Below are 56,787 nucleotides of genomic sequence, written 5' to 3'. Positions count from 1 at the left end.
GCCGTGCAGGCCCTGAAGCCGGACCGCGCCATCCTGCTGCCCGACGGGGTCGAGGACGCCTGGAGCGACGACCTGCTGGAGCTCGTCGAGCTCGCCTGATCCGGCTTTCCCACCTTTCGCGCTTTCTCGCGCCCGGCTCACGCCCGTTTCGCGCCTTTTCGACATGTCGGGCACTTCGTGCCACGACATGTCAGATTTATCGCCTGTCAGGGTATAAAAGCGACATGTCGTGGCGCGCCAGCGCCCGACATGTCGGGTGATCTTGGCACGGCGGAGCTGGCCCGGGGCCTCCCGTTTCGCCCGGCGCTGACGGGCGTTTTTCCCAAGGTGTGATCAGGTTCACCACGGTGTGATCAGGAGGGCCTCGATCACGACGGCCACGATCGCGCCGATGCCCACCAGCAGCAGCGGGCTCGGGGGCGGGTCGCCGCCCGGGCGTTCCGGTGCGACCGCGGCCACCGTCAGCCACGGGAAGAACGGCAGCCAGGCGTGCTCGACGCCGCCCCGGGCCAGGCCGGCCGCGATCGAGAAGACGACCGCGGCACCGGCACCGACCAGGAACGGCCACATGGCGGTGTTGCGGATCTTGCGGGCGCTGGCGTAGAGGGGCGGGCCGGTGGCCAGGAGGAGCACCACCACGCTGATCGCGCTCCACCACAGGACCGAGCGGTACGGCGCGACCCTCGCCGCGTAGTCCGTCTCCGCCGCCACCAGGCCGTCGGCCCAGCCGAAGCCGAGCAGCTGGAAACCCAGGACGGGCAGCAGCGCGCCGATGCCGCTGAGCGCGTTCAGGGAGGCGCGGCGGCGGGCGAAGTAGACGCAGACGAGGGAGAGGCCCAGCCAGGGGGCGGAGTAGGAGAACAGCGACGCCACGCCGATCAGCAGGCCGGCCAGCAGGGCCCAGCCGATGGCGGCCCAGCCGCGGACCCTGCGGCGGCTCGCGCGCAGGCCGGAGACGATGGCGGCGGCGCCGAGCACCGCCACCAGGCCGTCGAGGCTGACCGCGGTCCAGATCGCGTACGGGGCCAGGACGAGGACCGGCAGGTAGCGGCGGGCCGCCTCCTCGCCGACCGAGTCGCGCACCGCGGCGAGCACCAGGGGAATGGCCAGCACCGATACGGCGGTGATCAGGAATCCGAGGACAATGTGGTTGGTGACCCCGATTTGCTGCAGCGCCCACAAAAAGAGCACGGGGCCGGGCGGATGGCCGAGGGAGGCTACCGAGTGGTACGTCGCGTCGCCCGTGAAATGTCTGAGGTATGCCAGGGGAGCGTCACCCACCTGCCTTACGTCGCCCAGATATTCCTCCGGGGAGCCGAGGGCTTTCGTAAGGCCGGACCAACCATCGACAAGCGCCAAAGCGATTGCCCACGCCAGCCCCACCGTGTACCCGAATAGCTGAATTTCGTGCCATCTCAGCCGGGTGAACCGGCCCGACACGGCGAGCCACAGCGTCACCGCGGCGACGGCGGGCGCCAGGAGCGTACCCGCCCCGACCCGGATCTTGTACCTGCCGAGGAAAGGGGCGCTGGCGGTGCCCAGGCGGGCGTCTAGCTGCACCGCAAGGGCGGCGAGGGCCAGCCCGGCCACGCCCAGCAGCAGCCAGCGCAGCGCGTCGCGGCGCTCACGGTACGCAGCGGTGCGGGCTTCGGCGGGTGGTTCGCTCATCACGGCGCACCACCGTATCGGGTAGGCGACAATGCTCTGCGTGTCGGTTGGCGTCCCGTCGATATCTAGCGCATGATCGTTCGAGGCGGTCTAATAGGTGGGACCGCACCAACCGCTCTGTCTGGGACGTGAGGGATCAGCATGGCAGCCACCGCCACCACCAGCACCGAGAAGGGTCGCCGGATCATCGGCGCCGAAAGACAGACGCTGGCGAAGGACCTCGTGAAGCGGTACACGAACGGTGAGAGTATCCGTGCCCTCGCCGCTTCTACTGGCCGTTCCTATGGATTCGTGCACCGCGTGTTGACCGAATCCGGTGTGCAGCTTCGTCAGCGCGGCGGCGCCCGGCGCCGCAAGAAGGCGTGAGTACCGAACTCTCCTCGGCCAGCGCCGATCCCGATTCGGGAGAGGCGCGATTCGACCTCGACGGGCCGGTCGCGACGGTGACGTTGTGCCGGCCCCAGGTTCTCAACGCACAGACCCCGAAGCTGTGGGCCGACCTGCGGGACTTCGGGCGGAACCTGCCGGGCGACGTGCGGGTGGTCGTCGTGCGGGGCGAGGGTCGGGCCTTTTCAGCCGGGCTCGACACCAAGGCCGCCGCGACGAACCTCGGCGCGCTGGCCACCGCGCCGGACGGCGACGCGCAGATCGCCTCCTTCCAGGAGGCGTTCGCGTGGCTGCGCCGCCCGTCGCTGATTTCCATCGCGGCCGTGCAGGGCCACGCCATCGGGGCCGGCTTCCAGATCGCCCTGGCCTGCGACTTCCGCGTGGCCGCGGAGGACGTCTCGTTCAGCATGGCCGAGATCAAGCTGGGCCTGGTGCCCGACCTCGGCGGCACCAAGCGCCTGGTCGAGCTGGTCGGCTACGCCAAGGCCCTCGAGCTGTGCGTGACCGGGCGGCGCGTGCTGGCCGCCGAGGCCGCGCAGATCGGCCTGGCGAATGTGGTGGTACCGCGGGCAGAGCTCGACGACGCCGCCAACGACCTCGCCGCGGCGGTCCTCGAAGGCGCGCGGGACGCGGTGATCGAGATCAAGGCCCTGCTGGGCGCGGCCGCCGGCCGGACGTTCGCCGAGCAGGAGGCCGCCGAGCGGGCCGCCCAGCTGCGCCGGATCGCCGACCTGTCGGGACTCGGGGAGTAGGACCAAAGACCTGCTCCGCGTCGGGAAGCCACCGCGCTCGCGAAAAGTTGTCGTACCTGCCGGGCACACTTAGCCCGGCAGTACTTCGGCTTTCGGGAGTGTGCGGCATGTCTTCGCCGATGAGCAGCATGGCGGGTTGGGAGACCCTGCGTTCCCTGCGCAAGGCCGAGGAGCTCAAGGACAAGCGGCTCGGCCGGGAGACCATCCGGCGGATCATGCGCTTCGCCCGGCCCTACCGGCGCGACGTCGCCGTCTTCCTCGTCACCGTCGTGATCGGGGCCGCCATCGGGGTGGCCACGCCCTACCTGGCCGGCGACGTGGTCAACAAGATCAATGCGGGCGGTCCGGAGGCCGGCGCCGCGGTGGTCCGCATCGCGCTGCTCATCGGCGGGCTGGCCGTGGCCGACGCGCTGCTGTCGCTGGTCCAGCGGTGGTATTCGGCCCGCATCGGCGAGGGCATCATCCTGGCGTTGCGCCGCCTGGTGTACGACCACGTGCAGCGCATGCCGCTGCAGTTCTTCACCCGCACGCAGACCGGCGCGCTGGTCAGCCGGCTCAACAACGACGTGCAGGGGGCCCAGCGGGCGTTCACCTCGACGCTGTCGGGCGTGGTGAGCAACGTGATCCAGCTCGTGCTCACCGCCGCCGTGATGCTCACCCTGTCCTGGCCGATCACCGTCATGTCGCTGGTCATGCTGCCGCTGTTCATCCTGCCGGCCCGGCGGGTCGGCAAGCGGCTGGCCGCGATCACCCGGGAGGCCTATCAGCTCGACGCCAAGATGAACGCCACCATGACCGAGCGGTTCGGCGTCGCCGGGGCCCTGCTGGTCAAGCTCTTCGGCCGGCCCGACGACGAGGCCGAGCGGTTCGCCGAGCGGGCCGGGCGGGTCCGCGACATCGGCATCCAGACCGCGATGTACAGCCGGGTCTTCTTCGTCAGCATGCTGCTCGTGGCCTCGCTCGCCCAGGCCCTCACGTATGGGCTGGGCGGCTGGCTGGCCGTGCACGGCTCGATCACCGCCGGCACCGTCGTCGCGCTGGCGCTGCTGCTCACCCGGCTGTACGGGCCGCTGACCGCCCTGTCCAACGTGCGGGTCGACGTGATGAGCGCGCTGGTCAGCTTCGAGCGGGTCTTCGAGGTGCTCGACCTGAGCCCGGCGATCGCCGAGAAGCCCGGCGCCCGAGCGCTGCCGGCCGGGGCGGCCACGGTGGAGTTCCGCGACGTGCACTTCCGCTACCCCAGCGCGGCCGAGGTCTCCCTGGCCTCGCTCGAGGACGTCGCCGGGCTCGACCGGACCGTCACCGAGGAGGTGCTGCGCGGCGTCAGCTTCACCGTCGCGCCCGGCCGGATGGTCGCCCTCGTCGGCCCGTCCGGCGCCGGCAAGTCGACCACCGCGATGCTGCTGCCCCGCATCTACGACGCCACCTCCGGCGCGGTCCTGGTCGACGGCGTCGACGTGCGCGACGCGACCCTGCAGTCGCTGCGCGACACCATCGGCGTCGTCACCCAGGACTCCCACCTGTTCCACGAGACGATCGCGGAGAACCTGCGGTACGCCAAGCCCGGCGCCACCGACGAGGAGCTGTGGACCGCGCTGCGCCGGGCCCAGGTCGGCGAGCTCGTCGAGTCCCTGCCCGAGGGCCTGGACACCGTCGTGGGCGAGCGCGGCTACCGGTTCTCGGGCGGCGAGAAGCAGCGCATCGCCATCGCCCGCCTCCTGCTCAAGGCGCCGTCCATCGTCATCCTCGACGAGGCCACCGCCCACCTGGACTCCGAGTCGGAGGCCGCCGTGCAGCGCGCCCTGGCCGAGGCCCTGACCGGCCGCACCGCCCTCGTCATCGCCCACCGCCTCTCCACCATCCGCGACGCCGACCAGATCCTGGTCGTCGACGAGGGCCGCATCGTGGAGCGCGGCACACACGACGAGCTCGTCCTCGCAGGCGGCCTGTACGCCGAGCTGTACCGCACCCAGTTCGCCATCATCGACTCCCCGCTCCCCGAGCCCGCCTGACCCCACCCGCCCCGCCCCGGTCCCACCCGCCCCGCCCCGGTCCCACCCGCCCCGCCCCGGTCCCACCCGCTCGGCCCGGTTCCGGCCGCTCGGCCCGGTTCCGGCCGCTCGGCCCGGTTCCGGCCGCTCGGCCCGGTCTCGCCGGCTCGGTCCGGTGGCCGTTCCGCTCGGCCTCGGCCGTTCGGTCCGGTCCCCGTTCCCCGGGCTCGCCTGACCCCGCCCGCCTTGGCGCGGCCCCGGCCGGGTCGGTCCGGTCTGGCCTGGCCACCCCGCTCGGTCCGGTCCGGAGCGGGGTGGCCAGGCCGTGTGCGCGTGGGGCGGGCCGGATGGTTCGGTGGGCCGGGCTGAGCGGCCTGCACCGACCAGGTCCGGCCGACGCCGCCCGGCTGCTCTCGCGCTCGGGCCGGGACCGACCCCACGCCGGTCGCGCCGACGGGATCGACACAGCGGACCATCGTCAATCAACGCCGTTCGATCATCAAAATTGTGCCGGAGTCAGGACCAAGAGGCCGTTGACAGCCGCACTCGCCACCGCCCTCCGTCACGGGCGGAGCGTGCGCCATTTGACATTATGCGGTGCTGTTCGGGGCGGTGATTTCGGCCGGGTGCTGGGATAATCGGTTACGTGGGGCAGCTGCAACTATTTACCAAGACCGAATTGGCTGCGATGCGCGACCGGACCAGGTCGCGTCGTTATTCTCCGGCGATTGAGCGGTTCCGTCAGGAACATGAGCGGCATCGAGCTTGGGGTTTGGAAAGACGCCATGCCGAGCGGCTGCGCCGCGTGCGCGGCGACACCCCGCCACCGGCCGTCGACGAGCGGGACGGCCCAGTGCGCGAACCGGCGCCGCCCTCGCCGCCACCGGTCGCGGCGCCTGAGCAGGACGGCCCGGTGCGCGAATCAGCGCCGTCGGTCGGGGCGCCTGAGCAGGTCGAACATCCCGTGAGCGACGGTGGGACGTATGACGGTGATCCCGCGCCGCACGAGTCGGACGGCGTCACACCGCCGGGCCCTGTCCCGAAGCGCCGCGGCACGCCCGCGCCATTACCGCGCAGGCCCGCCGGTGCGGCAACACGCGCTACGCTGACCGGCAACATGCGGCCACCGACGCATTGCAGTCGTCATTCGACAATGCCACGAACGCCTCGACGTCATTCGCTCCGAGCTCCCGGAAGAATGGCATCAGAAAACTGCCACCACTGTGGACCGCCGACGCTAATTCCCCGGATGTCTCGGCAACGACGGCCCACATACTCAGGTTTCCGCTTTCTGCCTTCGTTCTCGCCGGCGGCGGGACCGAAGCAGCGTTCGCCACCATGGACGGCCGGTGTGCGATGGTGGCGGATCGGTTGGATGGAACAGCCGGTCGATCAGTTCGCGTCCGGGCACGCTGAGTTGGCTGCCGTTGGGGTCCAGGCCCGGGGCGGGATTGTCGCCAGCCGGCGATCTGTTGCGCCTCGCCGTCAGCCACGCTGGCCCACACCTCCGTGCCGGCGGGTCGCCAAACGATCATTTTGTCGGGCCGATGGGTGAACTCGGCCCGCATTGCGTCAGGACCCCGGAACGACAAGACGAGCGGTCCGGTCTCGGGCAGTTCGTAGTACATCCCCTCCGGCTCCACCCAGACCTCGAAGCGATGGCTGCCGCCGGGCGCGGAAATCGAGAGCTGGAACTCCATCCGCGCAGTCTGCCCCTCGCCAGGCCGATGTCAGGGCGACGAAATGCGCCGTGTCGAAGCCCCCGCTGTCCGCGGTGTGCCCTGGCGCGGCCGGGCGGACCTTGCGGTGATGTCGTCGGCCGGGGTGGGTGCGGTCGGGAGCGCCGCAGGATGGCTCGCGCGGACCCGGCGGCGGCAGGGCGGTCGCCGCCGGGTCGGGTGGCGGGTCAGGACAGGACTGGCCAGGACAACTGCGCGTGGGTGGCCTGCAGGGCCGGGGTTTGCGGATAGTCCTGGCTGGGGAGCCGGCCGCGGATGGCCTTCAGCCAGTCGCGGTACGTGGCCGACTCCGGCAGGTCGGCCAGGGTGGCCAGGGCCACGTAGGTGAAGGCGCCGTTGGGGCGGCCGTTGAACTCGCCGTCGTAGGAGTACTCGGTGTCGCGGCAGCCGGCGAGGAGCAGGGCCGTGGGGCGCGGGTCCGGCTGGCGGGGTGTGCCCGCGGTCAGGGCGGCCCGCAGGCGCTGCGGCGGGGGCAGGAACGACGACGGGGGCAGGAAGCGGGCCCGGCCCGGGTGGTCGCCCAGCGGGTGATGCAGGCGGGTCAGGGTGCCGGAGTGGCAGGAGTCGGAGATCAGTACCGTGCGGACGCCGGGCGCCGCGGCGGCGAAGAGGTCGTGCAGCTCGTCGTCGATCAGGGGGCCGTTCTCGGCGGTGTCCCACGGGCACAGGGCCTCGTCGCGGTGGTCGGGCTCGTCGCCGTTCTCGTCGGGGACCCAGGTGCCGTGGCCGGAGTACGTGATGACGACCGCGTCGCCCGCCGCGGACCTGGCCAGCAGGTCGCGGATGGCCTCTCGGATCGCGGCGCCGGAGGCGGCGGCGTCGAGGAGACGGCGGGTGTCGAAGCCGCGGGCGATGAGGGCGGCGGACCAGTCGTCGGCGTCGTTGCGGCAGCCGGCCAGGTCGTTGTCGGTGCCGGGATAGTCGTTGATCCCGATGCACAGGGCGAGTTTCATGGGTTTCTACCCCCGTGAGTCGATGCTTGCCTTTCGCATCGTTGGCGTCACCGGGCGTGCGTGCGGTTGGGGGCGGGGGCCGGGCGGTTCGGCGCTCTGCGCGCAACCGTGCAAATCGGACCGGTCGCGGACATGCACGCAGGGGGTGCGGGGTCGATCAGGGCGGCGATGCGCCGCAGGTCGGCCAAGAGCGCCTCGTCGAAGTCGTCGTCCCCGTGCATGGCGGTCGCTCCGTCCCTGTGGCGGGCGCCGCCGTCCCGGGGCGGCGCCGATTCAGGTGTAAAGAGGGGCGCGCGTGGACTCCTGATACCGCGGCGACCGGGATCGTTCGGTTCCGTCCGAACGCGGACAGAAAGCCGGACGAGGACAGAAAACCGGACCCGGACGCGCAGGAAGCCGGACGCGCGCAGGAAGCCGGACGCGCGCAGGGAGGCGGACGCGGACGGGGAGTCAGGAACGTCGCAGGCGGGAGAGCAGCCCGCGACGGCGGGGGACCGGGGCGGACGCGCCGTCGTAGGTGTAGGCGCGCTCGCGCGCCTCCAGCTCCTCCCGGGCAAAGGAGGGAAGGGCATCGCCGGCGCCGCGGGCGAAGTCCCAGCCGTCGCGCAGGGACCCCTGCGGCGGGCGACCGGCGGCCCACTCGGCGAACGTGACCGGCCAGGCGTCGCCGTAGGAGGCGGCCAGGAAGGGCCAGGCCCGGGCCACCTCGCCGGCCCGTTTGCGGCGCAGGGCGGCTCGTGTGGCTCGTACCGCGGCCAGATCGAAACCTTCGGGCACCTCCGCCCCGGCCACCAGCGCGGCGACCAGGGCCTCCTGACGGGCGGCCAGGTCGCTCACGTGATCGCCGGCCAGCCGGCCGCCTCGGCGATGGCATCGAGCTCGGCGGTCAGCTCCGCGGCCGGTGGGTAGTCGCCGTCGCGCTCCAGCATCAGGGCGGGCGGGGTGGTCCGGGCGCAGAGGTCCTTGATCAGGGTCAGCACCTGCGGCGGGGTGGGGTGCGTGTGCGTGTCGTGGTAGAAGCCGCCGCGCTCCTCGCCGCCGGCCACGTGCACGTACGCGATGCGCTCCAGCGGCAGCTCGTCGAGCAGGGCGGCCGGGGACTCGTCGCGGTTGCGGGCGTTGGCGTGCACGTTGGCGATGTCCAGCAGCAGGCGGCAGCCGGTGCGGTCGAGGATCTCGGTCAGGAACTGGGCCTCGGTGAGCTCCGGGTCCGGCCAGTCGAAGAGCGCGGCGATCGGCTCCAGCGCCAGCGGTACCCCGCCCAGCGCGGCCTCGGCCCGCCGCACGTTGGCCACGATCGCCTCGACCGCCTCCCGGGTGCGGGGGACCGGCAGCAGATGCCCGGCCTCCACGCCGCCCGCCCGCACGAACGCGATGTGTTCGCTGACCAGGGGCGCGTCGAGCAGCTCGGCGCAGCGGGCCAGGTGGACGGCGCGGGCGTCGGCGATCGGCTCGGCGCCGCCCAGGGAGAGCTTGACGCCGTGCGGCACGACGCGGACGCCCCGGGTGAGCAGCTCGGCCAGGGCCTCCGGCAGTGGGTCGTGGACGTGCAGCGACTCGGCCACGACCTCGGTGAAGCGCAGGCCGGGCAGGGCGGCCACGTAGCCGGCGATCTCCGGGCGCCAGCCGATGCCGACCCCGTAGGCCGGGGCGCTCACCCGCCGCACCCCCCGCCCCCGCCGCAGCTCGAGCCGCTGGAACAGCTGGAGCCGGAGGAGCAGCTGGAGCCGGAGGAGCAGCTGGAGCTCGACGAGCAGCTGGAGGAGGAGCCGCCCGAGTCGGAGCCGGAGCTGTAGTACCCGGCGTCGGTCTGGGCGATGTTGCGCTGCAGCGCGGCCGACTGGGCGAACGCCGGGTCGGCCAGGAAGAACGCGCCGACGCCGAAGAGCCCGACGCTCAGCGCGGCCGACTGCGGGCCGTACGTCGTCCAGGACGGCGACTGCTTGGGGGAGAGATGGCTCGCCTCGCGCCGCATCTGCTCCAGCAGCCGGCGGCCGTTGCGGCTGACCCGCGGGACGGACAGCAGCATGAACCCGGCGACGGCGACCAGGGCAAGCTCGCCGATGAGGTTTCCGACCGGCTTGCCGTTGCTCATCCCGGCGATCAGGCGCGCCACGCCGATGGCCAGGACGGCGAAGACGACCAGCGCGCCGGAGCGCACCGCGCGGCGGGCCGGGGCGTCGAGGATCCAGCCCTCGTTGGCCAGCTCGGCCTCGGCGCGGTCGAGCACCTCGCGGACCCGGCTGTGGGTCACCAGGCTCGTGGTGTTCATCCCGTGCCCGGCGGCGGCGTGGACGACCCGGTCCAGCTCGGAGGCGCCGGTCGGCGGCGGGCCGCTCTGCTTGAGGTAGCCGCGCTTGTCGCTCTCGACGGCGCCGGCGGCGCGCAGGGCGGCGAGCGAGCTGTAGACGGCGAGGCGGCGATCCCCGTTGATCAACGCGGCCTGGGTGGCGGTGAGGTTGCGCGCGCTTCGCAGCGACGGGCCGACGGTGTAGCTGCGGCGCCAGATCAGCACGCCGGCGACCGCGACCGCGGCGAGGCCGAGATACAGCCACACAAACTGCGGGCCCGGGATGCCCCAGGTGTCGCCCGGCCCCGCAAGGATCGATGTCCTCATGGGCTCAGTGTGGGAGTTCGTGTCCAGGCCGGCATGCGGGCGGACGGACAAGTTGAGCAAACCTTGCGGTCATTTCCTGCGGACCGCCGCCTCCACCAGGTTCAGCACCGCCTCCAGGTCCTGCACCGGCCGGCCGGTGGCCAGGTGTAGCACCAGCCCGTCGTACGCCAGCTCCAGGAACTGGGCCAGGATGCCGATCGGCACGTCGGCGCGCAGCACCCCCGCCTCCAGCTGGCGCTGCAGGCGCTCGCGGGTGGCCTCGGCGACCGCCTCGGAGCGGGCCGCCCAGCGCTTCGCGAACTCGGGGTCGGTGCGCAGGCGCCGGGAGACCTCCAGCTGGCTGCCGAGCCAGCCGGTCACGTCCGGCTCGCCGGTGTCCGACGCGGACGCCGACGCGGCGTGCAGCAGGTCGCGCATGACCTGCACGAGACCGTGTTGGGCGACGGTCGCTACCATGTTGGTGGCGTCGTCCTCGGCGACGGCCAGGAAGAGCGAGTCCTTGTCGCGGAAGTGGTGGAAGATCGCGCCGCGCGAGAGGCCGATCTCCTCCTCGAGTCGCCGCACGGTCGCGCCCTCGTAGCCGTGGCGGGCGAAACAGGTCCGGGCGCCGGTGAGGATCTCCTTCCGGCGCGCGTCGAGTTGGTCCTGGCTCACCCTGGGCACAGGTCCGATTATGCAAGCCGTACATACGGTTTGCATACGGGGGCGTTTCCGCCGGGTTTCTCACCTGGGATTGGTCCGCGTTTGCGGCGGTTTGTCGAGGTGTCGGCCCAGGTGGGCGACGATGAGGATCTGTTCGATATCAATCTGGTCACGTACCCTGCCCGCGTGCCCCTGTTGTTACTCGGCCTGGACGACACCCTGCTCGACAGGGCTGGGGCGTTCCGGGCGTGGGCGTGCGAGTTCCTGGTGCGCATCGGCGCGCCCGAGTACGACCTGGAGTGGCTGCTGTCCGTCGACGCGGACGGCATCGGCTCGGCCTGGGACGTGGCCGAGGGGCTGCGCGAGCGGTACGGCCTGCGGTACAGCGCGATCGACCTGGTCGAGGAGATCCGCGGCGCGGTGATGGAGCGGATGCGCCTCGACCCGCTCACCGCCTGCGCCCTCGCCATCGCCGAGGACTCCGGCTGGGTGCCGGTGTGCGTGACCAACGGCGAGTCCCGCCAGCAGGAGGCCAAGCTCAGAAAGACCGGCCTGGATCGGTACCTCGCCGACTGGGTCATCTCCGAGGAGGCCGGGGTCCGCAAGCCCAACCCGCGCATCTTCGCCATCGCCGCGGAGCGGGCCCGGATGCGGCTCGGCGGCGCCTGGCTCATCGGGGACAGCCCGGAGGCCGACATCGGCGGCGCCGACGCGGCCGGCGTGAACAGCGTCTGGCTGCACCGCGGCCGCCGCTGGAGCGAGCCGCGCTACGCCCCGACCCGCACCGCCGACGGGATGATCGCCGCGATCGCCGAGGTCATGGCGTCGCGCTGGTAATTCGGTTGCGTCACTGCCAGCGGTACCGCATGGTGGCGTGAACTTCGAGTCAGAGAGGGGGTTGGTTCGCATGACTGCCGTCACGGCGCGCTTCTGCATGCCCACCTTCTTCCCTCTCTCGACTCAGGAGACCTCGCGTTGCGCGACCATGACTTCGCACCATCCCGTCGCCGCCGCTTCGACGACGACGACCCGAACTTCCTGAAGCGCCGCTCCCACGACTTCGACACGCGGTGGGACGAGGCCGGCGACCCGGCCGGCGAGGCCGGCGACGGCGAGTGGAGCAGCTGGGACGCCCCGGGCGTCCAGCACGGCCCGTCGCCCCGGCCCGAGTGGGTCATCACCGAGGCCGCGGCCCGCGACACCGGCCGCGGCGTGCTCAAGACCGGCAAGGAGGCCGACGTCCACCTGGTGGAGCGGGCCGTGCCGGGCACCGGCCGGCGGGCGCTGCTGGCCGCCAAGCGGTACCGGGCGGCCGAGCACCGGCTCTTCCACCGCGACGCCGGGTACCTCGAGGGCCGCCGCGTGCGGGCCTCCCGCGTCAACCGGGCCATGGAGGGCCGCACCGCCTTCGGCCGGGAGATGATCGCCGGTCAGTGGGCGGCGGCCGAGTTCGCGGCCCTGGCCCGGCTGTGGGAGCTGGGGGTCGCCGTGCCGTACCCGGTGCAGCTGCTCGGCACGGAGCTCATGCTGGAGTTCGTCGGCGAGCCCGACGGCACCGGCGCGCCGCGGCTGGCCCAGACCCGCCCGGACCGCCCCGCGCTGGAGTCCCTGTGGTGGCAGCTCGTCGACGCGCTGCGGGTGCTGGCCCGGGGCGGGCTGGCGCACGGGGACCTGTCGCCGTACAACCTGCTCGTGCAGGGGGAGCGGCTGGTTCTCATCGACCTGCCGCAGGTCGTCGACGTGGTGGTCAACCCGAAGGGGGCCGAGTTCCTGGCCCGGGACGTCACCAACGTGGCGCGGTGGTTCACCGGCAAGGGGCTGGCCATCGACCCGGAGCCGCTGATCGTGGAGCTGCTGCACGACGCCGGCGTGCGCTGAGGGGCGCGGCCCGCCCGGGGCTCGTGGCATCGGGCGGGCCGCACTCGGTGCGACCGGCGGGGAGGGTGACCGCCGGTCGCGGTCTGTACCTATAAGTCCGAAATGTCGGGGCTTGCCCCTGGTGGGGCCGAGCGCTTCCGCGAGATGTGTCCCCAGGGACCATTGAAGGTGTAGCCGGGCTACATCTCGCGGATTCGGCCAGGTTCGTGATGTGAGATCGCGATCACGGAACAATGAGCAGCTTTCCGGTGCTTCGGCGGCTCTCCAGCGCCTCGTATGCCTCGGCCGCCGCCTCCAGCGGATAGCGCCCCGTGATGGTGGCGTCCACCACACCGTCGGCGACCCATCGGAAGAGGGTTTCCGCGCGCTCCTGCAATTCCTGCCGGGTGGCGATGAAATGGGCGAGGGTGGGCCGGGTGAGGAAATAGGAGCCGGCCATCAGGCGCAACGGGTCGAATGGGGGCACCTTTCCGCTGGCGGCCCCGAAGAGCACCAGCGTGCCGCGCGGGCGCAGCGCCCGCAGGCTGGCGTCGAACGTGTCGGCGCCGACCCCGTCGTAGACCGCGTCCACGCCGGCGCCCCCGGTGACATCGCGCACCGCGTCCAGCGCCCCGGCGTAGTCCACGGCCCGCACCGCCCCGTTCGCCTCGGCCGTCTCGCGCTTGCGCGGCGTGGACGCGGTCGCGACGACCCGCCCGCCGAGGTGCGTCACGATCCGGGTGAGCAGCTGGCCCATGCCCCCGGCGGCGGCGTGCACGAGGACCGTCGCCCCCGGGCGCACCGCGAACGAGTCGTGGGTCAGGTAGTGGGCGGTGAGGCCCTGCAGCATGACCGCGGCCGCCTGTTCGGTGGTGATGTCCTGCGGTACCGGCACGAGCCGGTCGGCCGGCACCAGCGCCTGCTCGGCGTGGCTGCCCGCGGGGCCCGTCCAGGCCACCCGGTCGCCCGGGGACAGGCCCTGCACGCCGGCGCCCAGCTCCAGCACCGTGCCCGCGCCCTCGCTGCCCAGCACGCCCGGCAGGGGCACCTGGTAGGTGCCGGTGCGCTGGTACACGTCGATGAAGTTGACCCCGCTCGCGCCCACCAGCACGAGCGCCTGGCCCGGGCCGGGGGAGGGGTCGGGGCGGTCCTGCACCCGCAGTACCGATCGATCGCCGAACTCGTCGAACACCACCGCGCGCATCGGGTTGCCTCCTCGGTTGTCGGCTTTCTTGTCTACCCCAATCCGCCGATCGGAAATGTCGTACCGCTGCCGTAGCATCCGGGGGTCTTTGGAGGTGAGCGCGCGTGGGGCCGACCCCGACCCATCGTCTCGCGATCGATCTGGGCACCTGCCACACCGTCGCGGTCGTGCACCGCGGCGAGGAGGCGCCCCGGGCGCTGCTGTTCGACGGCTCGCCCGTCATGCCGTCCGGCATCTACGCCGACGAGCAGGGCCGGCTCACCGTCGGCCGGGACGCCGAGCGCCTGTCCGGCCTGGCCCCGGAGCGCTTCGAGCCCTACCCGAAGCGCAGCGTCGACGAGGGTGCGGTGCTGCTCGGCCCGGTCGAGGTCCCCGTCGTGGAGATGCTCGCCGCGCTGCTGCGCCGGGCGGCCGAGGAGTCGCTGCAGGCCGGCGTCAACCCGGTCGGCTCGACCGTGCTCACCTGCCCGGCCGACTGGGGCGGCCAGCGCCGCGGCGTGCTGCTGGAGGCGGCCCGCCGGGCCAACCTCGGCCCGGTCGTGCTCGTCGACGAGCCGATCGCCGCGGCCACCTACTGCCTGCGCGTGCTGGGCCAGCAGGTGGCCCCGCTGCAGTCCCTCGCCGTCTTCGACTTCGGCGGCGGCACGCTGGACGTGTCGGTGGTCCGCCGCGAGTTCGACGGACTGCGCGTGCTCGGCCTGGGCGGCCTCGACGACCTCGGCGGCGTGGACATCGACGCGGCCCTGGTCGGCCACCTCGGCCAGCTGATCAACCTGCGCCACCCGGACCTGTGGCAGCGCCTGGCCAACCCGGACAGCACCGCCGCCCACCGCGACCGCCGCGAGCTGTGGAGCGAGGTCCGCGCCGCCAAGGAGATGCTCTCGCGGGCCGCCTCCGCCCCGGTCCACGTGCCCGGCAGCGACGAGGCGCTGCACCTCACCCGCGAGGAGCTCGAGCGGGTGGCCGGCCCGCTCATCGACCGCGCCGTGGACGAGACCCGCCGGGTGCTCGAGCGGGCCGGCGTCGACGTGCGCCAGCTCGCCGGCATCTTCCTCGTCGGTGGCTCCAGCCGCATCCCGCTGGTGGCCAGCCGCCTGCACGCCCGCTTCGGCGTGGCCCCGGTGGTGCCGGAGCAGCCGGAGCTGCCGGTGGCGTATGGCGGCATGCTGGCCGTCGGCAGCCAGCCGGCGCCGCAGCCCCAGCAGCCGCAGTTCAACGCCCCGCAGCCGCCGCCGCGCCCGCAGCCCCCGGTCTCCGGCATGCCCGTGTCCCCGGGGCCCTCGGCGGCGTTCCCGATCTCCGCCCCGTTCCCGACCTCGCCGTCGCAGACGTTCCCGGTCGGCTCGCCCGTCTCGCCCCCGCCGATCCCCCAGCGTCCCGTCTCCGCCCCGGTGGCACCGCCCCCGGCGGCACCACCGACAGGGATGGCGCACCCGGCGATGGCTCCGCCCGGACACCAGCTGGTCGTGCCGCGGCGGCGCAGGACCGGGCCGTGGATCGCGCTGCTCGTGGTGGTCGCGCTCATCGCCGGCTGCTTCTACGGCGGCACCCAGGTCTTCCACTGGCTCGGTGCCCAGGTCGACTCGCTCAAGGAGGGCCTGCCGGGCTTCGGCGACGGCACGGACGGGCCTGGCCAGGTCGACGGGCTCAAGGGCGGCGAGCCGATCCAGCTCAGCTCCGACGGTGCCATCGCCGCCGTGGCCGGCAATGGCAACATCTACACCGCGCAGGTCAACGCGGGCGCGACGGTCGTGGCCGGGTACGAGACCACGGGCAAGCAGACCTGGAACGTGCAGCTGCAGATGGAGCCGGCCAAGATCGCCCTGCGCGTGGTGGGGAACCTGCTCATCGTCGACGGCGAGGACGACGCTGCGCTCGGCGGTGACGGCAAGCAGGAGTCGCGCTCGGTCATCGACCTGGCCACGCACACGGCGAAGTGGACGAAGCCCTGGGACAACCGCATCGACCTGGTCTACCTGGGCACCGACGCCATCGTGGAGCACCGCGACTGGAACAAGCCGACCCTGGACCGCATCAACCTCGCGGACGGCTCAACGAAGTGGTCCGCGGCCGGCGACCCGAACAGTCACCGCATCCTCGGCCGGCGCGGGGCCAAGCCGGCGCTGGCCTGGCCCACCTCCGACACCGCGGCCGGGACCATCGTGCCGACCTACGGGTTGACGTTCCCCACCTACTGGCCGTTCCAGGAGTCGCTGACCAGCGGGGGCTTCGCGGTGCAGCTGCTCAGCGACACCAAGGCCGCGACCATCGACCTCAACACCGGCAAGCAGACGGCGTCCGGCGCCTACAAGAAGAACATTTCGAAGGACTCCTGGCTGGTCTACAACGACCTGGCGATGTTCAAGCCGGACGCCGACGGCAACGTGGTGGCGTACAACATCAGGACCTGGCAGCAGGCGTGGGAGTACAAGTCGCCGTCCGGCACCACCGTCGACGACCTGCGCCCGTGCGGCGAGAAGATGATCTGCGTCGCGGGCAAGCAGAACTCCGGCAAGGACGTGTTCATCGCCATCGACACCACCAACGGCCAGGCGAAGTGGACCAAGCAGTCGATCCGGGACCGCGACGGCACTATCTCCGGCACCGAGCAGCCCAACTGGGTGGTGATGGACGGTAAGCTCGTCGGCGGTCACGGCGTGTTCGACTCGATCGGCGAAGCGGCCATCCTCGACCCGGCGACCGGCAACGAGCAGGTCCAGCTGGGCAAGGGCCTGTCGCTGCAGGACGCCCGGGCCGGCTACGGCAACAAGGTCGTCATCGAGAGCGTCGTGCCGGGCAAGGGCACCTGGAACGCGTACATCTACAGCCTCGACGGCAAGGCGATCGGCTCGGCGGGGGTGCCGACCCTGCTGCAGGACGTGTCGCTGAGCAACGACTCGATGGTGCTGGTCGACGGCGACAAGGCGAAGGTGTACCGCTTCCAGATCCCCCCGGGCAAGTAGCGTCTCCGGCTGCCGTCCACAGTGGATGGCAGCCGCAATGTCCGGCATTGTCGCCCGGGACTGATGGCCGTCCGTCGATAGAAGTGGTAGTATGGCTACCGAATCTGCCGTCCCGTCGAGGCCGGATGCCGCCGCCGCATCGACGGGCGTCCCGTCGAGGAGCTCGTTTTGACTGCAGCGTCACAGCGCGCACCGCGCAAAGACCAGGTCCGCAATCGGCGGCGGCTGCTCGACGCCGCCCGCCAGGCCTTCGCCGAGCAGGGGCCCGACCTGAGCATCGAGGCTGTGGCCCGGGCGGCCGGGGTGGGGGCGACGACCTTCTACCGGCACTTCCCGACCAAAGACGACCTCGTCCTGCAGCTGTTGGAGGACCTGGCGGGCGGCGCGCGCGAGGTCGCGGAGGAGGCCGCTGCGGTCCCCGACGACTGGGAGGCATTCCGCACGGTATTCGTCCGCGGATGCGCGCTCGACGAGGAGGGGCTGCACCTGTTCGACGCGCTGTGCCGGACGAGCTTGCAGGCGGCCGAGCACGGCCGTCTGATCGCGACTTCCCTGATCGCTCCGGTTGCCGACCGGGCTCGGGGCAGCGGCCGGCTGCGCCAGGATGTCAGCGCCGAGGACGTGGCGGCGCTCATGCGCATGGCCGACTCGGCCTCAAACCCCCGGCAGCGGGAGATCACGTACGAGGTGATGCTGGCCGGGCTGCGCGTCCCAGCCGCGTAGCGGCCGCCACTCTCCGGAACTTCGGCGGGACCCGGCGCTGAGCCGCGCCGCGCGGCCCGGGCTCCTTCTTCGTTGCTCGGGTCCGGGTCCGCGCGCTTTTCCGGTTGGTCCGGCGCACTCGTCCTCGGCTCCCAGCTCCCGGCTCCGGACAGGATCGGCGCGATGGCTGCGGCGGCGGGAATCATCAACCCCGCGCCGCAGCTCGTTTCTCTCGTCACGCCATGGGCCCACGGTGTGCCGCCGGCGGCGCTCCCCGTGAGCGCCCGCACCTGCCGTGCCTCCGCCGACCTGGATGCGGCATGCGGCCCGCCCCCGTAGGCGCCGTGAGCGCGATGACGACGGCGCTCAAATGCTGGCCTGACGGCGCCGCCACCTGCGAAAAGGTGATCCGGTTGTAGTGCTACCGTTTTGCGCGCTACGGTGAAGAGGTAGTAATGCTACCGTTTCACAAGAAGGGCTTGCTTTCATGCGCGCGCTCATCCCCACCGGCAACCCGGAGACCCTGACCGAGCTGGGCGAAGTTGACCTTCCTACCCCGGCACGCCACGAGGCGCTGATCCGGGTGACCGACATCTCGCTCAATCGGGCGGACTTTCTGTACCTGAGCGGCCCGGCCGGCGATTTCCGCCCCGGCATCGACGCCGCTGGGGTCGTCGCCAGGGCCGCCGCCGACGGCAGCGGGCCGTCGGAGGGCAGCCGCGTGGTCCTGCACCTGCCGACGGGCGGAGGGGGAGCCGAGTTCGTCCCCGCCTCGGCGGACCGGCTCGCGGTCATCCCGGACAACGTGGACTCCGCCTCCGCGTCCGCGCTCCCGCTGGGCGGTCTGGTGGCCCGGCGGCTGCTCGCCCTGGCCGGCCCGCTCCAGGGGCGCCGGATCCTGGCCACCGGCGTTGGGGGCGGCGTCGGCCAGGTCCTCATTCAGCTCGCCGTCGCGGCGGGAGCCGAGATCACCGCCGTCGCCGAGGCGGGCCAGCCGACCGAGCACATGGCGGCGCTGGGCGCCCAGATCGCCCTCGACATCGACGATGTCGAGGGCGGCGCCTTCGACATCGTGCTGGAGTCCGTCGGCGGCGACCTCGGGTCCAAGACGGTCCACAAGCTCCGCCCCGGCGGCCAGAGCCTCTGGTTCGGCCAGGCCAGCGGCAACCCCATCACCCTGGACTTCTTCCGCCTGCTCCAGGCGGGCACCTCACTGACCCTGCGGCACTTCGTCTACGCCGACGGCGACGGCAGCCGTGACGCCGCGGACATCGAGGCACTGCTCAGCCTGGCCTCGCAGGGCGGGCTCCGGGTCGAGATCGGCCACCGCGGTGACTGGAGCAGCGCCGGCCCGGTGCTGCGGGAACTGTCCGCCGGCCGCCTGCGCGGCAAGGCGGTCCTGAGCGTCGCCTGACCTCAGCCGAGCCGGCCGGGGCGAAGCCTGCCCGGCCGGCCGGCGGGTCGCGTACTCCTGCGTAACACCGCCTCCGAACCGACGGCGCCATGAGCGCCGCCTGGGCCTGCCGCATCCCAGGGAAGGAACGCTCGGCCTGGAGCGGCTCACTCGGGCCTGGGTCCGAGCCGAAGTACGAATCCGCAACATCCGGCGGCGTCCAGCCGCTATGCACGAAAGGGCACCATCATGGGACGTTTCGACAACAAGGTCACGCTGATCACCGGCGGTGGCTCCGGGATCGGACGGGCGGCCGCCCTGCAGCTCGCCTCGGAGGGGGCTCGGCTGTCGCTGGTCGACATCAGCGCCAAGGGGCTGGCCGTCACCGCCGGGGAGATCGAGAAGGCCTCGCCAGGCACCGAGGTGATCACCGTCACCGCCGACGTGTCGTCAGAGACCGACGTCGAGCGCTACGTCGCCGACACCGTGGCCGCCTACGGCCGCATCGACGGCTTCCTCAACAACGCCGGCATCGAGGGCACGCAGAACCTGATCCAGGACACCAGCACGGACGAGTTCGACCGCGTCCTCTCCATCAACCTGCGCGGCGTCTTCCTCGGCCTCAAGCACGTCCTGGCAGTGATGAAGGAGCAGGGCTCCGGCGCCGTCGTCAACACCGCCTCCGTCGGCGGCATCCGCGGCACCGGCCTCCAGTCGCCCTACGCGACGTCCAAGCACGGTGTCGTGGGCCTGACCCGCAACGCCGGAGTGGAATACGGCCAGTACGGCGTCTCGGTCAACGCCATCGCCCCGGGCGCCGTGCTGACCCCCATGGTCGAGGAGTACCTGCGGCAGCTCGACCCGGACAACCCCGAAGAGGCCGCCAGGAAGTTCCTCAGCGACAACCCCATGCAGCGCTTCGCCACCCTCGACGAGGTCGCCCACCTCATCGCCTTCCTCCTGTCCGGCGAGGCGCCGTTCATCAACGCCGCCGTCATCACCATCGATGGAGGCCAGTCTTACAAGTACTGACCCCGCCGCAGCGCCGGGCCGACCCGGTCGCGGCAGGCGGCACCGCGTCGCAGTGTCGCTCGGCCCGGCAGCGTTCCAGGGGCCGCGGCCTGCCTCGGGTACGACGACGACCCCTCCTGCGTTCACGGCAGCGGATCGTGTCTGACGGCGGCATCACGGCGGCCCGGCGCGGGCCGGGCGAACAGCACGTCCGGGCTGGTCCCTCTTTCGCGGGGCCGGCCCGGACTGCATGACAGCGTCCTGCAACTCCGGCGAAGCCGGTGCTCCCCTCGGCGCGGTGCCCGTCTCCGTGGGTTGTCGGGGACATGTGCTGCCCCGGAAGCCTCGGCCCGCGGCGCGGTCCAGGGCGGCGAGGCGCTGCCGCCGCGGGGTCTCGCGCGGGTCGGGGAGGGCGAAGGTGGCGCGCTGAAGCGGTAGTCCTGCCGCCGGAACACCCCTAGCGACGAAACGGTTGTGAAACGACCGGGATCGCGCTGCGGGCCTGCGGATTGGCAAACGGTTGCAGCACTACCGTTTTGCCGCTAACCTTCAGATATCCGGTAGTACAACTACCGTTTCCATCTCCGGCCGACCAGCACCCAAGGAGGGCCATCATGGCCGACGTCGTTCGCATCGAGGACCGCGTGGAGATCCTCGATCTCTTCCACCAGTACACCGACGCCCTGGACTTCAAGGACTGGGCCCGGCTCGAGGGGCTGTTCACGCCGGACGTGAAATCCCTCTGGTTCGAGCAGTACCAGGTCGACGGGCGAGAGCAGGTCATCGGCTTCATCAGCGACCTGGTCGGCAAGGTGGGCCGCACCCATCACATGGTGTCGAACTTCCGCGTCTCGTTCGACGGTGACACCGCCGAGGCGAGCGTACGCGTGAAGGCATACCACGTCGGCATCGGCGACAAGGCGGGCCTGTTCGAGGAGTCCCTCGGCACTTTTGACGCCTCGGTCGCGCGCACCCCCGAGGGCTGGCGCTTCACCCGCTTCGACGAGGTGCTGTTCGTCATGCTCGGCACCCAGGAGGTCTTCGGCCTGGAAGAACCCGCATGAGCGCCACCGCGACGATCCCCGGCTACACGGCGGGGCGCTGGGACATCGACCCGGCGAACTCGGCGGTGACCTTCACGGTCCGGCACATGCTCGTCAACACGATGCACGGCCGGTTCAACGTGTTCGCCGGCGAGGTCGTCACCCGCGAGAACCCGCTGGAGTCCACCGTGGCCGCGGCCATAGAGACCTCGTCGATCGACTCCAACGACCGCGAGCGCGACGAGCACCTGCGCGCCCCCGAGTACCTCGACGTCTCGACCCACCCGCTGATGAGCTACCGCTCAACGGCCCTGCGCCAGGACGCTGACGGCTACATACTCGACGGCGAGCTCACCCTCAAGGGCGTGAGCCGGCAGGTTCCGCTGCGGCTGGAACCCGGCGGCATCCTCGCCCCCGACCCGATCGGCAAGACGCGGATGGGCATCGCCGCCACCGGCTCCATCGATCGCGCCGACTTCGGGCTCAGCTCGGATCTGCTGGACATGCCGCTGATCGGCGGCCTGCTCGTAAGCCGCAGGGTCGAGATCCGCATCGACATCGAAGCCACGCTCGCGCACTGACGGGCTCCGGCGCGTCCCATGCACCGCATGCCCGGCGCGGCAGGCATGCGGTGCCCGGGACGCCGGCGGTCCACGTGCGCTCCCGATAGGAAACGTCGAGGAACACCACGATGACAGAAACCACCAATGGCACGGCTGTGACGCCCGAAACTCCGTTCCCCCGGCAGGCCCCGCCCATTGACGCGGTACCGCAGGGTGCCCTGACGCAGGACAGCGCCGAGGAGCCACTGCTGACCTTCCTGCGCGCCGATGACGCGTACGGCGTGTGCGACCTGAACGGAGGCTGCTCCTGATGGCCGGGGCGGCATCCGGCCGCGCAGGCGGGTATCTGGTCATCGACGTCTGGAGCGACGTGATGTGCCCGTGGTGTTACATGGGCACCACGTTGCTGGCGCAAGCCCTCGAGCGCTTCCCGCACGCCCAGCAGACGCAGATCCGCCACCACAGCTACCAGCTCATGCCCGATCTGGCACCCGGCACCGCGGTCGGGCTGACCGAGTATCTGGTGCGCCAGCGCGGCTTCCAGCGTCAGCAGATCGAGGCGATGAACGCGCAGATCGCCGCGCGCGGCGCGGCCATCGGCCTCGAATACCACTCTGAGCGCGCGATCGCGGCCAACACCCGCGCGGCGCATCAGCTCATCCACTTCGCCGCCAAGGCCGCGCGCCAGCACGAGATGGTCCAGCGGCTGTTCAGGGCCTACTTCACCGAGGGCTTGAACGTCGGCGACCACACCGTGCTGGCCGGCCTCGCCGCAGAGACCGGCCTCGACCCGGCGGCTGCCACGCAGGCGCTGGCCACCGGCGTATTCGACGACGACGTCCAGGCGGACATCCGCCGGGCGCAGCAGCTCGGCATCTCCGGGGTCCCGTTCTTCATATTCGGGGACAAGTACGCCCTTTCCGGCGGGCAACCCGTCGAGGCATTCCTTCAGGCGCTCAACACGGCGTGGGACGAGGCGCCCGGCACGCCCTGAAGACGTGCCCCAGCCCAGCTGTGGCTCGGATGGCACCGGATCAAGATCGACAGTGACTTCGGCCCGGAGACCATGAAAGCCCTCATCCTCATCCAGCGGTACATCGGCATCGCCGACGACGGTGAGTACGGCCGCGAGACGGCGACGAACCGACAACAGCGGGAATTGCCAGCAGGGGCACGCGATCCACGGCTGACACGGCGACGGCGGCCGTCCGAGGTGGACGGCCGCCGTAGCGCGTTCGGTGCGGGCCCTACGCCTCGATCATCTTGCGCAGGACGTACTGCAGGATGCCGCCGTGGCGGTAGTAGTCCGCCTCGCCAGGGGTGTCGATGCGCACGACCGCGTCGAACTCCACGCCGGTTTCGGTGCTCACCTTGACCGTGCGCGGGGTGGAGCCCTCGTTGAGCTGCTCGACGCCGGTGACGGTGAACGTCTCGGTGCCGCTCAGGCCCAGCGAGTCGGCCGACTGGCCGGCCGGGAACTGCAGCGGGAGCACGCCCATGCCGATGAGGTTCGAGCGGTGGATGCGCTCGTAGGACTCGGCGATGACGGTCCGCACGCCCAGCAGCGCGGTGCCCTTGGCCGCCCAGTCGCGGGACGAGCCGGAGCCGTACTCCTTGCCGGCCAGGATCACCAGGGGCACGCCGGCCTCGGCGTAGGCCACCGAGGCGTCGTAGATGGTGGTCTGCTCGCCGTTGAGGTGGTTGACGGTCACGCCCCCCTCGGTGCCCGGCGCGAGCTGGTTGCGCAGGCGGATGTTGGCGAACGTGCCGCGGATCATCACCTCGTGGTTGCCGCGCCGGGAGCCGTAGGAGTTGAAGTCCTTGCGCTGCACGCCGTGCTCGGCGAGGTACTTGCCGGCGGGCGAGTCGGCCTTGATGGAGCCGGCCGGCGAGATGTGGTCGGTGGTGACCGAGTCGCCGAGCTTGGCCAGCACCCGGGCGCCGGCGATGTCGCGCACCGGGGACGGCTCGGTGGCCATGCCCTCGAAGTACGGGGGCTTGCGCACGTAGGTCGAGTCGCCGGCCCAGTCGAACGTGTCGCCGGTCGGGGTCGGCAGCGACTGCCACTGCTCGTCGCCGGCGAAGACGTCGGCGTAGCGGGTCGAGAACAGGTCGGCGCCGAGCGCGGCGGCGATGGTGTCCTCGATCTCCTTCGGGTCGGGCCAGATGTCGCGCAGGTACACCGGCTGCCCGTCGGAGCCCGTGCCCAGCGGGTCGCTGGTCAGGTCGATGTCCATGGTGCCCGCGAGGGCGTAGGCGACCACCAGCGGCGGCGAGGCCAGGTAGTTCATCTTCACGTCCGGGTTGATCCGGCCCTCGAAGTTGCGGTTGCCGGACAGCACCGACACGACGGTCAGGTCGTGCTCGTTGACGGCCGCGCTGATCGGCTCCGGCAGCGGGCCGGAGTTGCCGATGCAGGTGGTGCAGCCGTAGCCGACGAGGTTGAAGCCGAGCTTGTCCAGGTACGGCGTGAGGCCGGCCCGCTCGTAGTAGTCGGTGACCACCTTCGAGCCCGGCGCGAGGGTGGTCTTCACCCACGGCTTGCGGGCCAGGCCCTTCTCCACCGCGTTGCGGGCCAGCAGGGCCGCGCCGATCATGACCTGCGGGTTGGAGGTGTTGGTGCACGACGTGATGGCGGCGATGACGACGGCGCCGTGGTCGAGCTCGTAGTCCTCGACCTTGACCGGCTTGGAGGGCCGGCCGTTGGCGCCCCGCGCGGCCGAGACGAGGTCGTGCGGGCGGTCGCCGTTGGCGGTCTGGTGGTTGGCCGGCGGGTCGCTGGCCGGGAACGACTCGGCGCTCGCCTCGTCGGCGGGCCCCTCGACCCCGTCACCCACGTAGTCCTTCAGTGCCGAACGGAACAGCGGCTTGGCGCTCTTGAGCGGCACCCGGTCCTGCGGCCGCTTCGGGCCCGCCAGCGACGGCTCGATGGTGCTCAGGTCCAGCTCGAGGCGCTCGGAGTAGTCCGGCTCGGCGGCCGGGTCGTGCCACAGGCCCTGCTCCTTGGCGTAGGCCTCGACCAGCGCCACCTGGGCCTCGTCGCGGCCGGTCAGCCGCAGGTACTTGATGGTCTCGTCGTCGATCGGGAAGATCGCGACGGTCGAGCCGTACTCGGGGCTCATGTTGCCGATCGTGGCCCGGTTGGCCAGCGGCACGGCGCTCACGCCCGGGCCGTAGAACTCGACGAACTTGCCGACCACGCCGTGCTTGCGCAGCATCTCGGTGATGACCAGCACCAGGTCGGTGGCGGTGGTGCCCTCCGGCAGCTCGCCCGAGAGCTTGAAGCCGACGACCCGCGGGATGAGCATCGACACCGGCTGGCCGAGCATGGCGGCCTCGGCCTCGATGCCGCCGACGCCCCAGCCGAGCACGCCCAGGCCGTTGACCATCGTGGTGTGCGAGTCGGTGCCCACGACCGTGTCCGGGTAGGCGACGCCGTTACGCGGCATGATCACCCGGGCGAGGTACTCGATGTTGACCTGGTGCACGATGCCGGTGCCCGGCGGGACGACCTTGAACTCGTTGAACGCGGTCTGGCCCCAGCGCAGGAACTGGTAGCGCTCCTTGTTGCGCCCGTACTCCAGCTCCACGTTGCGCTCGAAGGCGTCGGGGCGGCCGAACAGGTCGGCGATGACGGAGTGGTCGATGACGAGCTCGGCCGGGGCGAGCGGGTTCACCCGCTTCGGGTCGCCGCCCAGCTCGACGACGGCCTCGCGCATGGTGGCGAGGTCGACCACGCACGGCACGCCGGTGAAGTCCTGCATCAGCACCCGGGCCGGGGTGAACTGGATTTCGACGCTCGGCTCGGCCGAGGCGTCCCACCCGCCGAGCGCCCGGATGTGCTCGGCGGTGATGTTCGCGCCGTCCTCGGTGCGCAGCAGGTTCTCCAGCAGGATCTTCAGGCTGTACGGCAGCCGCCCGGCGCCCTCGACCTGGCCGATCCGGTAAATGTCGTAGCTGGCGTCGCCGACGCTCAGCTGGCTCTTTGCTCCGAAGGAGTCGAGGCTCGCCACGGCGTGTGCTCCTCTTCCGTCAAGTCGTGTTTCCACGCGCCAGTCTTCCGCAGCGCACGGCGGCGCGCGGTCGCGGGGTAGCGGCTTTCCAAGAAAACCGTACGTCCGTCTTGTTTAAATCGCAAGCTCTAGTATGCCGCCAGGGCCGCCTCGGCGCGCTCGGCGGCCGGGACGTGTCCCAGTGCGCGGGCAAGCCGCAGGGCCGTCGTCAGCTGCCCGCGGTCCCCGCTCGCCTCTCCCAGGATGCGGCGCAGGTCGGGCTCGGCGAAGCGGTTCAGCCCATCCAGCGGCGTGGCCAGCCGCTCGGTGGCCAGCGCGGCGGCCTCCGCCGGCCGCCCGAGGGCCAGCACCAGGCCCGGGCGCAGCGGCAGCAGCCGCGGGTAGCGCCACAGCGCCGGGCCCAGCTCCCGCTCGCCGAGGGCCAGCACGGGCTCGTCGGCGCGCGCCCAGCCGAGCAGCACGCGGGCCATGCCGCGGTACTCCGGGTGCCCGCCCCGCCCGGCCAGCTCCAGGGTCGCCGCCGCGGCCGGCTCCACCGCCGCCGCGTCGAGGCGGTCGGCCGCCACGATCGCCGTGTAGTAGCTGACGTACATCTCCTGGAACAGCTCCCCGCGCCGGCCCCGCGCCGCCCGCAGGTGCGCCTCGGCCGCCGCCGCGTCACCCATGAGGCTCTCGGTGGCGGCGGCCGGCCCCAGGATGCCGGCGATCGGGTCCCAGCCGATGATCGGGAACACCGGCAGGTCGGTGCCGGGCAGCGCGGCCAGCGCCGCGCCGAACAGCCGGCGGGCCCCGGCCAGGTCGGCGGCGAGCAGGGCCGCGTAGCCGGCGTGCACGTCGGCCACGATCCGGGCCCAGGGCTCCTCGGCGCCGGGCCGGGCCAGGTCCGCGACCCGCCCCGGGTTGCCGGCCGCGGTGTGGTACGACGCGTATCCCCACAGCGCGGGCACGATCTGCGGCACCGGCCGCACCCTGCGCAGCACCGGCTCCATGAGGTCGTACTGCTCGGCGACCGGCGCGGCCAGGTATTCGTCGGTGGACTGGTGCACGTAGGCGAGGCGGACGCGCAGGTCCAGCTCCAGCACGTCGCGCTCCTGCGACCGCGGGGCGTTGAGCAGTACCGCCAGTGCCTCCGCGAGCAGCGAGGCGGCCTCGGCGTGCGCGGTTCGCTCGTAGGCCTCCCCGGCCGCCGCCGCGAACACGGGCGCGGCCTGCATCGGCGGCACCGCCGGCAGCGCCGGGCGCAGGTGCGCGGCCATCGCGGTCGCCGACCCGCCGGTGCGGCGCACCGCCTCGGCGGCCCGGGCGTGCAGGCGGGCGCGGCGCAGGGGGCCCTGGTCGAGGTACGCGGCCTGGCGCAGCAGGTCGTGGGCGAAGCGCAGCCGGCCCGGGTCGTCGGTGGCCGCGAGGATGCCGGTGGCCACCGCGGTGTCCAGCGCGTCGTACAGCTCCAGCTCGTCGGTCATGGTCATCTCGCGCAGCACCGGCACGTCGAACTCCCGCCCGAGCACCGCCGCCACCGCGAGCACCGCCAGGCTCTGCTCGGGCAGCCGCGCGAGCCGCCGCCGCAGCACCTCCTGCACCCTGGCCGGCACGTGCCGCCGCGCCGCCTCGGCGTCGAGGGCGTGCTCGGCCACGAGCACCTGCAGCAGCTCCTCGACGAAGAACGGATTCCCGCCGGTGCGGTCCATGAGCACGCCGACGGTCTCGGCGGCCACCGGCGTCGCGGTCCGGCGCGCGGCCAGCGTCGCGACGTCCGCCGTCGTCAGGCCTTCGAGCCGCAGCTGTACGGCATGAGCCTCCCCCGCCAGCCCGGCCACCGCGTCCGGCGCCTCGGCGGCGCGGAACCCGACGGCCAGCGTGATCCGCGACCCGGCGACGGCGCGGGCGCAGAGCGTCAGCAGCGTGGTGGACGGGGCGTCGAGGAGGTGGGCGTCGTCGAGGATCAGCAGCAGCGGCACGGCGGCCGACAGCCGCCCCAGCCCGTCGACGATCCCGCGGTAGAGCCGGGACCGCGCCAGCTCGGCGTCGGCGAGGCGCTCGGGGGCGGGCAGCGGCAGCACCTCGGCGAGCGCCGGGTCGAGCACCGCCGGCAGGTTCCCGTAGGGCGCGAACGCCCCCACGACGGCGCCCTCGTCCGCGCTCTGCGCGACGCCCCGCAGGGCCTGGGCCCACGGGAGGAAGACCGGCGGCCGCGGCCCCTGCACGCCGCTGCCCGCGCCGACGGCGTAGCCGCGGGCGGTGGCCCGGGCGGCGGCCTCGCGCAGCAGGGCCGACTTGCCGATGCCCGCCCCGCCGCACACGAGCAGGACGCGCCCGCCCGGTGCGTCGAGGATCCGGTCGATCGCGGCCAGCTCCCGGTCCCGGCCGACCAGCCCGGCGGGCTCCTGCGGGGCCCGGACCTCGGCCGGCGCGGGCGCCGGGGCGGACAGGCCGGACGGGCCGGCGGGCCCGCCCAGGGCGGGGGAGTCGCGGAGGATGTCCGATTCCAGGCGTTGCAGGGCCGGGCCCGGCTCGATGCCCAGGTCGTGGATCAGCAGCGCGCGGGCCCGCGCACAGGCGGCCAGCGCGTCGGCCCGGCGGCCGGTGCGGTACAGGGCGAGGACGAGATGGCACCAGAGGCGCTCGCGGTAGGGGAACTCGGCCAGGGCGGCCTCGCCGGCGTAGACGACGTCCGCCTCCCGGCCCAGCGCCAGCAGCGCCTCCGAGCGGGCCTCGATCGCCGTGAAGCGCAGCTCCTGCAGCCGGGCCCGCTCCGCCTGGGCCAGCGGCGAGTCCCCCAGCTCCGGCAGCGGATCGCCGCGCCACAGCGCCAGCGCGGCGGTCAGGCCGGCTGGGTCGTCGCCCGGCCTGTGGGACTGCACCGCGGCGGCGAGCCGGGCCGCGTCGACCCGCGAACCGGGGACGGCCAGCAGGTACCCGGGGGCGCGGGTGACCAGCACGGCCGAGCGGTCGCGGGACGACCGGCCGGGCTCCAGGGCGCGGCGCAGGCGGGACACGTAGGCCTGCAGGGACGCGAGCGCGCGCTGCGGCGGCTCGTCGGCCCACAGCTCGTCGATCAGGCGCTGGACCGGGACCACCCGGCCGGGCTGGGTGGCCAGCATGGCGAGGACGGCGCGCTGCTTCGGGGTGCCGAGGTCGACCTCGGCGCCGTCGGGCCCGATCGCCTCCAGGGGGCCCAGGATGCGCAGCTCCAACCCGCCGTACCACCTCTACAGCTCGACGACCTCCCGGCCGTCCAGCCCCGGGCGGAAGCCCGCCTCGCGCAGGATGTCCTGCAGCTCGAGGCCCTGGGGGTCGGCGGACGGCGCCGCTTCGAGCGTACGGGCCGTGGTCGCGCGCAGGGCGTCCACGAGGGCGAACAGCACCTGAACGGCGCGGTCGCGGCGGCCGGGCGGGATGGCCAGGCCGGCCAGCCGGACCACGGGACCCCCGGGTCGTACGGCGGCCAGCGCGGCCGCGGGATGCCCGTCGTCGGACGCCGGGTCGACCAGCTCCCACCACTGCAGCGTGGTGTCCCGGGCGAGGGCGTCGTTCCACCGCTGCGCCGTGGCGCGGGTGAGGTCCAGGCGGCCCGGGGGCACCCGGCGCACCAACAGCAGAGCGGTCACGGGAACGAGCATCCACCGCCGCGCTTGCAAAAGGCTTGCGCCGCGGGCGTCATGTCGGGAGCGGGACAGCCGGCGAGCGGCCCGGCGCGCTCAGCCGGTGCCGGTCAGGCGGGCGTACTCCTCCGGCGTGCCGATGGCCCGGCGCCGGTCCGGGTGCTCCACGTAGTGCTCCACGACCGTGCCCAGGAAGACGGGCTCGACGGCCAGCAGGTCCAGGGGGATCAGGAGCCAGCCCGGCTCGGGCCGGTCCGGGCGGCGGATGCTCAGGGCGAGCCTCGGGCCGCGGACGGTCAGCGGCAGCGGGGTGATCGGGACGCGCACCAGGTCGTCCCAGGCGAGGCGGCGGCGACCGCCGGCGCGGATGTTCAGGCCCGACGGGGTGAAGACGATGCGCGGGCCGCGCAGCAGGGGCCAGGCCGCGCCGGCGATGACCAGCGCGGCGCCGGCGTTGACGCCCATGCGGGTGGTGGGGGACAGGGACCGGTCGCTGTCCAGGAAGACGGTGCCGACCAGGGCCCAGCCCATCGCCAGGCGGCCCATCAGGATCGGGGAGCCGGGCACGACGAACGTGCCGGCGCGGATGCGCAGCGCCGACGGCGGGGGCTGCTGCAGGGGGCGGAAGACGGCGCCGAAGACGATGAAGGCGGTGCACAGGACCACGATCGGGACGAGCTTGAACAGAGCGGCGGCCCAGACCGGGGTGTTGTCCGGCGTGACGGCGAACTCGTCGACGACCCGGAGCGCGACGATGAGCAAGGCGACCGCCGCAGCCGTCGCCTTGCTCGTCCTCACGTAGCGGTCGAACCGCCCGGGCGTCACACCGCCAAGTCTACGAAGCGGGCGCGCAGGTCGGCGACCGTCGGCATGGCCACGGCGCCGCCCGGGGACTCGCAGACCAGGCCGGCCACGTGCACGGCGACCCGGGTCAGGGTGGCCCAGGTGCCCAGGTCGGCGGGCCTGCCGTGGGTCAGGATGCCCCAGCTCAGGCCGGCCATGGTGGCGTCCCCGGCGCCGGTGGTGTCCAGCGGGGCGATGGGGGGCGCCGGCACCAGGACCGTCGAGGAGCCCACGGCGACCAGGGCACCCTGGGCTCCCAGGGTCACCACGACGGCCTTGGCGCCCAGGGTGAGCAGCCGCCGGGCGGCGGCCTGCGGGGAGTCGCCCCACAGGGCGGTCGCGTCGGCGGAGGACAGCTTCACCAGGTCGGCGGTGGCGGCGAACTCGGCCACGACGTCCGGGTTGACGCCGACGACCGGGCGGACGTTGGGGTCGAAGACGCGGACCGGGCCCGCACCGTCGGGCCGCCGCACGGACCAGGCGCGGCGGGCGGCGGCCAGCACGCGCGGGGCGAGCAGGCACATGGAGCCGCAGTACAGCAGGGAAGCGCCGGCGACCAGCGACTCGTCGACGTCGGGGGCGTCGAGCAGGCCGTAGGACGGCGGGTCGCCGTAGAAGCGGAAGGACGGCTCGTGCCCCTGGAACGTGGTGACGGCCAGGGTGGTGGTTACGCCGGGGGCGGTGACGGTGCCCGCGGTGCCGACGCCGGCCTTGTCCAGGAAGTCCAGCAGGCGCGCGCCGAAGGGGTCGTCGCCGAACGAGCCGAGGAAGTGCACGGGGGTGTCGAGGCGGGCGATGCCGACGGCGACGTTGAACGGGGCGCCGCCGACCGCGGGGCGATAGACGACCTCACCGTCCGCTGTAGATTCAAGAAGATCGATCAATGCCTCGCCGAGTACCACGCCGTAGCCCGTCATCGGGCCAGTATCAGGCGGTCGGGCGGCGCTTGGCCAGCCACAGCTCGTGGGCCAGCTCGCCGGGGCTCAGGCCGGGGCCGCCGGGCTCGCGGCACAGGCGGGTGGCGCCGGCGTCCTTGACCGCGTACCACCGCTGCGACTCCGCGGTCGTCGGCGGCACGGCCCGGGCGGTGAAGACGAGCTGGGCCTGGGCGGGGTTGAGCCGGGGATCGCCGAGCAGCCGCAGCGCCTCGGCGGTCAGGCTGGGTTGCAGCAGCGCGTCGAGGTCGTCGACGAGCAGCACGCCGCCGCGGTCGAGGGCGGGCAGCAGCGCGGCGAGCAGGTCGAGCCAGGCGATGGTGCCGTCGGACTCGCCGTAGGCGCCGAGCGGGTATGGGCCGGTGCGGGTCTCGTGCACCAGCCGCACGCCGTCGCCCCCGGTGTCGACGCCGGCGATGCCGAGGCCGGCCCGGGCCAGCAGCAGGGTCAGCTCGTCGGTCCAGCCGGCCGCGAGGTGCTCGAGGTCGCGGACCAGGCGCGGGCCGGCGGCGACCCGGACCGGGACGATGGCGGCGAACGCGGCGGCGACCGGGGCCAGCCGCGGGTGCTCGGCGTCGGCGCCGAGGGCGAGCAGGGTCACGGCCGGGTCGCCGGCCACGATGGCGGCGAGCGCGTCGAGGCGGGCCCGCGGGAGGGCGCGCACGCCGCCGCGGTCGCGCTCGTACCAGATCGTGCGGCGCTCGTTGCCGTACGCGTGCAGCCACTCCCCGGAAATCTCGCCCTGCTTGTAGGTGCAGCCCCACACGTAGCGGACCCCGCCGGCGAGGACCTCGGCCTCGAACCGGGTGGGCAGCAGCCGGGCCGCGGGGTCGAGGCGGAACGGCTCGAAGCGGCGGATCGCGTCGCGGGCGTCGCTGCCGGCGGCGGTCAGGGCGCGCAGCGTATCCAGGGCGCGCAGGACGGTGGACTTGCCGGCGGCGTTGGCGCCGAAGACGCCGGCCAGCGGCGAGACGTGCAGGGCCGGCCCGAACAGCAGGGGCGCGGGCAGGCCCGCGTCGGGCGGCGTGGCCAGCAGCGTGAGCTCCTGGATGTCGCGGACCGAGCGGAAGTTCTGGACACGGAAACTGAGCAGCATCGCCGCTCACGCTAGAGGCGGCTCTCCCGCCCGGTCCGGGCCTCGGCCCCGGCCTCACCACGGAAATACCCCGGCCTCATGGTGCCCGTGACGAACACCGCGTGCCAGACGCAGAAGACGAGCACCGTCCACAGCTTGCGGGAGTGGTCGCCCTCCTTCTTGCGGTGGGCCTTGAGCAGGCCGCGGACCACGTCGAGGTCGAGCAGGTCGCCGGCGCCGGAGGCGTCGAGCAGGCCGTGGGCCCAGTCGTACATCTCCCCGCGCAGCCACGGCCGGATCGGCACCGGGAAGCCGAGCTTCTTGCGGTGCACGATCGCCTCCGGCACCACCCCGGCCAGGGCCCGGCGCAGGGCCGCCTTCGTCTCCTGGGAGCGCGGCGGCACCTTGAGCTCGCTGGGCAGCGTGGCGGCGACGTCGAACACCGCCCGGTCCAGGAACGGGGTGCGCAGCTGCAGCGAGTGGGCCATCGTCATCCGGTCGGCCTTGACCAGGATGTCGCCGCGCAGCCAGGTGTAGAGGTCGACGTACTGCATGGTCGTGACGTCGTCGAGCGCCCCCGCCTCCTTGAACACCGGCGCGGTGACGTCGGTGTGGCGCACGTCGGGCTCGTAGTGGCGCAGCAGCGCGGCCTTCTCCTCGTCGGTGAAGATCCGGGCGTTGCCGTAGTAGCGCTCCTCGATCGGCGTGGTGCCCCGCTCCAGGAAGCTCTTGCCCTTGATGCCCTGCGGGATGACCCGCGACACGGCGCGCAGGCCGCGCTGCATCTGGCCGGGCAGGTGGCTCACGCTCGACAGCGACAGCGGCTCCCGGTAGATCGGGTAGCCGCCGAAGAGCTCGTCCGCGCCGTCGCCGCCGAGGACCACGGTGACGTCCTGGGCGGCCCGCTCGGCCAGGAAGAACAGCGGCACCAGCGCCGGGTCGGCCACCGGGTCGTCGAGGTGCCACACGATGCGGGGCAGGGCGCGCATGAAGTCGGCGGCGGTGACGACGGTCTCGGTCAGCGGCACGCCGAGGGCCCGCGCCGACTGCTCGGCCACGTCGATCTCGGAGAACTGCGCCCCCGGCCCGACCGCGTCGTAACCCACGGTGTAGGTGCGCAGGCCGGGGTTGCGCTCGGCGGCCAGGGCGACGATCGCGGTGGAGTCGATGCCGCTGGACAGGAAGGCCCCGACGGGCGCGTCGGCCCGAAGGTGGGCGTGGACGCTGTCGCGCAGGGCGTCGGCGATGCGGCGGATCACCGCGTCCTCGTCGGCGACGGGCGCCGGGCGGAACGTCAGCTGGCCGTAGCGCCGGTTCGCCAGCGGGCCGCCCGGCGTATACACGAACGACTCGCCGGCCCCGAGCCGCCGCACGTCCGGGTGCATGGTGGCGGGCTCCGGGACGTACTGCATGGTCAGGTAGTGCTGCAGCCGCACCGTGTCGACCGCGGCGGGGTCGGCGACGAAGGGCAGCAGCGCCTTCTTCTCGCTCGCGAGGTACACCCCGTCCGGGGTCTGCAGCTGGTACAGCGGCTTCACGCCGAACGGGTCGCGCGCGCCGAACGCCCGGCGGGCCGAGGAGTCCCAGATGACGAACGCGAACATGCCGCGCAGGCGGCTCACGGCGCTGGGGCCCCAGTGGTGGTAGGCGGCCGCGATGACCTCGGCCTCGCTGCGGGTGGCGAACTGCTCGCCGCGCTCCTCGGCCAGTTCGGCCCGCAGCTCCTCGGCGTTGACGACGGCGCCGTCGAGCACGACGAGATACCGCCCGGCGGTGATCCCGGACGACGGGTACGACACCGGCTGCCGCCCGCCGGCCGCGTCGTTGACCGCGAGCCGCTCGGCGCCGAAGACGACGTCGTCGGTCGCGACGACGCGCTCCTCGTCGGGGCCGCGGTGGCGCATCAGCCCGAGGGCGTCGGCGATCGCGTCCCGCCGCGCCGCCGCGCCGCCCCGCGCGCTGACGAAGGTGAGCAGTCCCGCCATGGCAAGCATCCTCGCACGCGGTACGGTCGCAGGTGGAGCACGAATTCGCGGCGATGGAAGCGGGGCCACCATGGATGCAACAGGCAACGTCGCAGGTGGCGAGCCGGCGGGTAGCCAGTCGCACGACCCCGACTTCCCCGAACGGTTCCGCGAGTTCATGCGGACGGGCTGGCGCGACGCGGGGCTGGACGTCACGCCCCGGGCCGAGGCGCCGGACCACGCCAAGCGCCGGGCCGAGCTGTCCGCCGCGTTCCCCGGCGAGACGCTGATCATCCCGTCCGGGGTGGAGCGGGTCCGCTCCAACGACACCAGCCACGCCTTCCGGCCCGGCACCGAGCACGTGTGGCTCTCCGGCTCCCACGAGCCCGACAGCGTCCTGGTGCTGCGCCCGTCCGGCGACGCCACGCTGTATGTGCGCCCGCGCTCCCCGCGCGACACCGACGAGTTCTTCACCGACCGCAACCACGGCGAGCTGTGGGTCGGCCGCCGGCACACCCTCGCCGAGCGGGCCACCGAGCTGCAGCTGAGCACCGCGCACATCGACGAGCTCGGCGCGGCGCTGGACGACTGCGCGCCCGGCCGCACCCGCGTCCTGCGCGGCTTCGACCCGGCCGTCGACGGGCGGGTCCGGGCCACCGACCCGCAGCGCGACGCCGACCTGGCCACGATCCTCGCCGAGCTGCGGCTGGTCAAGGACGCCTGGGAGGTCGAGCAGCTGCAGGACGCCATCGACGCCACCGTGCGCGGCTTCGAGGACGCGGCCCGGGCCCTGCCGGCCGACCGCCCGGTGCGGGAGCGGCTCATCGAGGGCCTGTTCTGGCTGCGGGCCCGCCACGACGGCAACGACGTCGGCTACAGCTCGATCGTCGGCGCCGGCGCGCACGGCACGATCCTGCACTGGACCCGCAACGACGGCGAGACCCGCCCCGGCGAGCTGCTGCTGCTGGACATGGGCGTGGAGAACCGCAACCTCTACACCGCCGACGTGACCCGCACGCTGCCGGTCTCGGGCACCTTCACCCCGCTGCAGCGCCAGGTCTACGACCTCGTGCACCGCTCCCAGCAGGCCGGCATCGACACGATCCGCCCCGGAGCCGACTTCGACGACGTGCACCAGGCGTGCATGCGCGTCCTCGCCGAGGGCCTGCACGACCTGGGGATCCTCCCGGTCACCGTCGACGAGGCCATGAAGTCCGACAGCATCCTGTACCGGCGCTGGACCCTGCACGGGTTCGGGCACATGCTCGGCCTCGACGTGCACGACTGCGCGCGCTCGCGCAAGGAGAAGTACCGGGAGGGCAGCCTGGGTGCGGGCTACGTGCTGACGGTGGAGCCCGGGCTGTACTTCCAGCCGGAGGACGAGCTGGTGCCGCAGGAGCTGCGCGGCCTCGCGGTGCGCATCGAGGACGACGTGCTGGTGACCCCGACCGGCGCCCGCAACCTCTCCGACGGCCTGCCCCGGACGGCCGACGACGTGGAGTCGTGGCTGGCCGCGCGGCGCGAGGAGGGCTACCGCCTGCCGCAGTGAGGCGCTCCGCGGTGCCGATCCGGCATGTCGGGCATGCCCGAATGCCGGACCCGGCTGCCGGACCCGGCTGCCGGACCCGGCTGCCGGACCCGGCTGCCGGACCCGGCTGCCGGACCCGAATGCCGGACCCGACTGTCGGATCGGTGACGCTGGCCGGGCCCGGGCAACCCGCAGCGGTCACCATGCGGCCATGACACCTCTGATCGTGCTCGGCGTGCTCGTCGCGGTCGTCATCGTGCTGCTGTGGTGGGCGGTGGCGACGTACAACGGGCTGGTCAAGGCCCGCACCCAGGTCGACGCGTCGTGGGCGCAGATCGACGTGCAGCTCAAGCGCCGCCACTCGCTCATCCCCAACCTGGTGGAGACGGTGAAGGGGTACGCCGCCCACGAGCGCGGCACCCTGGAGTCGGTGGTGGCCGCCCGCAACGCCGCCGCGGGCTCGGCCGCCGGCGGACCGGCCCAGCAGGCGCAGGCCGAGGGGGCGCTGACCCAGGCGCTGGGCCGGCTCTTCGCCCTCGCCGAGGCCTACCCCGACCTCAAGGCGAACCAGAACTTCCTGCTGCTGCAGGGCGAGCTCGCCGGCACCGAGGAGAAGATCGCCTACGCGCGGCAGTTCTACAACAGCGCCGTGCAGACCTACAACCAGAAGACTCAGACGCTGCCGACGAACATCGTCGCCGGCATCGGCGGCTTCCACGCCCGGCCGTACTTCGAGGCCGCCGCCGGCGAGCGGGCCGACGTCAACATCCGGTTCTGAAAGGTCCGGCCGTGGACCTGGACCCGGTGGTGCTCGTCGAGGCCGGCATCGTCGCCGCCGGCCTCGGGGTGTGGCTCGTCGCCTTCTGGGCCGCGAAGCTGCTGACCCGGCCGCGGCCGATCCCGTCCCCGCCGGGCACCCAGGACTTCGGCGGCGACGAGCCCCCGGCCGTGGTCAGCCTGATCACCGGCCGGTGGGAGCTGACCGAGGACGGCGCCGAGTCGACGCTGATCGACCTCGCGGCCCGCAAGATCCTCGAGTTCCGCCAGCCGGGCAACGACCCGCTGCAGACCACGCTGTTCGTCCGGCAGGAGCGGCCGGGTGGGCTCAACGCGTACGAGAGCATGATCTTCGAGCGGGTGCGCGGCCTCGCCGTCGGCGGCCACGTCCCGCTCACCGCCCTGACCTTCCGCGACGAGGAGCAGGCCAAGGGCTGGACCCGCCGGCTCAACGCGGCGATCGTGGCCGACGCCCGCGCGCGGGGCCTGTCGCGGCGCCGCTTCTCGCCCGCGGTCGTGGCCGCGCTGGGCATCGTCGCCGCCGTCCCCGCGTTCGCCCTCGGCCTGGCGATCGCGCTGCAGGCCCGCCACCAGGACAGCCACTCCGACGGCTACGGCGCCGCGGCGGTCGGGGTCATCATCCTGTGGTGCGCGCTCGGCGGCTTCGCCGGCAAGCCGCGCGGCGAGCGGGACACCCCCGAGGGCCGGGCCGCGGCCACCCGCTGGCTCGGGCTGAAGACCTTCCTGCGCGCCCACGAGAGCTTCGCCGACCTGCCGCCGGCCGCCGTCGCGGTGTGGGACCGCTACCTCTCCTACGGCGACGCCGTCGGCGCCACCCGCGTGTGCAGCGCCGTGATCGACCTCGGGATGGGCAACCGGCGCCGGGTGTGGTCGTCGTTCGGGGGGACCTGGCGGCGGGTGCGGGTGCGCTATCCCGGGCTCTTCCCGCGGTACGGCCAGAAGGCCCTTCGGCTCTTCATCAAGGCCTTCGCCGGGCTCGCGCTCGCCGTGGTGCTCGTGCGGCTGGGCATCGCCTGGTTCTGGCTGCCGCCGTTCGTCTACGGCGGCTACACCCTCGTCGCCGCCGTCGTGGACGTGTTCCTGCCCGCCACGCTCACCGGCGAGGTGCTGTGGGTGGAGACCTGGAAGACCCGCAGCCAGGGCGAGGACAGCCCGGCCATCCCGTGGCTGCACTACCTGGCGGTCGACGACGGCACCCGGGACCGCACCGTGGCCTGGGCCTGCCCGTCGGACCTGGCCGGCCGGGCGGCCCCGGGCGACGTGGTGACGCTGACCGCCCGGCGCTGGACCCGCCGCGTCCTCGAACTGCGCGTCGACACGAGCGCCCGGCTGCAGCCGCGCCACTACGGCGACGAGAACACCGACCAGCTGATCCAGCAGGCGATGCACGCCGGCGCGCCGGTGCTGGCCACCGCCGTACGCCCGGCCCGGGTGAGCCCGGCCGAACTGGTCACCGCCGAGGAGGTGGGCCGGGTGCTGGGCCGCCCGGTGCGGCCGGGCGCGGGGACGGATCGCGCGGTGGCGGTCGGCCCGATGGCCTTCGCCGAGTTCCGGGCCGAGGACGGCGCCGTGCTGCTCGTCGCGGTGGCCGCCGGCGCCGCCGCCGAGCTGGCCATCCGCGTCCACCGCGGCGGGCGGGCCGTCCCGGGCGTCGGCGACGAAGCCTTCGCCTCGGGCCAGTGGGCCGTGGCCCGGCGGGGGACGACGGTGGTGAGCCTCCAGCAGCGCGGCCCCGGCCCGGTGCACCAGCCGTACCTCGTGTGGTTGCTCGGACTCGCCGTCAACCGCCTCACTTGAGGTGCCCGGTCGTTGGGTAGGAGGATGCCCAGACAAGCTGAAGACACCTGGCAAGGAGATGCGCATGCCCGACCGTCCGCGCCCGCCGTCGCCCTACGACTTCCTCCCCGCGGTGCCGGCGTTCAGCCTGACCAGTGAGGACCTGACCGACGGCGGCACGCTGCCCGACGCGCAGGTCTATGAGCGCGGCAACACCTCGCCCCACCTGTCGTGGTCGGGCTTCCCGGCCACCACGAAGGGCTTCGCGGTCACCTGCTACGACCCGGACGCCCCGACCGGCGGCGGCTTCTGGCACTGGCTCGTCTACAACATCCCGGCCGGGGTGACCGAGCTCCCGACGGGCGCCGGCACCGGCGACAAGGACGGCATGCCGGACGAGGCCATCCATTCCCGCAGCGACTACGGCACCCGCGACTTCGGCGGCGCGGCCCCGCCCCGGCAGGACGCCCCGCACCGCTACTTCTTCGTGGTCCACGCCCTGGACACCGACTACCTGGACATCGACCCAGGCGCCAACCCGAACGTGGTCGGCTTCAACCTCACCGCCCACACGGTGGCCCGGGCGATCCTGACCTCCTCGTTCGGCTTCTAACTCGTTCGGCTTTCTGACCGGCGCGCGCCGGCCGCCCGCCCGACCAGCGGCGGGCGGCCGGACGCGGGTCAGGTCCAGAACGTGTCGTGCTCCAGCATGAAGGCGGCCCGCTCCTCATCGGTCATGTCCTGCAGGGTCGGCAGGTTCTCGAAGTAGGCCTCGCGCGGCGCGCCCGGCGCGAAATGCAGCAGCATCTCGGCCGGGGCGCCGGACTCGTTGCGGAAGCCGTGGATGCCACCCTGCGGGACGTGGACGAAGTCGCCCGGCTCGGTGTCGATCCAGCGGCTCCCGTCGTAGATGCGCACCGAGCCGCTCAGGATGAAGAACGACTCCGAGATCGAGCGGTGGAAGTGCGGGTCCGGGCCGGCGGGCTGCGGGCCCATCACCCAGCGGTACAGGCCGAACTCGCCCCTCGTGGTCTTGCCCGTGGCCAGGTAGTGCACCGTGTTGCCGTTGGCGTAGGTGAAGTCGGGCGGGGTGCCCACCGGACGGTAGGTGGCGGACAGCTCCCCGGACTCACCGTGATAGAGCGGTGAAGGGTAGGACATGGCCTCACCTTACGGACTCGCGGACCGCGCCGGCGGCCGCGACGACATTGGCCAGGGCCGCCCTCACCTCGTCGTACGTGCGGGTCTTCAGGCCGCAGTCCGGGTTCACCCACAGTCGTGACGGGTGGATGGTGGCCAGGGCGGCGCGCAGGCGGGACTCGATCTCGTCGCGCTGCGGGATGCGCGGGGAGTGGATGTCGTACACCCCGGGGCCGATCCCCCGGTCGAAGCCCGGCACCGCGAACGCCGAACGGGCCGCCTCGATCGACGTGACGTCCGCGTCCAGGGCGTCGATGGCGGACAGGACCTCGGCGGCGTCGCTGTAGCACAGGTGGGTGTGGATCTGGGTGGCCGGCGCGGCGGCGGCGGTGGCCCGGCGGTAGGCGGCGACGGCCCAGGCCAGGTACTCCTGCTGCTCCTCCTTGCGCAGCGGCAGCAGCTCCCGCAGGGCCGGCTCGTCCACCTGGATGATGCGGATGCCCGCGGCCTGCAGGTCCCGGACCTCCTCGCGCACGGCGTCGGCGACCTGCAGGGTGACGTCGCGCAGCGGCAGGTCCGGGCGCACGAAGCTCCAGGCGACGATCGTCACCGGGCCGGTCAGCATGCCCTTGACCGGCCGGGCGGTGAGGGACTGCGCGTGGGTGGCCCAGCGCACGGTGATGGGCGCGGGGCGGCGCACGTCGCCGTGCAGGATCGGCGGGCGGGTGCAGCGGGAGCCGTACGACTGCACCCAGCCGTTCCCGGTGACCGCGAAGCCGTCGAGGTGCTCGGCGAAGTACTGCACCATGTCGTTGCGCTCCGGCTCGCCGTGCACGAGGACGTCGAGGCCCAGCGCCTCCTGCTCGGCGACGACGCGGGCGATCTCGGCCTCGATGCGCGACTCGTACTCGGCGAGCGGGAGCCGGCCGGCGGCCACGGCGGCGCGGGCCGCGCGCAGCTCACCGGTCTGCGGGAAGGAACCGATCGTGGTGACGGGCAGGTGCGGCAGGCCCAGGTCGCGCTGGGCCTGCTCGCGGGCGGCGTACGGGACGCGGGACTCCACGCCGAGCGTCCCGGCGGCCCGCGGGCGCCGCGGCAGCGGGCCCTCCTTCGGCCCGAGCGCGGCCAGGGACACGACCTCGGCGACCTTCTCCTCCGCGAACGCCAGGCCCTCGGGCAGGGCCGGCTCGCCGCGCAGCGTGTACGGCACGTGCAGCAGCGAGCAGCTCGTGCCGACCGCGGTGGCGCCGGCCGCGGCGAGCAGGGCCCGCGCCGCGTCGGGGTCGGTGCGCCACACGTCGCGGCCGGAGACGACCCCGCCGACGATCGTGCGGCCCTCGAAGAGCCGCAGGTTGCGCGGTACGGCATGGGTCAGGTCGACCGCGATCCCGTCCACCGGCGCGACGGCGAGGGCCGGCAGCGCGTCGCCGGCGTCGCCGAAGTAGGTGGCGACGAGCAGCCTCGGGCGGTCGGTCAGGGCGGCGAGGCGGCGGTAGGCGTGACGCAGCGCCGGCGAGCCGCCGTCCACGACCGCGATCGGCTCGTCCAGCTGCACCCAGGCCGCGTGCGGGGCCAGGGCGGACAGCAGCGCGCCGTACACGTCGAGCAGGTCGTCGAGGCGGTCCAGCGGGCTGAACCCGCCCGGGGCGCCCGGCGCGGCCCGGGCCAGGCGCAGCAGCGTCACCGGACCGAGCAGCACCGGCCGGGTCGCGTGGCCGAGCGCCCGGGCCTCGGCGAGCTCCGCCAGCGGCTTGCCGGGGGCGGCGGCGAACGCGGTGCGCGGCCCGATCTCGGGGACGATGTAGTGGTAGTTGGTGTCGAACCACTTCGTCATGCGCAGCGGGGGCAGGCCGTCCGCGCCGCGGGCCATCGCGAAGTACGGGTCGGCGGCGCCCCGGTAACGCTGCGGCACCGCGCCGACCGCCACGGCGGCGTCGAGCACGTGGTCGTACTGCGAAAAGGTGTTCGACGGCAGCGCACCCGGCGCGCGCAGGCCCAGCTCGTGCAGCCGCGCCCAGGTCTGCGCGCGCAGCCGGCGCGCGGTCTCCTCCAGCGCGGCCCGGCCGGTGCGCCCGGCCCAGTAGGACTCCAGGGCGTGCTTGAGCTCGCGGCCGGGGCCGATGCGGGGGTACCCCAGGACGGTTGCGGCAGGAAAGTCGGTGGTCACACCGCGGATCGTGGCCGCCGGCCCGCCGGTTTTCCCGATCGATAAGCGCGGCCGATGGCCGATACTGGTCGGCGTGGCGGCCCTGCGGGACATCGAGTGCTTCGCGCTGGTGGCGCGGCACCGCTCGTTCTCGCGCGCGGCCGAGGCCCTCGGGCTGTCCCAGCCGGCGGTGAGCCAGGCGGTCGCCCGCCTGGAGCGTGAGCTGGGGCTTCGCCTGTTCGAGCGCACGAGCCGCGAGGTGGTGCCGAGCCCGGCCGGGGCGGCGCTGCTGCCCCACGCCGACGCGGTCCTCGAGCAGGCGACGGCCTTCACGGCCGAGGCGGCGCGCCTGGCCGTGCCCGCCCCCGCCGCCATTCGCCTCGCTTATGCGCCGATCGTGGGCGGGCTCGCGGCCCGGGTCGCGCGCCGGCTCGCCCTGCGCAAGCCGGGGCTGGACGTGGAGCTGGTGCCGGCCGGCTGGCGCGCCGCGACCGACGCCCTCGGCCTCGGCCACGCCGCGGCGGCGATCATGAGCACGCCGTTCCCGCCCGGGTTCGCCAGCTCCGCGCGCTTCCACGTGCCGCTCAGCCACCTCGCGGTGGCCTCCGCCGACCCGCTGTCCACGGCGGGCCTGCTCACCCTCGAGCGGGCCGGGCGGCTGCTGCTCCCGCGCGGCATGGCGGTGCCGGACGGGGTGCGGCTGGCGCCGGAGGCCGTGGACGACCCGGCGGCCGCGCTGGATCTGGTGGCGGCGGGCCGGGGCGCGCTGCCGGTGCCGCAGCTGCTGGTCGACACCGTGCGGCGGCCGGACGTGCGCTTCGTGCCGCTGGCCGGCGCGGCGCCGCGGCTGACGTTCGCCCTGGTGTGGCCGTCGACCTCGACCGCCTCGGCGGCCCCGGGGGCGGACGTGATGGCGCTCGTCCAGGCGGCGCAGGAGGCACTTCGGTGGTGAGTGCCGCGAAATGCCGGGCGCCCGGAGCGCGGCGCGGCGGTGTGCTGCTTGTCGCGTTCGGGCCCTATCCCCAGGGTTACCGCGCCGTCGGGTAAGGTTGTGGTCCCATGCACACCGTCGACCGGCCGCCTCGCATCGTCCGGACCTATCACCCGCGCCGCGGGCGGCTCAGTGGTCGGCACTTCGACGCCCTGGAGCGCCTCGCCGCGCGGTATGCCTTCGCGCCCGGCGACCCGGTCGACGTCCTCGAGATCGGCTCCGGCATGGGCGAGGCCACGGCGCAGATGGCGGCCGCCGACCCGGGCCGGCGCTACCTGGCGGTCGAGGTGCACACGCCCGGGGTGGCGAACCTGCTGCACCTGATCGAGGACGGCGGGCTCACCAACCTGCGGGTGGCCTCGATCGACGCGATGGAGCTGGTGCGCGACGACATCCCCGCCGGGAGCCTCGACGCGGTGCACGTGTTCTTCCCCGACCCCTGGCCCAAGGCGCGCCACCACAAGCGGCGGCTCATCGTGCCCGAGCGGGTGGCGCTGCTGCGGGAGCGGCTGCGGCCCGGGGGTGTGCTGCACTGCGCCACCGACGACGAGGGCTACGCGCACGCGATGCGCGAGACCCTCGACGCCGACCCGGGGCTGGTCAACCGCCACGACGGCTTCGCGCCCCGCCCGGCGCACCGGCCGCTGACCAAGTTCGAGCTGCGCGCCGTGCGCGACGGGCGGCCCTCCTACGACCTGATGTACGAGCGGACATGAAGAATCTGGCAACACGGGTGCCGCGCGACGGGGACGCCGACGCGGTCTTCGAGGCATTCGCCGAGTGGGCCGGCGACCAGGGGCTCACCCTGTACCCCCACCAGGAAGAGTCGCTCATCGAGATCGTCTCCGGGGCGAACGTCATCCTGAACACCCCCACCGGGTCGGGCAAGAGCCTGGTGGCCGCGGGCGCGCACTTCGCGGCGCTGGCCACCGACCGGACGACGTTCTACACGGCGCCCATCAAGGCGCTGGTGTCGGAGAAGTTCTTCGCGCTGGTGGAGATGTTCGGCGCGGAGAACGTCGGCATGCTCACCGGCGACGCGAGCGTCAACGCCGATGCGCCGATTATCTGCTGTACCGCGGAAATCCTGGCCAACATCGCGCTGCGCGACGGCGACCGGGCCGACGTCGGCATCGTCGTCATGGACGAGTTCCACTTCTACGCCGACCCCGACCGGGGCTGGGCCTGGCAGGTGCCGCTGATCGAGCTGCCGCAGGCCCAGTTCGTGCTCATGTCGGCGACACTGGGCGACGTCACCCGCTTCGAGGAGGACCTGACCCGGCGCACCGGGCGGCCCACCGCGGTGGTGAAGAACGCCGAGCGGCCGGTACCGCTGATGTTCACCTACTCCATGGACCCGCTGCACGAGACGATCGAGGAACTGCTGAGCACCCGGCAGGCCCCGGTCTACATCGTGCACTTCACCCAGGCCGCCGCCCTGGAGCGGGCGCAGGCGCTGATGAGCGTCAACGTGTCGACCCGCGCCGAGAAGGACATGATCGCCGAGGCGATCGGCAACTTCCGGTTCACCGCCGGCTTCGGCAAGACCCTGTCCCGGCTCGTCCGGCACGGGATCGGGGTTCACCACGCCGGGATGCTCCCGAAGTACCGCCGGCTCGTGGAAACCCTGGCGCAGGCCGGCCTGCTGAAGGTCATCTGCGGCACGGACACGCTCGGCGTCGGCATCAACGTGCCGATCCGCACGGTGCTGTTCACGGCGCTGTCGAAGTACGACGGGCAGCGGACCCGGCTGCTGTACGCCCGCGAGTTCCACCAGATCGCGGGGCGGGCCGGGCGGGCCGGCTTCGACACCGTCGGCACGGTCGTCGTCCAGGCGCCGGAGCACGTCATCGACAACGAGCGGGCCCTCGCGAAGGCCGGCGACGACCCGAAGAAGCGCCGCAAGGTGGTCAAGAAGAAGCCGCCCGAGGGCTCGATCGGCTGGGGCCGGCCCACCTTCGACCGGCTCGTCGAGGCCGAGCCGGAGCCGCTCAAGTCGAGCTTCCAGGTGTCGCACGCGATGCTGCTCAACGTGGTCAGCCGCCCCGGCGACGCGTTCACCGCGATGCGCCACCTGCTGACCCAGAACCACGAGGACGCGCCCGCCCAGCGCAAGCTCATCCGCCGGGCCATCGCCATCTACCGCGCGCTGCTGGCCGGCGGCGTCGTCGAACAGCTCCCGGAACCCGACGAGGATGGCCGCCGGGTCCGGCTCACCGTCGACCTGCAGATGGACTTCGCGCTCAACCAGCCGCTGTCGCCGTTCGCCCTGGCCGCCATCGAGCTGCTCGACCGGGAGGCCCCCGGCTACGCCCTCGACGTGCTGTCGGTCATCGAGTCCACGCTGGACGACCCGCGCCAGGTGCTCTCCGCGCAGCAGTTCAAGGCCCGCGGCGAGGCGGTCGCGGCGATGAAGGCCGAGGGCATCGAGTACGACCAGCGCCTGGAGCTGCTCGAGGACGTCACCCACCCGAAGCCGCTGGTGGAGCTGCTCGACAACGCCTACCACATGTACAAGCAGGGCCACCCGTGGGTCGCCGACTACGAGCTGTCGCCGAAGTCCGTGGTGCGCGACATGTACGAGCGGGCGATGACGTTCGTTGAGTACGTCGGGTTCTACCAGCTGTCCCGCTCGGAGGGGCTGGTCCTGCGGTACCTCGCCGACGCCTACAAGGCCGTGCGCCAGACGGTGCCCGAGGACGCGCGCACCGAGGAGCTGACTGACCTCATCGAGTGGCTCGGCGAGCTGGTGCGGCAGGTCGACTCCAGCCTCATCGACGAGTGGGAGCGGCTGCGCAACCCCTCCGCCGTCGCGGAAACCGTGCGCGACGAGCCGCCGGCCGTCACCCGCAACGTGCGGGCCTTCCGGGTGCTGGTGCGCAACGCGCTGTTCCGGCGGGTGGAGCTGTCCGCGCTGCGCCGCTACGACGAGCTGGGCGAGCTCGACGGCGAGCACGGGTTCACCGCCGCCGCCTGGGAAGATGCGATCGAGGGGTACTTCGAGGAGTACGACTCGCTGGGCGTGGGCCCCGACGCCCGCGGCCCGGCGCTGCTCGTCATCGAGCAGAAGCCGGACCGCTGGCAGGTGCGGCAGATCTTCGACGACCCGGAGGGCGACCGCGACTGGGCGATCGTCGCCGAGGTCGACCTGGCCGAGTCCGACGCCCAGGGCGCCGCCGCGGTCCGCGTGCTGTCGGTAGGCCCGTCATGACGATGCGTCGAGCCCAGTCGATCATAAATCGATGGAGTTTGATGACGTGTGGTAAGGTGTGATCAAGGAACGCCCGCACCGCCGCAATCCGTGACGACCTGCAGGGCACGCGTGACCGCCTCCGCCATCCCGAGCCGGGCTGGCGTGAGGTACTTGCGAGGGTCCACCACCCGTGCGTCCTGCCCCAGCGCCGCGCGGACCGCCCCGGTGAAGGCGACGTTGAGCGCCGTGCCGATGTTGACCTTCACCAGCCCGCCGCGGACCGCCGCCCGCAGCTCGTCGTCGGGCACCCCGGACGAGCCGTGCAGCACCAGCGGCACGGCGACCGCGACCCGCAGCTCGGCGATCAGCCCGTGGTCGAGCCGCGCCGCCCGGGTGGTCATCGCGTGCGAGGAGCCGACCGCCACGGCGAGGGCGTCGACGCCGGTCGCCGCGACGAAGGTGGCCGCCTCGCCCGGGTCGGTGCGCACCCCGGGGGCGTGGGCGCCGTCCTTGCCGCCCACCTCGCCCAGCTCGCTCTCCACCCACAGCCCCCGCCCGTGCCCGCGGCGCGCGGCGGCGGCGGTCGCGGCCACGTTGGCGGCGTAGTCCAGGCGCGCCGCGTCGTACATCACCGAGCCGAAGCCGTGCTCGGCGGCCTGGTCGAACAGCTCGTCGCTCTCCACGTGGTCGAGGTGCAGCGCGACCGGCACGGCGGCCAGCGCGGCCACGGCCCGGGCGGCCGCGGCGATCGGGGCGAGCCGGCCGTGGTGGAAGCGCACCGCGTTCTCGCTGATCTGCAGGATCACCGGGGCGCCGGCCGCCTCGGCCCCGGCCGCGATCGCCTCGGCGTGCTCCACGGTGATCACGTTGAACGCGCCGACCCCGACGCCCCGGCGCCGCGCCCCGGCGACCAGCTCACCCGTCGGAACCAGCATCGATGGCCTCCTTCAACCGCGAATACCTGTCCATGTCGACCGACCCGGCGACCGGGGCGGCCACGGCGGCCGCCGACAGGGCGACCGCGTCGGCCAGCAGGGGCGGCCACGGGGTGTCGTCGCGCAGACCCCTCGCCAGGGCGGCCACGCAGGCGTCGCCGGCGCCGGTCGGGTTGCCGCGCAGCGCGGACGCAGGGGCGGCCCGCCAGGAGCCGTCCGCCGTCACCGCGTGCAGGCCGCGCGGGCCGCGGGAGACCACCACCGCCCTCGACCCCGGGGCCAGCAGGGAGCGGATCCCGGGCTCGGGCGTGCCCAAGGAGCCCATCAGCGCGGCCAGCTCCGCCTCGTTGGGCTTGGCCAGGGTCGGCCCGGCGCGCAGGCCCAGGCGCAGGGCCTCGCCGCTGGTGTCCAGCACCGACGGGATGCCGAGCGAGCGCGCGATCGTGATCAGCTCCGCGTACGCGTCCGGGGAAAGACCCGCCGGCAGCGAGCCCGACAGGGTCACCACCGCGGCGCCGTCGAGCAGCGTGCGGAACCGGGCGGCGAACGCCGACCACTCCGCCGCGCTCACCACCGGGCCCGGCTCCCATAGGCCGGTCGCGTCGGTGTGGTCGGCCACCGTCACCGTGCGGCGGGTCTCGCCCGCGATCGCGGCGAAGGACGACGGCAGCCCGGCCGCGTCGACCAGGGCCTGCACCCGGGCGCCGGTCGGGCCGCCGAGCAGCCCCGTGGCCAGCACCGGCTCGCCCAGGGCGTGCAGGACGCCGGCCACGTTGAGGCCCTTGCCGCCCGGGCGCTCGTGCACCGCCGAGACCCGATGCGTGGCGTACGGCCGCAGCCGCTCGACCTCGTAGGTAAGGTCGAGCGCCGGATTGAGGGTGACGGTCAGGATCACGCGGGCAGCACGACGGAGCGGGTCAGCAGGCGCGGGTGGTCCGGGTCGAGCCCGCGGTGGGCGGCCAGGGCCACGGCGAAGCGCTGCGCCAGGACCAGCTGGGCGAGGGGGTCCAGGCCGTCGCGGTGCACCCGGGCGCCGGCCGCGCGCACGGTGTCGTCGAGCGAGGCCGGCACGTCGCCGAAGGTCCAGACCAGGCTGCGCTCCCCGGCGACCGCGACCGGGCCGTGCCGGTAGTCCATCGCGGGGTACGACTCCGACCACGCCTGCGCGGCCTCGCGCACCTTCAGCGCGGCCTCGTGGGCCAGCCCGACGGTCCAGCCGGTGCCGAGGAAGACGAGGTGGTCGACCGAGGCCGGGTCGGCGGGCAGGTCAGCGGCCAGCGCGGCCACCCCGTCACCCACCAAGCCGTCACCCAGCAGGCCGAACGCGGCCCGCGCGGCGGCGAGCACCGTGGTCGGGAAGCGGGTCTGCACGACGCTGCGCTCGTCGGCGAAGTCGAGCAGCACGCGGGTGTCGGCGAGGCCGTCGACCGGCTCGCCGTCGACGGCGGTGAAGGCCACGCGGTGCGGGCCGGCCGGCAGGCGGCGCAGCGCGTCGAGGACCTCGGTCGAGGTGCCCGAGCGCGTGACCGCCACGACGCGGTCGTAGCGGCGGCGCGGGACGAACTCCGAGGCGCAGACGGCGTCCGTCTCGCCGAGGCCGGCCGACTCGCGCAGCTCGGCCAGGCTCTGGGCGACGAACCACGACGTGCCGCAGCCGAGCACGAGCATGCGCTCGCCCGGGGCGGCCAGCGCGGCGCGGACCTCGTCGGCCATGGTCAGGCCGCGGGCCCATACGTCGGGCTGGCTGGCGATCTCCAGATCAGTGGCAGCAACCATGCACTCGACGCTATGCGCGTTTTCGTTCGCCGGGCAAGACTGACTGCGCAAGTGGACATTTCTGATTGCGCGCTTTGGCGGCGAACGCGCAACGCCCTAGCATTGGTGCACATGCGCCGCTCCGACCGCATGACCGCCATCCTCGACCGGGTGTCCCGGCTCGGCACGATCGACGCGGGCGTGCTCGCCGAGGAGTTCGCCGTCTCGGCCGCCACCATCCGGCGCGACCTGCAGGTGCTGGAGGAGCAGCGGCTGCTCGCCCGCACGCACGGCGGCGCGGTGGCGGTGGACGTCGCCTATGAGCTTCCCGTGCGGTACCGCGGGGGCCAGAACCGCGAGGCGAAGGCCCTCGTGGCCAGGCGGGCCGCCACCCTGCTGCCGCACGGGCCGCTCACGCTGGGGCTGACCGGGGGCACGACGACCCTGATCCTCGCCCGGCTGCTGGCCGAGCGGGTCGATCTCACCGTGGTGACCAACGCCCTCAACATCGCGGCCGAGCTGGCCCTGCGCCCGCGGCTGAAGCTCATCATGACCGGGGGCGTGTCGAGGACGCAGTCGTACGAGCTGGTCGGCCCGATCGCCGATCAGGCGCTCGCCGGGCTCAACATGGAGATCGCGGTCGTGGGCGTGGACGGGATCAGCGCCCGGGGCGGGCTCACCACGCACGACGAGATCGAGGCGCACACCAACGCGGCGATGATCCGCCGGGCCGACCGGGTCATGGTGGTCGCCGACGGCTCGAAGGTGGGCCGCACCTGTCTGGCCGGGATCTGCGCGATCGGCGACGTGGCCGTGCTGGTCACCGACGCGAGCGCGGACCCGGGGCACGTCGAGGCGATCCGTCGGGCCGGCCCGGAGGTGGTCATCGCCTGAACGACGACGTCAGGCCGATCGCGGCCGCCGGTGACGCCGGGCTGTTGCGCCCCGCCGTCACCGAGAGCCACGACGGCCAGTGGGCCGTCACGCTTCAGCACTTCACCTTGCGCAGCGCGTCGAGGAAGGCGGCCGGCTGGCTGAACGCCGCGAAGTGGCTCGCGCCCTCGATGAGCACCAGCTCCTTCTCCGGGGCCCGCACCTCGCCGAAGAACTCCACGGCCGGGCCGGTCAGCGTCACGACGTCCGAGGCGCCCTGGAAGAGGAAGAACGGCACCTCGTACCGCAGGCCGAGCGCCCGGGCGTCGAACCGCATGAACTGCTCGAACATGGTGTCGCGGGTCTTGTTGAAACCCTTGAGCCAGGCGGCCACGTCGGCGAGGGAGTAGTCGGGCTTGGTCAGCAGCAGCGAGAACAGGCGCTTGAGCGCGTCGTTGCCGGTGGTCGGGTCGGTGCTCATCGACCACTGCATGCGGGTGCCCCAGGCCTTCACGTCCCACGTGCGCGGGTCCGGGTCGAGGGCCTCCAGCGCGGCGACGCCCTTGCGGTGGTTCGCGGCGCGCAGCCGCTCGAGGGTCTCCTGCCGGCCGATGCGCTCGTTCTCCACCATGTTCACGTAGAAGTCGGTGCCGACGTAGGCGCGGAACAGGTCGGGGCGGCGCTGGACCATCGGCAGCCCGACGATGGTGCCCATCGAGCCGGCGAACAGCGTGACCTTCTCCTGGCCGAGGTGGCCGCGCAGGAACTCGGCGACCTCGATGCCGTCCTCGACCATCCGATCGAAGGACATCTCCTCGGGGTGGAAGCCGTTCCTGCGCAGGGTCCGGCCGGCGCCGCGGCGGTCCCACTGCACGACCGTGAAGTACCGCTCCCACTCCCGCAGCGCCGGCGTGAAGACCGAGTACGGCGAGCCTGGGCCGCCGTGCACGACGAGCAGCACCGGGTTGGCCCGGTCCTCGCCGCGGATCTGCAGCCACTGCTCGACCCCGCCGGCCGTCACGTACCGGCCCTCGACGATCTTGTTCGGCGTGTCGATGCGGGCCTCGGCGGCCCGGCGGCGCTGGAGCGTGGCGCGGTAGGCCAGCGGGACGCCACCCGCGGCGAGGAGGGCGGCGGCGGTGATGGCGGTGGCGGCGACGGCGGACATGTCGGGAACCCCTCTCATTCGGCGATGTCGTTACTGTACAGAAGTCTGGGACATTTGTTCAAGACAGAATTTTTAGACGTATGCTCAACGCATGGGTAACCGGGAGAAGCTTCTCGAGGGCGCCGTGCAGTGCCTGCTCGAGAAGGGCTACGCGGCCACGACCGCGCGCGACATCGCCAGTGCGGCCGGCGTGGCCCTGGCCGCCATCAACTACCACTTCAGGACCACCGACGCGCTGCGCGACGAGGCGCTGCGGCTGGCCCTGGACCGATGGGGCGACGAACTGGAGCGGGCCCTCACCGACGGCCCGAACCTGAGCGACGAGCGGGAGCGGTTCGTGGCCGTCTGGGACCGGGTCATCGCGTCGGTGACCGCCAACCGCTCGCTGTGGACCACCCAGTTCGAGCTGGTGACGCACCTGGGCCACCAGGCGGCGCCCGAGTCGCCGTGGGCGGCCGCGCAGGTGGAGGCCGAGGCGGCCCTGGCCGGGCTGTTCCACGACATCGACGCGGCCGCGGAGCCCGACACCGCCCGGGTCGTCGGCGGGCTCTACCAGGCGCTGCTGGCCGGCGTGGTGGTGCAGCACCTGGTCGCGCCCGAGCGGGCGATGAGCGGCCGGGACCTGGCGCTGGCGCTGGCCACCATCTGCGGACGGGTCGGCCGGAAGGTGTAAACCCGGCCACCGGTGGTAGCGGTAAGGGTATGACGTCCAAGGATCGGCAGCTCGCCGGGAGCCGTCGCCCGTTCGGCGCCGGTGCGCTGACCACAGACCAGGGCATTCCGGTCGACGACACCGACAACTCGCTGCGCGCCGGCGCGCGGGGGCCGACCCTGCTCGAGGACTTCCAGCTGCGGGAGAAGCTGACGCGCTTCGACCACGAGCGGATCCCCGAGCGGGTGGTGCACGCCCGCGGGGCCGGTGCGCACGGGTACTTCCAGGTGTACGAGCCCCTGGACGAGTACACGACGGCGGACTTCCTCACCGACCCCGACGCCCGCACGCCGGTCTTCGCCCGCTTCTCCACCGTGCAGGGCTCGCGCGGCTCCAGCGACACGCCCCGCGACGTGCGCGGCTTCGCCGTGAAGTTCTACACCAGGCAGGGCAACTTCGACCTGGTCGGCAACAACATGCCGGTCTTCTTCATCCAGGACGGCGTGAAGTTCCCCGACCTGGTGCACGCGCTCAAGCCCGAGCCGCACCACGAGATGCCCCAGGCCGCCTCCGCCCACGACGCCTTCTGGGACTTCGTCACCCTGCAGCCGGAGACCATGCACCACGTCATCTGGCTCATGTCCGACCGGGCGCTGCCGCGCAGCTACCGGATGATGCAGGGCTTCGGCGTGCACACCTTCCGCCTGGTCAACGGCCACGGCAAGAGCACGTTCGTCAAGTTCCACTGGACCCCGGCGCTGGGCACCCACTCGCTGGTCTTCGACGAGGCCCAGCTGATCGCCGGCCGCGACCCCGACTTCAACCGGCGCGACCTGTGGGAGGCGATCGAGGCCGGCCAGTTCCCGTCGTGGGAGCTCGGGCTGCAGCTCATCCCCGAGGATCGGGCGTTCGAGCTCGCCGACATCGACGTGCTCGACCCGACCAAGCTCATCCCGGAGGAGCTCGTCCCGGTCACCCCCGTCGGCCGGCTGACCCTGGACCGCAACCCGGACAACTTCTTCGCCGAGACCGAGCAGGTCGCCTTCGGCGTCGGCAATGTCGTGCCCGGCATCGACTTCACCGACGACCCGCTGCTGCAGGCGCGGCTGTTCTCGTACCTGGACACCCAGCTCACCCGCCTCGGCGGCCCCAACTTCGCCCAGCTGCCGATCAACCGGCCGCTCGCGCCGGTGCGCAACGACCAGCAGGACGGGGCGCACCAGAGCGCGGTGCCGCTCGGCCGGGCCAACTACCACCCCAACTCCCTCGACACGACGCCCCCCAGCGGCCCCGCCTTCCACTCCTACCCCGAGCACGTCGAGGGACCCAAGGAGCGCAAGCGCAGCGAGACGTTCGCCGAGCACTACTGGCAGGCGACCCTGTTCTGGAACAGCGTGACGTCCTGGGAGCAGGAGCACATCATCGCCGCGTACCGCTACGAGCTGGGCAAGGTCGCGCTGCCGATCCGGGTGCGGGCCGTCGAGCACCTCAACCGGATCGACCACGACCTCGCGGTGTCGGTGGCCCGGGGCATCGGCGTCGAGGAGCCGGTGAAGTCGGTCGACAACCACGGGCGCACCTCGCCCGCCCTGTCGCAGGCGCCCCGGGAGGGCGCGGAGGCGTCGCCGCGCACCCGCCGGATCGCGGTGCTCGTCGCCGACGGCGCCGACGCCCGGGTCCTCGCGCTGCTGCGCGACGCCTGCACCGCCGCCGGCGCCTCGGCCGACCTGCTCGCGCCGTTCGACGGCTCGGTGACCGGCTCCGACGGGGTGCCGATCGAGGTGACCCGGGCGATCGCGACCACCTCCTCGGTGCTGTACGACGCCGTGGTGGTGCCCGGCGCGACGGCCGACCTGTCGGTGGACGGCGTCGCCGTGCACTTCGCCGCCGAGGCGTACAAGCACGGCAAGCCGGTGGCGGCGTTCGGGGCCGGGCTGGGCGTGCTGCAGCGCGCGCAGATCCCGCTGACGATGGCGTCGGCCGACCCGGCGCTCATCGTGGAGGAGGAGTTCACGCCGGAGTTCCCGCAGACGCTGCTGGCGGCCGTGGCGGCGCACCGCAACTTCGAGCGGGACGTGTCGGGCATCCCGGCGTGACCTACGCCCTGTCCCCGGCATCGGGGCACCTTCGCCGGGCTCAGGGCATGTTGAGCTGGACGTAGCCGCGCTTCACCGCGCACAGGGCCAGGTCCTGCGGGAACGGGGACTTCGCGGCCACCCGCTCGGCCGGGGCGCCGTCCTGGTCGCCCTCGCGGATCAGCCAGGCCAGGGCGGCCAGCTGCTCGTGCTGGGCGGCGACGAACCGGGGGCCGACCACCTTGCCGTGGCCCGGCACCACCTGGGCCTGCGGGCCGAGCTGCGCGAGGAGGGTGGCGACGGTGTCGGGCCACTCGAGCGGGTACGCGTCGTCGAACTGCGGCGGGCCGCCCTGCTCGACCAGGTCGCCCGCGATGGCCAGGTCGGCGTCGGGGACCAGGGCGACGAGGTCACCGGCCGAGTGGCCGCGGCCGTAGTGGCGCAGCTGCACCAGACGGTCGCCGAGGTCGAGGTCGTCGGCCGCGCGGACCAGGCGGCCGGGCGGCACCGGAGTGGTGCAGGCGAGGCCGTCGGCCAGCTCCGGGTACTCCAGCACGGCCCGGTCGCGCAGGGCCGGGCCGATCAGGGCGGCGGCCTCCTCGTGGCCGTAGATGGGCGCGCCGGCGGCGGCGAAGACCATGTTGCCCATGGTGTGGTCGAAATGGTGATGGGTGTTGACGACGAGCAGGGGGAGGGGGGTGACCCGGCGTACCGCGGCCAGGAGGTCCTGAGCCTGCTCGGCCGTGGACAGCGTGTCGACGACCAGCGCCGCCTCGCCGCCGACGACCAGGGTCGCGTTGACGTCGAGGACCGGGTGGCGCAGGACGTGGACGCCCGCGGCGATCTCGCGAAGAACGGTCATGACTCCTCCAGCGCCTTCGCCAGGAACCTTGCGCGCTCGACGATCACCCGCTCCACGCGCCCCTCGGCGACGGTCTGACGGCCGTCGCGGACCAGGATCTCGAAGACCAGGCGGCGGCCGTCGGCCTTGGCCAGCCGGGCCTCCGCGACGACCCGCCCGCCGATCGGGGTGGCCGCCTTGTGCTCCAGCTCGATCCGCGTGCCGACGGTGGTGTAGCCGGGTGGCAGCCGGCTCGCGGTCGCGCCGACGGTGGCCGCCTCGGCCAGCGCCAGCACGCGCGGGGTGGCGAGCACGGGCACGTCGCCCGAGCCGAGTGCCTGGGCGGTGTCGGCGTCGGTGACCGTCAGTTCGACGCGGGTGAGGGCCCCGACCCAGGGGGCGGCATCGACCGTGGGGCGCTCGCTCGGCTGCATACCCTCCAGCCTAATGACCCTTGACCCAGAGACCGCCATAATTCGACGGCCGCGACCGGAACCGGGGATCTACCCTGGCGGACATGTATGACGCCGCCGAGTGGATCGCCGAGGGCTCCGTCGTCGCGCTGACCGGCGCCGGCATCTCCACCGACTCCGGGATCCCCGACTTCCGCGGGCCCAACGGCGTGTGGACCCGCGACCCCGAGGCGATGAAGCTGTCCTCGATCGAGCACTACGTCGCCGACCCGGACGTGCGGCGCCGCTCGTGGCAGGAGCGGCTGCACCACCCGGCGTGGCAGGCCCGGCCCAACGCCGCGCACCTCGCCCTGGCGGCGCTGGCCGGCGACGGGCGGCTCACCGCGGTCGTCACCCAGAACATCGACGGGCTGCACCAGCGGGCCGGCCTGGACCCGGCGCGGGTGATCGAGCTGCACGGCACGCTGCACGAGACCGAGTGCCTCGGCTGCGGGGCGCGCGGGCCGATGCGGGAGACCCTCGACCGGGTCGAGGCGGGCGAGGCGGACCCGGCCTGCCTCGGCTGCGGCGGCATCCTCAAGTCGGCCACGATCTCCTTCGGGCAGCAGATGAACATGGCGACGCTGACCGCGGCGGCCGAGGCGGCGATGCGGTGCCGCACGTTCGTGGCCGTGGGCACCTCGCTGACCGTGCACCCGGCCGCGGGGCTGGTGGGGGTGGCGGCCCAGCACGGCGCCCGGATCGTCATCGTCAACGCCGGCGAGACCCCGTACGACCCGATCGCCGACGAGGTCATCCGCGACCCGATCGGCGAGGTGCTGCCGCGACTGGCCGCGCACTAGCGTCCGCTGCGCGGGCCGTGCGTAGCGCCCTGGACGGGCCCGCCGCTGTCCCGCCTCAGCCATGCGCACGCAGGCCGTGCGCGGCGCCCTGGGCGGGCTGGCCGGCGAGGAATCCGGGCCCGCCGTTGCCCCGGAGCAGGTGCTAAGGTCTGTATCGAAGTCCGGTTGTAATGCCGGGCTTGGTCGACAGTTCGGGGTGTGCGTCTCGTCGTTCCGGTGTGGTCCTGGCCACTGGTGTGGTTGCGGGTCTCATCCGGGGTTGTCGAGGGCTCGTTCCGAAGGTTCGCCGAGCGCCCTGCCGCTGGCTGTGCTGGCTGGTGGTGGGCTGCGGCCGCCGCGACCGTCCACCAGTGTGGTGGGGGTCGGGGTGGTGGGTTCCGGTTGACTCGGTCAGGGCTCCTTGCAGCCCTACGTTGATGGTCTCGACCCCGTACCGGTCGAGGGTCGTCCGCGCCGCGTCCCAGTCCACCCGGGCCATACCCGGATGGGCCGGGTCGGCGAGCACGGTGTGCGCGCCGACCAGCGCGGCGACAAGGTCGCGGTCCCCGGCCAGCCCACAGCCGGGACAGCAGTGGCGGCGATCGGCCAGGCCCTTCGGGACTCGCTGGCTGCAGAGGCAGTGTTGGGTCCAGGCGGTGTGCCGGGTCCCGGCCCGCCGCAGCCCCGGCCTGTGGCCGTTGTGGGCGGTGACGGCGGTGGTTTCGCGGCGTAGGGCGGTCAGGAGCATGCCTGGGGTGAAGGCGTGGATGCCGCGTCCCCACCGCCGGGCCCAGACACGGATGTCGGTGTCCTCGACCACCAGGCTCGCGCCGTGGACCGCGACCAGGGCCGCGGCGGTGATGCGGGCGCGGGTGTGCCCGGCTTTGGTGCGGGCAGCGCCGTCGGCGGCGGCCCGGGCGCGGAGCTGCCGGTAGGTGCCGGTCAGGGTGTCGTGCCGGTAGGCGCGGACCGGTATCCCGGCCGTGTTGGCGACCCGTGGCCCGGCGGGCATGGTGACCTGCACCGGTGGGAGCCCGGCCGCGCGGCGGCGGTCGGCGCGGCGCTGCTGGCGTGGTGAGAGCCGGTACTGGCCGGGGTTCGCGGCGCGGCGGGACCGATCCAAGGCCCGCTGGCGGCGCCGCTGCCGCAACCGCTCCTCCACCAGGGCGGTGTCGTGGTCGCCGGTGCGGGCGACACGGCTGGCCGCCAACCCGCCGTCCGGGCCGACCGGGACCGAGACCACGGTCAGGTTGGACACGTTGACGTCCACCCCGCCCCGCCGCTCCAGCAGCGCGGCAGCCTGACGGCGCTCGGTGACGGCGGGTGAGGTGTAACCGGGGCCAAGGACCATCAGGTTCGCCTCGTACCGCCACCCACCCGGCGCGTCCGGGTCGCGGTGCCGGACCAGATCGATCTTGTGCCATCGGCCGGGGTCGGCGAGGTAGTGCTCCAGGACCGGCCGGCGTCCGGGGCCTTGCGGCAGCCGCACCGGTATGACCAGGTCACCCCCGCCAAGGCCGGTCAGGATCATCGCGAACGGGCCGTCGTGATCCCACCACGACCGCACCGGGCTTCCGGCGGCGGTGGCGGTCACGGCCGGCATCCGACGCGGCTGCCACAACCGGCCACCTTGCTCGAACGCGGCGCAATGCCCGGCCAGGCTCCCCACGAGCCGGAACGTCTCCCACTTCCGGGCACGGGTATGCGAACGAGCCCGACCCGGGATCATCGAGAATTCCCACCAACCGCCAGGCCGGGGCCGGCC

The 56,787-nt window shown here is 73.2% G+C and carries 48 protein-coding genes and 2 pseudogenes (1 of these 50 only partly in view); 26 read left to right on the top strand and 24 right to left on the bottom strand.

Annotated features, from left to right (window positions below):
* Positions 1–99, top strand: partial view of an ABC-F family ATP-binding cassette domain-containing protein gene (locus AB0M46_RS14780; RefSeq protein ID WP_363336078.1) — the final stretch only. Its footprint begins 1,500 nt before the window's first position; 99 of the gene's 1,599 nt are visible here — the last part of the coding sequence; the start codon falls outside the window, past its left edge; the stop codon is at positions 97–99.
* A 240-nt stretch (positions 100–339) separates the two neighbouring features.
* Here AB0M46_RS14780 and AB0M46_RS14775 read toward each other — a convergent pair whose 3' ends face one another.
* The gene (locus tag AB0M46_RS14775; protein WP_363336076.1) at positions 340–1,668 is read right to left on the bottom strand and encodes a hypothetical protein; all 1,329 of its coding nucleotides are present in this window, start codon (positions 1,666–1,668) and stop codon (positions 340–342) included.
* A 141-nt stretch (positions 1,669–1,809) separates the two neighbouring features.
* Here AB0M46_RS14775 and AB0M46_RS14770 point away from each other — a divergent pair, with 141 nt between their 5' ends.
* From AB0M46_RS14770 to AB0M46_RS14760, 3 genes are all read left to right on the top strand, one after another.
* Complete coding sequence (locus tag AB0M46_RS14770; RefSeq protein ID WP_223102223.1) at positions 1,810–2,034, top strand: helix-turn-helix domain-containing protein; 225 nt, start codon at positions 1,810–1,812, stop codon at positions 2,032–2,034.
* The gene (locus AB0M46_RS14765) at positions 2,031–2,807 is read left to right on the top strand and encodes an enoyl-CoA hydratase/isomerase family protein (protein WP_363336074.1); all 777 of its coding nucleotides are present in this window, start codon (positions 2,031–2,033) and stop codon (positions 2,805–2,807) included. Before AB0M46_RS14770 ends, AB0M46_RS14765 begins: the two co-directional genes overlap by 4 nt.
* 107 nt (positions 2,808–2,914) lie before the next feature.
* The gene (locus AB0M46_RS14760) at positions 2,915–4,819 is read left to right on the top strand and encodes an ABC transporter ATP-binding protein (protein WP_363336073.1); all 1,905 of its coding nucleotides are present in this window, start codon (positions 2,915–2,917) and stop codon (positions 4,817–4,819) included.
* 1,079 nt (positions 4,820–5,898) lie between these two features.
* Here AB0M46_RS14760 and AB0M46_RS14755 read toward each other — a convergent pair.
* From AB0M46_RS14755 to AB0M46_RS14730, 6 genes and pseudogenes are all read right to left on the bottom strand, one after another.
* A complete protein-coding gene (locus tag AB0M46_RS14755) occupies positions 5,899–6,498 on the bottom strand; it encodes a hypothetical protein (RefSeq protein ID WP_363336071.1) in 600 nt (199 codons plus the stop codon).
* A gap of 206 nt (positions 6,499–6,704) precedes the next feature.
* Positions 6,705–7,490, bottom strand: coding sequence for a caspase family protein (locus tag AB0M46_RS14750; RefSeq protein WP_363336070.1), 786 nt, complete (start codon positions 7,488–7,490; stop codon positions 6,705–6,707).
* A gap of 582 nt (positions 7,491–8,072) precedes the next feature.
* Positions 8,073–8,342, bottom strand: a pseudogene (locus tag AB0M46_RS14745) (hypothetical protein); the annotation flags it as partial.
* Positions 8,324–9,148 carry a DUF692 domain-containing protein gene (locus tag AB0M46_RS14740; RefSeq protein ID WP_363336068.1) on the bottom strand — a complete coding sequence of 275 codons (825 nt, stop codon included), beginning with the start codon at positions 9,146–9,148 and terminating at the stop codon, positions 8,324–8,326. The pseudogene AB0M46_RS14745 and the gene AB0M46_RS14740, both read right to left, overlap by 19 nt.
* Entirely contained in the window at positions 9,145–10,107 is a 963-nt protein-coding gene (locus AB0M46_RS14735; RefSeq protein ID WP_363336067.1) for a TIGR04222 domain-containing membrane protein, read from the bottom strand. The genes AB0M46_RS14740 and AB0M46_RS14735 overlap by 4 nt, the downstream gene beginning before the upstream one ends.
* Positions 10,108–10,176: 69 nt before the next feature.
* A complete protein-coding gene (locus AB0M46_RS14730) occupies positions 10,177–10,770 on the bottom strand; it encodes a helix-turn-helix domain-containing protein (RefSeq protein WP_363336065.1) in 594 nt (197 codons plus the stop codon).
* 165 nt (positions 10,771–10,935) lie between these two features.
* On the opposite strand from AB0M46_RS14730, the gene AB0M46_RS14725 reads away from it, so the two are divergent.
* The gene (locus tag AB0M46_RS14725) at positions 10,936–11,586 is read left to right on the top strand and encodes an HAD-IA family hydrolase (RefSeq protein WP_363336064.1); all 651 of its coding nucleotides are present in this window, start codon (positions 10,936–10,938) and stop codon (positions 11,584–11,586) included.
* Between the two features lie 138 nt (positions 11,587–11,724).
* Entirely contained in the window at positions 11,725–12,627 is a 903-nt protein-coding gene (locus tag AB0M46_RS14720; RefSeq protein ID WP_363336062.1) for an RIO1 family regulatory kinase/ATPase, read from the top strand.
* 223 nt (positions 12,628–12,850) lie between these two features.
* Here AB0M46_RS14720 and AB0M46_RS14715 read toward each other — a convergent pair whose 3' ends face one another.
* Complete coding sequence (locus tag AB0M46_RS14715) at positions 12,851–13,810, bottom strand: quinone oxidoreductase (RefSeq protein WP_363336060.1); 960 nt, start codon at positions 13,808–13,810, stop codon at positions 12,851–12,853.
* 104 nt (positions 13,811–13,914) lie between these two features.
* Between AB0M46_RS14715 and AB0M46_RS14710 the strand changes: the two genes are divergently transcribed.
* From AB0M46_RS14710 to AB0M46_RS14670, 9 genes and pseudogenes are all read left to right on the top strand, one after another.
* Entirely contained in the window at positions 13,915–16,773 is a 2,859-nt protein-coding gene (locus AB0M46_RS14710; RefSeq protein ID WP_363336058.1) for a hsp70 family protein, read from the top strand.
* A 168-nt stretch (positions 16,774–16,941) separates the two neighbouring features.
* Positions 16,942–17,496 (top strand): helix-turn-helix domain-containing protein, encoded by a 555-nt coding sequence (locus AB0M46_RS14705; protein WP_363336057.1) that lies wholly within the window; start codon positions 16,942–16,944, stop codon positions 17,494–17,496.
* Between the two features lie 466 nt (positions 17,497–17,962).
* Positions 17,963–18,889, top strand: coding sequence for a zinc-binding dehydrogenase (locus tag AB0M46_RS14700; RefSeq protein WP_363336055.1), 927 nt, complete (start codon positions 17,963–17,965; stop codon positions 18,887–18,889).
* A gap of 228 nt (positions 18,890–19,117) precedes the next feature.
* Complete coding sequence (locus AB0M46_RS14695; RefSeq protein WP_363336053.1) at positions 19,118–19,900, top strand: SDR family oxidoreductase; 783 nt, start codon at positions 19,118–19,120, stop codon at positions 19,898–19,900.
* 593 nt (positions 19,901–20,493) lie between these two features.
* Positions 20,494–20,943: a nuclear transport factor 2 family protein gene (locus AB0M46_RS14690; protein WP_363336052.1), complete on the top strand. Its 450-nt coding sequence runs from the start codon at positions 20,494–20,496 to the stop codon at positions 20,941–20,943.
* On the top strand, positions 20,940–21,503 hold the full coding sequence (locus AB0M46_RS14685) for a YceI family protein (RefSeq protein ID WP_363336050.1): 564 nt from the start codon (positions 20,940–20,942) through the stop codon (positions 21,501–21,503). The genes AB0M46_RS14690 and AB0M46_RS14685 overlap by 4 nt, the downstream gene beginning before the upstream one ends.
* A gap of 110 nt (positions 21,504–21,613) precedes the next feature.
* Positions 21,614–21,796 carry a hypothetical protein gene (locus AB0M46_RS14680; RefSeq protein WP_363336048.1) on the top strand — a complete coding sequence of 61 codons (183 nt, stop codon included), beginning with the start codon at positions 21,614–21,616 and terminating at the stop codon, positions 21,794–21,796.
* Positions 21,796–22,479 carry a DsbA family oxidoreductase gene (locus AB0M46_RS14675; RefSeq protein ID WP_363336046.1) on the top strand — a complete coding sequence of 228 codons (684 nt, stop codon included), beginning with the start codon at positions 21,796–21,798 and terminating at the stop codon, positions 22,477–22,479. Before AB0M46_RS14680 ends, AB0M46_RS14675 begins: the two co-directional genes overlap by 1 nt.
* An 18-nt stretch (positions 22,480–22,497) precedes the next feature.
* A pseudogene (locus AB0M46_RS14670) lies at positions 22,498–22,611 on the top strand (hypothetical protein); the annotation flags it as partial.
* A 121-nt stretch (positions 22,612–22,732) separates the two neighbouring features.
* On the opposite strand, the gene AB0M46_RS14665 reads toward AB0M46_RS14670, so the two are convergent.
* The 7 genes from AB0M46_RS14665 to asnB form a co-directional block, all read right to left on the bottom strand.
* On the bottom strand, positions 22,733–25,498 hold the full coding sequence (locus AB0M46_RS14665) for an aconitate hydratase (RefSeq protein ID WP_363336045.1): 2,766 nt from the start codon (positions 25,496–25,498) through the stop codon (positions 22,733–22,735).
* A 128-nt stretch (positions 25,499–25,626) separates the two neighbouring features.
* Positions 25,627–28,692: a BTAD domain-containing putative transcriptional regulator gene (locus AB0M46_RS14660; protein ID WP_363336043.1), complete on the bottom strand. Its 3,066-nt coding sequence runs from the start codon at positions 28,690–28,692 to the stop codon at positions 25,627–25,629.
* 15 nt (positions 28,693–28,707) lie between these two features.
* The gene (locus AB0M46_RS14655) at positions 28,708–29,106 is read right to left on the bottom strand and encodes a hypothetical protein (protein ID WP_363336041.1); all 399 of its coding nucleotides are present in this window, start codon (positions 29,104–29,106) and stop codon (positions 28,708–28,710) included.
* A gap of 90 nt (positions 29,107–29,196) precedes the next feature.
* Entirely contained in the window at positions 29,197–29,925 is a 729-nt protein-coding gene (locus tag AB0M46_RS14650) for a hypothetical protein (protein WP_363336039.1), read from the bottom strand.
* Positions 29,922–30,860, bottom strand: coding sequence for a carbohydrate kinase (locus tag AB0M46_RS14645; RefSeq protein WP_363336038.1), 939 nt, complete (start codon positions 30,858–30,860; stop codon positions 29,922–29,924). Before AB0M46_RS14645 ends, AB0M46_RS14650 begins: the two co-directional genes overlap by 4 nt.
* 10 nt (positions 30,861–30,870) lie before the next feature.
* Complete coding sequence (locus AB0M46_RS14640) at positions 30,871–31,974, bottom strand: AAA family ATPase (protein ID WP_363336036.1); 1,104 nt, start codon at positions 31,972–31,974, stop codon at positions 30,871–30,873.
* Positions 31,975–31,985: 11 nt separating this feature from the next.
* Positions 31,986–33,938 (bottom strand): asparagine synthase (glutamine-hydrolyzing), encoded by a 1,953-nt coding sequence (gene asnB / locus AB0M46_RS14635; RefSeq protein ID WP_363336034.1) that lies wholly within the window; start codon positions 33,936–33,938, stop codon positions 31,986–31,988.
* Between the two features lie 70 nt (positions 33,939–34,008).
* Here asnB and AB0M46_RS14630 point away from each other — a divergent pair, with 70 nt between their 5' ends.
* The 4 genes from AB0M46_RS14630 to AB0M46_RS14615 all read left to right on the top strand — a co-directional run bounded on the left by AB0M46_RS14630 (position 34,009) and on the right by AB0M46_RS14615 (position 38,632).
* Positions 34,009–35,466 (top strand): aminopeptidase P family protein, encoded by a 1,458-nt coding sequence (locus AB0M46_RS14630; RefSeq protein ID WP_363336032.1) that lies wholly within the window; start codon positions 34,009–34,011, stop codon positions 35,464–35,466.
* A gap of 190 nt (positions 35,467–35,656) precedes the next feature.
* Positions 35,657–36,223 (top strand): LemA family protein, encoded by a 567-nt coding sequence (locus tag AB0M46_RS14625; RefSeq protein WP_363336030.1) that lies wholly within the window; start codon positions 35,657–35,659, stop codon positions 36,221–36,223.
* An 11-nt stretch (positions 36,224–36,234) separates the two neighbouring features.
* Complete coding sequence (locus tag AB0M46_RS14620) at positions 36,235–38,040, top strand: hypothetical protein (RefSeq protein WP_363336028.1); 1,806 nt, start codon at positions 36,235–36,237, stop codon at positions 38,038–38,040.
* 64 nt (positions 38,041–38,104) lie between these two features.
* Complete coding sequence (locus AB0M46_RS14615; RefSeq protein WP_363336026.1) at positions 38,105–38,632, top strand: YbhB/YbcL family Raf kinase inhibitor-like protein; 528 nt, start codon at positions 38,105–38,107, stop codon at positions 38,630–38,632.
* A 68-nt stretch (positions 38,633–38,700) separates the two neighbouring features.
* Here AB0M46_RS14615 and AB0M46_RS14610 read toward each other — a convergent pair whose 3' ends face one another.
* On the bottom strand, positions 38,701–39,180 hold the full coding sequence (locus AB0M46_RS14610) for a cupin domain-containing protein (protein ID WP_363336025.1): 480 nt from the start codon (positions 39,178–39,180) through the stop codon (positions 38,701–38,703).
* A gap of 4 nt (positions 39,181–39,184) precedes the next feature.
* Complete coding sequence (gene metE / locus AB0M46_RS14605; RefSeq protein ID WP_363336023.1) at positions 39,185–41,326, bottom strand: 5-methyltetrahydropteroyltriglutamate--homocysteine S-methyltransferase; 2,142 nt, start codon at positions 41,324–41,326, stop codon at positions 39,185–39,187.
* A 73-nt stretch (positions 41,327–41,399) separates the two neighbouring features.
* On the opposite strand from metE, the gene AB0M46_RS14600 reads away from it, so the two are divergent.
* The 3 genes from AB0M46_RS14600 (at position 41,400) to AB0M46_RS14590 (ending at position 45,507) form a co-directional block, all read left to right on the top strand.
* The gene (locus AB0M46_RS14600) at positions 41,400–42,257 is read left to right on the top strand and encodes a LysR family transcriptional regulator (protein WP_363336021.1); all 858 of its coding nucleotides are present in this window, start codon (positions 41,400–41,402) and stop codon (positions 42,255–42,257) included.
* A gap of 107 nt (positions 42,258–42,364) precedes the next feature.
* Positions 42,365–43,012: a tRNA (guanosine(46)-N7)-methyltransferase TrmB gene (gene trmB, locus AB0M46_RS14595; RefSeq protein WP_363336019.1), complete on the top strand. Its 648-nt coding sequence runs from the start codon at positions 42,365–42,367 to the stop codon at positions 43,010–43,012.
* Positions 43,009–45,507 carry a DUF3516 domain-containing protein gene (locus tag AB0M46_RS14590; RefSeq protein ID WP_363336017.1) on the top strand — a complete coding sequence of 833 codons (2,499 nt, stop codon included), beginning with the start codon at positions 43,009–43,011 and terminating at the stop codon, positions 45,505–45,507. The genes trmB and AB0M46_RS14590 overlap by 4 nt, the downstream gene beginning before the upstream one ends.
* A 62-nt stretch (positions 45,508–45,569) precedes the next feature.
* Here the strand turns inward: AB0M46_RS14590 and AB0M46_RS14585 are convergent, their stop codons facing one another.
* Genes AB0M46_RS14585 through AB0M46_RS14575 form a run of 3 tightly spaced genes read right to left on the bottom strand, consistent with a single transcriptional unit; the run spans position 45,570 to position 48,200 of the window.
* Entirely contained in the window at positions 45,570–46,424 is an 855-nt protein-coding gene (locus tag AB0M46_RS14585) for a class II fructose-bisphosphate aldolase (protein ID WP_363336015.1), read from the bottom strand.
* Positions 46,405–47,319, bottom strand: coding sequence for a 1-phosphofructokinase family hexose kinase (locus AB0M46_RS14580; protein ID WP_363336013.1), 915 nt, complete (start codon positions 47,317–47,319; stop codon positions 46,405–46,407). The genes AB0M46_RS14585 and AB0M46_RS14580 overlap by 20 nt, the downstream gene beginning before the upstream one ends.
* Positions 47,316–48,200, bottom strand: coding sequence for a sugar isomerase (locus AB0M46_RS14575; protein ID WP_363336011.1), 885 nt, complete (start codon positions 48,198–48,200; stop codon positions 47,316–47,318). The genes AB0M46_RS14580 and AB0M46_RS14575 overlap by 4 nt, the downstream gene beginning before the upstream one ends.
* A 111-nt stretch (positions 48,201–48,311) precedes the next feature.
* Between AB0M46_RS14575 and AB0M46_RS14570 the strand changes: the two genes are divergently transcribed.
* Positions 48,312–49,073, top strand: coding sequence for a DeoR/GlpR family DNA-binding transcription regulator (locus AB0M46_RS14570; RefSeq protein WP_363336009.1), 762 nt, complete (start codon positions 48,312–48,314; stop codon positions 49,071–49,073).
* 94 nt (positions 49,074–49,167) lie between these two features.
* Here AB0M46_RS14570 and AB0M46_RS14565 read toward each other — a convergent pair whose 3' ends face one another.
* Complete coding sequence (locus tag AB0M46_RS14565) at positions 49,168–50,220, bottom strand: alpha/beta hydrolase (RefSeq protein WP_363336007.1); 1,053 nt, start codon at positions 50,218–50,220, stop codon at positions 49,168–49,170.
* Between the two features lie 91 nt (positions 50,221–50,311).
* Between AB0M46_RS14565 and AB0M46_RS14560 the strand changes: the two genes are divergently transcribed.
* A complete protein-coding gene (locus AB0M46_RS14560; protein WP_363336005.1) occupies positions 50,312–50,893 on the top strand; it encodes a TetR/AcrR family transcriptional regulator in 582 nt (193 codons plus the stop codon).
* Between the two features lie 29 nt (positions 50,894–50,922).
* A complete protein-coding gene (locus AB0M46_RS14555; protein ID WP_363336003.1) occupies positions 50,923–52,968 on the top strand; it encodes a catalase in 2,046 nt (681 codons plus the stop codon).
* Positions 52,969–53,008: 40 nt separating this feature from the next.
* Here the strand turns inward: AB0M46_RS14555 and AB0M46_RS14550 are convergent, their stop codons facing one another.
* Positions 53,009–53,809: an MBL fold metallo-hydrolase gene (locus AB0M46_RS14550; protein WP_363336001.1), complete on the bottom strand. Its 801-nt coding sequence runs from the start codon at positions 53,807–53,809 to the stop codon at positions 53,009–53,011.
* Positions 53,806–54,222: a hotdog domain-containing protein gene (locus AB0M46_RS14545; RefSeq protein WP_344614484.1), complete on the bottom strand. Its 417-nt coding sequence runs from the start codon at positions 54,220–54,222 to the stop codon at positions 53,806–53,808. Before AB0M46_RS14545 ends, AB0M46_RS14550 begins: the two co-directional genes overlap by 4 nt.
* Positions 54,223–54,305: 83 nt before the next feature.
* Here AB0M46_RS14545 and AB0M46_RS14540 point away from each other — a divergent pair, with 83 nt between their 5' ends.
* Complete coding sequence (locus AB0M46_RS14540) at positions 54,306–55,043, top strand: Sir2 family NAD-dependent protein deacetylase (RefSeq protein ID WP_363335999.1); 738 nt, start codon at positions 54,306–54,308, stop codon at positions 55,041–55,043.
* Positions 55,044–55,185: 142 nt separating this feature from the next.
* Here AB0M46_RS14540 and AB0M46_RS14535 read toward each other — a convergent pair whose 3' ends face one another.
* The gene (locus AB0M46_RS14535) at positions 55,186–56,616 is read right to left on the bottom strand and encodes a hypothetical protein (RefSeq protein ID WP_363335998.1); all 1,431 of its coding nucleotides are present in this window, start codon (positions 56,614–56,616) and stop codon (positions 55,186–55,188) included.
* Positions 56,617–56,787 lie beyond the last annotated feature (171 nt).

The sequence above is a fragment of the Dactylosporangium sp. NPDC051485 genome, from assembly GCF_040682015.1.
Lineage (GTDB): Bacteria > Actinomycetota > Actinomycetes > Mycobacteriales > Micromonosporaceae > Dactylosporangium.
The sequence above is the reverse complement of the archived record's forward strand: the minus strand, read 5'-3'. Positions and strand labels throughout refer to the sequence as shown.

What these genes read in the sequence shown, in the direction of transcription:
- AB0M46_RS14630 (WP_363336032.1), top strand. Translation starts at nt 34,009, where the DNA reads ATGGATGCAACAGGCAACGTCGCAGGTGGCGAGCCGGCGGGTAGCCAG.
- AB0M46_RS14760 (WP_363336073.1), top strand. Translation starts at nt 2,915, where the DNA reads ATGTCTTCGCCGATGAGCAGCATGGCGGGTTGGGAGACCCTGCGTTCC.
- AB0M46_RS14675 (WP_363336046.1), top strand. Translation starts at nt 21,796, where the DNA reads ATGGCCGGGGCGGCATCCGGCCGCGCAGGCGGGTATCTGGTCATCGAC.
- AB0M46_RS14560 (WP_363336005.1), top strand. Translation starts at nt 50,312, where the DNA reads ATGGGTAACCGGGAGAAGCTTCTCGAGGGCGCCGTGCAGTGCCTGCTC.
- AB0M46_RS14540 (WP_363335999.1), top strand. Translation starts at nt 54,306, where the DNA reads ATGTATGACGCCGCCGAGTGGATCGCCGAGGGCTCCGTCGTCGCGCTG.
- AB0M46_RS14645 (WP_363336038.1), bottom strand. Translation starts at nt 30,860, where the DNA reads ATGACGGGCTACGGCGTGGTACTCGGCGAGGCATTGATCGATCTTCTT.
- AB0M46_RS14690 (WP_363336052.1), top strand. Translation starts at nt 20,494, where the DNA reads ATGGCCGACGTCGTTCGCATCGAGGACCGCGTGGAGATCCTCGATCTC.
- AB0M46_RS14715 (WP_363336060.1), bottom strand. Translation starts at nt 13,810, where the DNA reads ATGCGCGCGGTGGTGTTCGACGAGTTCGGCGATCGATCGGTACTGCGG.
- AB0M46_RS14565 (WP_363336007.1), bottom strand. Translation starts at nt 50,220, where the DNA reads ATGTCCGCCGTCGCCGCCACCGCCATCACCGCCGCCGCCCTCCTCGCC.
- AB0M46_RS14610 (WP_363336025.1), bottom strand. Translation starts at nt 39,180, where the DNA reads ATGTCCTACCCTTCACCGCTCTATCACGGTGAGTCCGGGGAGCTGTCC.
- AB0M46_RS14755 (WP_363336071.1), bottom strand. Translation starts at nt 6,498, where the DNA reads ATGGAGTTCCAGCTCTCGATTTCCGCGCCCGGCGGCAGCCATCGCTTC.
- AB0M46_RS14625 (WP_363336030.1), top strand. Translation starts at nt 35,657, where the DNA reads ATGACACCTCTGATCGTGCTCGGCGTGCTCGTCGCGGTCGTCATCGTG.
- AB0M46_RS14735 (WP_363336067.1), bottom strand. Translation starts at nt 10,107, where the DNA reads ATGAGGACATCGATCCTTGCGGGGCCGGGCGACACCTGGGGCATCCCG.
- AB0M46_RS14695 (WP_363336053.1), top strand. Translation starts at nt 19,118, where the DNA reads ATGGGACGTTTCGACAACAAGGTCACGCTGATCACCGGCGGTGGCTCC.
- trmB (WP_363336019.1), top strand. Translation starts at nt 42,365, where the DNA reads ATGCACACCGTCGACCGGCCGCCTCGCATCGTCCGGACCTATCACCCG.
- AB0M46_RS14570 (WP_363336009.1), top strand. Translation starts at nt 48,312, where the DNA reads ATGCGCCGCTCCGACCGCATGACCGCCATCCTCGACCGGGTGTCCCGG.
- AB0M46_RS14550 (WP_363336001.1), bottom strand. Translation starts at nt 53,809, where the DNA reads ATGACCGTTCTTCGCGAGATCGCCGCGGGCGTCCACGTCCTGCGCCAC.
- AB0M46_RS14575 (WP_363336011.1), bottom strand. Translation starts at nt 48,200, where the DNA reads ATGGTTGCTGCCACTGATCTGGAGATCGCCAGCCAGCCCGACGTATGG.
- AB0M46_RS14590 (WP_363336017.1), top strand. Translation starts at nt 43,009, where the DNA reads ATGAAGAATCTGGCAACACGGGTGCCGCGCGACGGGGACGCCGACGCG.
- AB0M46_RS14640 (WP_363336036.1), bottom strand. Translation starts at nt 31,974, where the DNA reads ATGCTGCTCAGTTTCCGTGTCCAGAACTTCCGCTCGGTCCGCGACATC.
- AB0M46_RS14750 (WP_363336070.1), bottom strand. Translation starts at nt 7,490, where the DNA reads ATGAAACTCGCCCTGTGCATCGGGATCAACGACTATCCCGGCACCGAC.
- AB0M46_RS14585 (WP_363336015.1), bottom strand. Translation starts at nt 46,424, where the DNA reads ATGCTGGTTCCGACGGGTGAGCTGGTCGCCGGGGCGCGGCGCCGGGGC.
- AB0M46_RS14555 (WP_363336003.1), top strand. Translation starts at nt 50,923, where the DNA reads ATGACGTCCAAGGATCGGCAGCTCGCCGGGAGCCGTCGCCCGTTCGGC.
- AB0M46_RS14685 (WP_363336050.1), top strand. Translation starts at nt 20,940, where the DNA reads ATGAGCGCCACCGCGACGATCCCCGGCTACACGGCGGGGCGCTGGGAC.
- AB0M46_RS14680 (WP_363336048.1), top strand. Translation starts at nt 21,614, where the DNA reads ATGACAGAAACCACCAATGGCACGGCTGTGACGCCCGAAACTCCGTTC.
- AB0M46_RS14700 (WP_363336055.1), top strand. Translation starts at nt 17,963, where the DNA reads ATGCGCGCGCTCATCCCCACCGGCAACCCGGAGACCCTGACCGAGCTG.
- AB0M46_RS14775 (WP_363336076.1), bottom strand. Translation starts at nt 1,668, where the DNA reads ATGAGCGAACCACCCGCCGAAGCCCGCACCGCTGCGTACCGTGAGCGC.
- AB0M46_RS14770 (WP_223102223.1), top strand. Translation starts at nt 1,810, where the DNA reads ATGGCAGCCACCGCCACCACCAGCACCGAGAAGGGTCGCCGGATCATC.
- asnB (WP_363336034.1), bottom strand. Translation starts at nt 33,938, where the DNA reads ATGGCGGGACTGCTCACCTTCGTCAGCGCGCGGGGCGGCGCGGCGGCG.
- AB0M46_RS14545 (WP_344614484.1), bottom strand. Translation starts at nt 54,222, where the DNA reads ATGCAGCCGAGCGAGCGCCCCACGGTCGATGCCGCCCCCTGGGTCGGG.
- AB0M46_RS14615 (WP_363336026.1), top strand. Translation starts at nt 38,105, where the DNA reads ATGCCCGACCGTCCGCGCCCGCCGTCGCCCTACGACTTCCTCCCCGCG.